The following is a 54,836-nucleotide window of genomic DNA, read 5'->3' as shown; positions in this document are numbered from 1 at the left end:
ACGGGGGAAGGCGCCGGCCGTCCCATATACGAGACCACATCACCCGGTCTTCAGCAAGTCCGCCTTCCCCGTTCGGGCGAACGTCGAACATTCGCCATTTGCCGACCAGGGCAAGATCGACCTTAGGTCACACATCGACCGTGGCCGTGATTTTCGGATCGTTGACAGAGGCCGACGCCTCGACCCGGTACGTGCCCGCGACCGTGCGCCACCCGCCGTCGTCCCAGACCTGGAATGCCCGCTCCGGCAACGGAATCCGCACGGTCACGGCGTCACCCGGCGCCGCCGTCACCGAGGCGAACCCGGCCAGCCAGCGCGCCGGCCGCACCGGCCCGTCGCCGGTGGTCGCGCCCACGTACACCTGGACGACCTCGCGTCCGGCCCGCGCGCCCGTGTTGCGGACGGTGACCACGGCGGCGCCGTTCTCGACGGTCAGCGACTCGTACGCCCAGGTGGTGTAACCAAGCCCGTGGCCGAACGGGAAGAGCGGCTCGCGGTCTCGTCGTTCGAGACCGGCAGTTGGCCCGGCGGTCCAGCCCCGGTAGCCGATCAGCACGTCCTCGGCGTACGTCAGCGTCCCGTCGGTCGGCGTCGTCGACAGCACCGGCAGGTCGGCGGTGGCCCTCGGCCAGGTGGTCGGCAGCCGCCCGCCCGGTTCGGCCAGCCCGAGCAGCACGTCGGCCAGCGCCGCGCCGGCCTCCTGACCCGGGAACCAGGTCAGCAGCACCGCGGCCACGTCGTCGACCCAGGGCATCAGCACCGGCGAGCCGGCGTTGACCACGACCACGGTGCGCGGGTTGGCGGCCGCGACCCGGGCGACCAGCTCGTCCTGCCGGCCGGGCAGGCCCAGCGTCGTGCGGTCGAAGCCCTCGGACTCGACCTCCTCGGTGGTGCCGACGACCACGACCGCGACGTCGGCCTCGGCCGCCACCTGGGCCGCCTCGTCGAGCAGCGTCCCGGCGTCGGCGACCGGCCGGCCGTGGCCGAGCGTCAGCGTCACGAAGCCGTGCCGGCCCGGGTAGATCCGGTGCGTCAGCACGACGTCGACCGGCTTGCCGGCGACCGCCTCCACCGGGACGCGGTGCTCGACCGGGGTGAGGAACGCGGTGGTCACGGGGTCGTCGCCGGGCGCGTAGACCTGGTCCTCGAACACCGTCTCACCGCCGACCCGCAGCACCAGGCCGCCGAAGCCGTTGGCGGCCAGCAGGTGCGTGCCGGTGACCGACGGCGTGAATGTCGCCGAGATCTCGACGGTCGCGGCGGTCGCCGGGTCGACGCTCTCCGGCAGGTCGCCCATCCAGCGCACGTCCGCGGCGTCGATCGTTGACTCGTAGAGCGCGTCGCCGGCCGCGTCGCGCAGGGTCGTGGTGATCGGCGTCCACTCCAGACCGGTGGCCGCGGCCAACTCCGGGCGGGGGTCGGCGCCGACCGCGTAGACGACCTCGGCATCGGGCAGCGCGGCGGTCAGGCCGGCCAGCGGCGACACGATGTGCCGCGGCAGCACCCGGGCCGAGCCGCCACCCAGGATCCGGGCGTCGTCGGCGAGCGCGCCGAGGACGGCGACCTTCCGCACCGCGCCGGCGTCGAGGGGCAGCGCGCCGTTCTCGTTGCGGGCCAGCACGAACGAGCGGGTGGCGATCTCCCGGGCCGCGGCGTCGACGTCGAGGCCGCCGGCGAAGGAGGAGGCCGGCACCGCGGGCGGCACCTGGGACCAGGCGCCGACGCGACCCGCGAGCAGCAGGATCCGCCGCACCTTGTCGTCGATCTGCTCCTCGGAGACGTCGCCGGCGCGGACGGCGGCGAGCAGCTTGTCGCCCCACGGTGCGGCGAACGCCGGCATGGCCACGTCCAGGCCGCCGGTCGCGGTGGCCACCGTGGTGCGGGCCGCGGTCCAGTCGGAGACCACCGCGCCGTCGAAACCCCACTCGCCCTTGAGCAGCCCGTTGACCAGCTCGTCGTGCTCGGTCATCGTCGAGCCGTTGACGCCGTTGTACGCGGCCATCACGCTCCACACCCCGGCGGCGACGATCCGCTCGAACGGCACCAGGTAGAGCTCGCGCAGCGCCCGCTGCGAGACCCGCACGTCGACCGTGAACCGGTCGGTCTCGGAGTCGTTGGCGACGAAGTGCTTGACCTGCGCGCCGACGCCCTGCTCCTGCAGGCCCGTCACGTACCCGATGCCGATCTCGGCGGTCAGCAGCGGGTCCTCCGAGTAGCACTCGAAGTGCCGGCCGCCCAGCGGGCTGCGGTGCAGGTTGACGGTCGGCGCGAGCAGGATGTGGATGCCCCGCGACCGGCACTCCTGGCCGAGCACCCGGCCGGCGAGCCGCGACACCTCCGGGTCCCAGGTCGCGGCCAGCGCGGTCGGGCTGGGCAGCGCGACCGAGGGGTTATCGGGCGACCACACCACGCCGCGGACGCCGATCGGGCCGTCCGACATGGTCAGGGCGGCCAGCCCGATCTCCGGGACCGCCGGCAGCCGCCAGTAGTCCTGACCTGTGAGAAGTCGGACCTTGGTGTCAAGGTCGAGGGTCGCGAGAGCGCTCTCTATCGCGGCCCGGTGCGCTGTCTGCTCCACGCGGGTCATCATGCCTTATTGGTCGCTAACTACGATCGCCCTCGTGACCGACTGCCTGTTCTGCCGGATCGTCGCCGGGGAGCTGCCCGCGACCGTGGTCCGCGAGACCGACACCACGCTGGCCTTCCGCGACATCAACCCCAAGGCCGAGGTGCACGTGCTCGTGGTGACGAAGGAGCACTACGTCGACATCGCCACCCTCGCCACTGCCGACCGGGAGCTGACCAGCGACCTGATGGAAACCGTGGCGGTGGTCGCCGAGAGCGAGGGCCTGCTGGCCGACGGCTTCCGGACGATCTTCAACACCGGCTTGTACGGCGGCCAGGAGGTCGACCACGTCCACGCGCACGTGCTCGGCGGCGAGCCCGTCGGCCCGATGGTCTGCAAGTGAAGGCGCTCGACCGGCTGGTCCGGGAGACACAGGCCCAGGCCCGCATCCCGGCGCTGTCCGCCGCCGTGCACCGCGCCGACCGTCCGCTGTGGACCCACTCGGTCGGCGCCGCGCCCGACGCGGCCTTCCGCATCGGCTCGGTCACGAAGACGTTCACCGCGGTGCTGGTCATGCGGGCCCGCGACGCCGGCCTGCTAGACCTCGACGACCCGATCGGCCGGCACCTCGACGTGTCCGCGCACGGCGAGTTGACCGTCCGCCGGCTGCTCTCGCACACCAGCGGCATCCAGCGCGAGCCCTACGGCGACGTCTGGGACACCCTGGTCGCGCCGGACGCCGTCACGCTCGTCGCCGACCTCGAGCGGGTCGAGCGGGTGCTGCCGCCGGCCCGCCGGTTCCACTACTCCAACCTGGGCGTCGCCCTGCTCGGCCTGGCGGTCGGCCGGCTGCGCGGCGGCACCTGGGGCGAGGTGCTCGCCGCCGAGGTGCTCGGCCCGCTGGGCCTGACCGGCACCTCGGTCGCCCGGCCCGAGAACGCGACGACCGGCTACCTGGTCGACGCGTACTCCGACGCCGCCCGCCCCGAGCCGCCGCTGGACTTCGGTGCGGTCGGCCCGGCCGCCCAGCTCTGGAGCACGGCCGCCGACATGGCCAAGTGGGCGGCGTTCCTCGCCGACCCGGCCGCCGTCGACCCGGCCGGCGCCGTGCTGGCGCCCGCCACGCTCGACGAGATGCGCTGGCCGGCCACCACCACCGACCAGGGGCTCTGGGCGGTCGGCTTCGGCCTCGGGCTGATCCTCGTGCCGCGCGGCGACCGGGTGGTGCACGTGGGGCACGACGGCGCGATGCCCGGCTTCCTGGCCGGCGTCTACGGGCGACCGCGGGCGCTGACCGGCCAGCCCGGCCCGGCCGGGTTCGGTGCCGCGGTGCTGGGCGCCTCGGGCACCGCGCTGGAGACCGTGGACCTGCCGCACAAGCTGCTCGACGCGGCCGCCGAGCAGGATCCGGCCGAGATCGAGCCCTGGACGCCGGGGGAGCCGGCGCCGGAGGCCTACCGGTCGGTGCTGGGGCGCTGGTGGAGCGAGGGCTTCGAGCAGGTGTTCAGTTGGCACGACGGGGCGCTGCGGTCCCGGGGCGCCGCCGACCCGGCGGGCCGGCCGCCGGCCGTGTTCCGCCCATCAACCGACAATCCGGACATTCTGCGTACCGTATCCGGTCGTGAGGTTGGCGAGTTGCTCCGGTTGACGCGTGCCGCCGACGGGCGGGTCGTGCGGATGCACTGGGCCACCTACCGGCTCACCCGGGACCAGCAGACGTTCGAGGGGCACTCCTTCACCGCATGAGCCGGAAATGGGCGCGGTGAGCACGACGTTCAACCGATACGATTGACTCCTACGTCCGCACGAGATGAGAGCAGGTGGCGCAGGGCCCGCGGGTCCGACTTATGACCGGCACTCCACCCCCCGGCCAGCCCCGGGTGCAGACCAAGATCACGGTCCCTGACCCGCAGATCATGGTCAACCTCCTCGGCGCGGGAGACGAGATCCTGCGACTCGTCGAACGCTCGGTCGCCAGCGACGTCCACGTGCGCGGCAACGAGATCACCATCACCGGCGCCCCTGCGGAGAACGCGCAGGCCGAGCGCCTCTTCACGGAGCTTCTCGAGCTGATCCAGAAGGGCGAGACGCTGACCACCGACGCGGTCCGGCGCACCGTCGGGATGCTCGAGCAGGGCACCGTCGAGCGCCCGGCGGAGGTGCTCACCCTCAACATCCTGTCCCGGCGCGGGCGCACCATCCGCCCCAAGACGCTCGGCCAGAAGCGCTACGTCGACGCGATCGACGAGAACACCGTCGTCTTCGGCATCGGCCCCGCCGGCACCGGCAAGACCTACCTGGCCATGGCCAAGGCCGTCCAGGCACTCCAGGCCAAGCAGGTCAACCGGATCATCCTGACCCGGCCGGCGGTCGAGGCGGGTGAGCGGCTCGGCTTCCTGCCCGGCACGCTCTACGAGAAGATCGACCCCTACCTGCGGCCGCTCTACGACGCGCTGCACGACATGCTCGACCCGGAGTCGATCCCGAAGCTGATGGCGGCGGGCACGATCGAGGTCGCACCGCTGGCCTACATGCGCGGCCGCACGCTCAACGACGCGTTCATCATCCTCGACGAGGCCCAGAACACGACGCCCGAGCAGATGAAGATGTTCCTGACCCGGCTCGGGTTCGGTTCCAAGGTGGTCGTCACCGGCGACATCACCCAGGTCGACCTGCCCGGCGGCTCGACCAGTGGCCTGCGCCTGGTCCGTGAGATCCTCGACGGGCTCGACGACATCCACTTCGCGACGCTGAGCAGCAGCGACGTGGTGCGCCACCGACTCGTCGGCGAGATCGTCGACGCCTATGGCAAGTGGGACGCCGAGCGTGAGGCGCTGCAGGCCCAGGGCGTGCACGCGGTGCCCGGCCGGGGCGCGGCCGCCCAGCGCGGCAGCCGGCGCCGATAGCTTTTTCCGAAAGAGGCAGTGTTGTCCATCGAGATCGCCAACGAGTCGGGCGTCGCCGTCGACACCGACGAGGTGCTCGCCGTCGCCCGCCACGCCCTCGACGAGATGGGTGTCAACCCGCTCGCCGAGCTGTCCGTGCTGCTCGTCGACGTCGACTACATGACCGAGCTCAACCACCGCTGGATGGGCGGTGACGGCCCCACCGACGTGCTCGCCTTCCCCATGGACGAGGGCAGCGTCGACCACGGTCCCGGTGAGATCACCGGCAGCGAGCCGGCTCTGCTCGGCGACATCGTGCTGTGCCCCGAGGTGGCCGCCAAGCAGGCGGTCACCGCCGGCCACACCGCCGCCGACGAGCTGCACCTGCTCACCGTGCACGGGGTCCTCCACCTGCTCGGCTACGACCACGCGGAGCCGGACGAGGAGCGGGAGATGTTCGAGCTGCAGTCGCGGCTCCTGACCGGCTGGCGGGCGGCGCGAACCCGGTGATCCACTTAGCCGCCGACGCCGCCGCGATCCAACCGGGGTTGCCCGACATCCAGCTCCTCCTGATCGCCGCGGGGCTCGTCGTTCTCGGCGGGTTCTTCGCGATGACCGACGCCGCCCTCGGCGCGGTGTCACCGGCCCGCGCCGGTGAGCTGGCCCGCGAGGGCGTCCGCGGGGCCCGCACGCTGCAGATCGTCGCCTCCGACGCGGTCCGGCACATCAACCTGCTGCTGCTCCTGCGGCTGATCTGCGAGCTGACCGCCACGACCCTGGCCGCGCTGGTCGCCGTCGACACCTGGGGTGCCGGCTGGCGGGCGGCGCTGGTCACGGCCAGTGCGATGACGGTCGTCAGCTTCGTCGTGGTCGGCGTCGCGCCGCGGACGATAGGCCGGCAGAACGCCTACGCGGTCGGCCGCGCCACCGCGCCGCTCGTGCGCTGGCTGGGCCGGGCGCTCAACCCGCTCGCCTCGCTGCTGATCCTGATCGGCAACGCGGTGACACCCGGGCGCGGCTTCCGCGAAGGCCCGTTCGCCACCCAGGTCGAGCTGCGCGAGCTGGTCGACCTGGCCGAGCAGCGTGGCGTCGTGGAGAGCGGCGAGCGCCAGATGATCCACTCGGTGTTCGAGCTCGGTGACACGATCGCCCGCGAGGTGATGGTGCCGCGCACCGACATGGTCTGGATCGAGGGCGGGAAGAACGGGCGCCAGGCGCTGGCGCTGTTCCTGCGCTCCGGCTTCTCACGGATACCGGTGATCGGCGAGAACGTCGACGACGTGCTCGGCATCCTCTATCTCAAGGACGTGATCCGGCGCAGCGAGGGCGACCTGGACCGGGAGCCCGACGTGCCGGTTTCCGAGATCATGCGGGACGCCACGTTCGTCCCCGAGTCCAAGCCCGTCGACGACCTGCTCTCCGAGATGCAGGCCGCGCGCACCCACCTGGTCATCGTCGTCGACGAGTACGGCGGCACCGCCGGCCTCGTCACGATCGAGGACATCCTGGAGGAGATCGTCGGCGAGATCACGGATGAGTACGACAACGAGCGCCCGCCGATCGAGCACCTCGCGGACGGCGCGGTCCGGGTCGCGGCGCGCGTGCCGGTCGAGGACCTGAGCGAGCTGTTCGACGTCGACCTGCCCACCGACGAGGTGGAGACGGTCGGCGGCCTGCTGGCCCAGGCGCTCGGCCGCGTGCCGATCCCGGGAGCCGAGGCCACCGTCGACGGCCTGCACATGGTCGCGGAGGGCGTGGTCGGCCGCCGCAACCGGATCGACACGGTGCTGGTCCGCCGGGCCTCACACGACAACGACGACAACAACGAAGACAGTGACGAGAGGCAACCAGCGGATGTTTGAGTCGCCCCAGCTCGGGCCGCCCGCCGAGCTCGACGCCGAGGACACCAAGCTGGTGACCCTGGCGCGCGCCGCCCGGGCCCGCGCCGCCGCCGTGGAGGGTGCCGCGGTGCGCGACCAGGACGGCCGCACGTACGCCGCGGCGACCGTGGCCCTGCCCTCGCTGACGATGACCGCGCTCCAGCTCGCCGTCGCCTCGGCGGCCGCCGCCGGTGCCACGAAGATCGAGGCGGCCGCGGTGGTCACCGAGGCCAGCACCCTCGACGGGCCCGGCCACGCCGTGGTCCGCGACCTCTCCGCCGACGCGCCGATCCACCTGGCCGCGCCGGACGGCAAGGTCCTGGGCACGGTCACGGCATGAGCTTCCACGCTGGTTTCGCCTGTTTCGTCGGGCGCCCCAACGCCGGCAAGTCCACGCTGACCAACGCGATCGTCGGGCAGAAGATCGCGATCACGTCCAGCAAGCCACAGACCACCCGCCACGTGATCCGGGCGGTGCTGCACCGCGACGACTCGCAGCTCGTGCTGGTCGACACCCCCGGGCTGCACCGGCCGCGGACGCTGCTCGGCGAGCGCCTCAACGACCTGGTCCGGACGACCTGGAGCGAGGTCGACGTGATCGGCCTGTGCATCCCCGCCAACGAGCCGGTCGGCCGCGGCGACCGGTTCATCACCGGCGAGCTGAGCGAGCTCAAGGCCACCGTGCTGGCCGTCGTCACCAAGACCGACCTGGTCGACAAGGCGACGCTGGCGCGTCAGCTCGCGGCCGTCGGCGAGCTGGCCGACTTCGCCGCCGTGGTCCCGGTCAGCGCGCAGACCGGCGCACAGGTCGACACCCTGGTCGACGTGGTGACCGGCTTCCTGCCAGAGTCGCCGCGGCTCTACCCCGACGACATGATCACCGACGAGCCCGAGCAGGTGCTGATCGCGGAACTGGTCCGCGAGGCGGCCCTGGAGGGCGTCCGCGACGAACTGCCCCACTCGATCGCCGTCGTGGTCGAGGAGATGTTCGACGAGGGCGACCTGACCAAGATCTACGCCGACGTGTACGTCGAGCGCCAGAGTCAGAAGGCCATCGTGATCGGCGCACGGGCGAGCCGGCTCAAGGAGATCGGCACCCGCTCCCGCCAGGAGATCGAGGCGCTGCTGGGCCGCCGGGTCTACCTCGACCTGCACGTCCGCGTCGCCAAGGAGTGGCAGCGCGACCCGCGGCAGCTCCGCAAGCTGGGTTTCTGACCCAGCACTCGCACAGGATCCGTCCATCTGGCGGCATTAGACTGTCCGGGCCATGATCTTTTGGAGGGACGACCGATGCCGCGGGTGCTGATCACCGGGGGCGCCGGTCGGATCGGCAGCCTCCTCACTGAGCGTCTCTCCATTGACTACGAGGTGCGTTCGTTCGACGTGGCGGCGCAGGAGCCGCGGGACGGTGTCGAGACCGTGCGCGGCGTGATCGGTGACCTGGACGCCATGGTCGCCGCCTGCGCCGGCGTCGACGCGGTCATCCACCTCGCCGGCATACCGAGCGAGGCGCTCTGGGAAGACCTCCTGCGGGTCAACCTCGACGGCACGCGGACCGTGCTGGAGGCGGCGCGGCTGGCGCGCGTACCCAAGGTGATCCTGGCTTCGTCGATCCACGCGGCCGGCTTCCGGACGCGGACCGCGACCGCGCTGCCGGCGGAGTCCGCGCCCCGACCCGACACCTTCTACGGCTGGACCAAGGGCGCGATCGAGTCCCTCGGCAGTCTCTACAGCGACCGCTTCGCGATGACGGTGTTCGCGGTGCGGATCGGCGCGTTCCAGGCGACGCCGCTGTCCGAAGTGGACGTCCCGATCTGGCTGTCGCCCGACGACTGCGTGCGCCTCTTCCGCGCGCTCGTCGACACCCCGGTCACCGGCTTTCGCGTCGTGTGGGGTGTGAGCGCGAACTCCGCGGGCTGGCTCGCGCTCGACCGCGACGTCGGTTACACGCCCGCGGACGACTCCGCCACCGTCGCCCACCTGGCCGCGCCCAGCGACGCGGCCGCGCACGCGCACCTCGGTGGGGTGTTCGGCGCGCTGCCGCTGGGCAAGCCCCACTGGTGATGTGGAGTTGCTCACGGGTGGTCGAGGTTTGAAGGTGAAAGGCACCGGGGTACGGCTTGGCGCGATGCGGAACCGTTACATAGACCTCCTGCGCGGCGTCGCGATCGCGCGTGTCGTCGTCTACCACACGTCAGGGTGGACGCTGCTCTCGTTCCTGCCCGCGATGTCCGTGATGTTCGCGCTCGGCGGCTCGCTGATGGCGTCCTCACTGGACCGTTCCGGCGTGCGCGCGGTGGGTCGCCGGCTGCGCCGCCTGCTGCCGTCGCTGTGGCTGGTGTCCGCGGTGTTCGTGCCCGCGATGTGGCTGACCGGGCTCGACGCGCACTGGAAGTTTCTGCTGTGGGTGGTGCCGCTGGCCGACCCGCCGGCCAACCACTGGGGCGCGCTGGCGCTGAGCACGATCTGGTACCTGCGCGACTACCTCTGGTTCGTGCTCGCCTCCCCGCTCGCGCTGTGGCTGTTCCGCCGCGCTCCCGTGCCGATGCTCGTCGCGCCGTACCTCCTGCTGGTGGTCTTCGAGCTCGGCCTGCTCTCCGGCCCGCCGGTGCTGCGCGACTTCGGCCTCTACTTCGGTGCCTGGATGCTCGGCTTCGCCCACCACGACGGCCTGCTGCGGCGCTGGTCGCGCACGGTCCTCGCGATCGCCGCCGCGGTGCTCTGCGCCACCGGACTGGCCTGGATCCTGACGCATCCCGGTTTCCGCGGGTACGACCTCAACGACATCCCGCTCGGCAACGCGCTGTGGTCGGCGGGCCTGATCCTCGTCGCGCTCGGTTTCATGCCGTCCCGCGCCGAGTGGATCACCCGCTGGGGCTGGTTCGACCGGGCGGTCACGGTGCTCAACTCGCGCGCGCTGACGATCTACCTCTGGCACATGCCGATCGTGATCCTGGTGGCCTGGGCCACGGCGCCGTTCGGCTACGAGGGCCTGCAGGTGGACCGGGTCGCGGTCCGGCTGGTCTTCGTGGTCCTCCTGGTCACGGCCGCGGTGGCGGCGTTCGGCTGGGTCGAGGACCTGTCCGCCCGGCGCCCCGCGACGCTGCTGCCCGGCGCCCGCCGCCGTCGGCCGCTGCCGATCCCGGTCTCGCCGGCACCCGCCGCCGTGGAAGCCGGATCCGCCGAGCGGCCCACGCTGCTCTGGCGCTGGGACCGGGCCGGCGCGCCGGCCCAGCTTGAGGAGCGCCGCCACGACGCGGTGGTCTCCCGCTGGACCGCCGGCGCCCCCGGCCCGCGGATCTAGCTGTCGCTCGCGGCGAAGATGCCGGCTAGCCGGGATGCCCGCGGGCGGTCCCGCGCGTCATGGTGGTCCGGTGAGGTGTCTCATCGTCGACGACAGCGAGCGGTTCGTCCGGTCGGCCCGCCGGCTGCTGGAGCGTGAGGGCGCGACCGTGGTCGCGACCGTCGCCACCGGTGCCGACGCGCTCGCCGCGGCCGCCGCGACCCCGGTCGACGTCTCGCTGGTCGACGTGCAGCTCGGCGGGGAGAGCGGGGTCGGCGTCGCGGACGCGCTGGCCCGACGCGGGCTCGGGGGGACCATCCTGCTGATCTCGACGCTGGCCGCCGACGACGTGGCCGACCTGCTCGCCGGCTCCGCGGCGGTCGGTTTCGTCGCCAAGTCCGACTTGTCGGTCGCGGCGATTCAGCGCGCCTCGAGGTAGCGCACCACGGCCAGCACCCGGCGGTGGTCGCCCTCGGTCTCGGGCAGCTCCAGCTTGGCGAGGATGCTGCGGACGTGCTTCTCGACGGTCCCCTCGGCCAGCCACAGCTGCTGCGCGATGCCGGCGTTGGAGCGCCCCTCGGCCATCAACGCCAGCACCTCCCGCTCGCGCGGGCTCAGCGGCGCCAGCGGGTCGACCCGGCGGCGGGCGTTGACCAGCTCGCGGACCAGGTCGGGGTCGACGACCGAGCCGCCGGCCGCGACCCGCTGCACCGCCTCGACGAAGCTCGCGACGTCGGTCACCCGGTTCTTCAGCAGGTAGCCGACGCCGCCCTCGGCGCTGAGCAGCTGCAGCGCGTGCTCGACGGCCACGTGCGCGGAGAGCACCAGCACGCCGGTGCCCGGGTGCCGGGACCGGATGGTCTCGGCCGCGGTCAGGCCGGCGGTGCGGTCGGGCGGCATGCGCACGTCGAGGATGGCGATGTCGGGCGCGGTCCGCCCGACCAGCGCGACCGCGGTGTCGGCGTCGCCGGCCTTGCCGACGACCTCGATGCCCGCCTGCTCCAGGAGCCCGGCCAGCCCTTCGCGCAGCAGCACGTCGTCGTCGGCGAGCACCGCCCGGATCGTCATGACCGCCCCTGTCGTCGGACCGCGTGCGGGCGGCACCATGGTACTGCCGCAGATCATGACCGGGTGGAAGGAGCGGGCGCGTGCGGATCGGTCTGCTCGGGCGGGTGCTCTTCGGCGCCGGCGTGCCCACGGCCGTCGCCGCGGCGGCCTTCGGGATCATGCTCGGCTCGATCGGCGCCGTCCGCGAGGCGCAGGGCCGGGTCGCCACCTCGCAGGAGGCGGTGATCGCGGCCGAGGGGCTGTCGCGAGCCGTCGGCGACGTGGCGCTGGCCCAGCGCGGGCGGCTGCTCGGTGTCGCCGACAGCGCGTCCGCGGAGCTCGCCGCCGCCGACCGGGTGCGGGCGCAGGCCTCGGCACTCGCCGAGCTCGACCTGCGGGGAGCGGGGGAGCAGAGCCGGGTCGCCGACCTGACCGCCGCCTCCGACGCGTACCTGCGCCGGTCGCAGCGCGGCGCGGACCCGGCGGCCGTGCTGCTCGCCGCCGTCGACGACCGGCTCGACGCGTTCCTCGCGCAGGAACGGACGGTCGCCGCCGAGCAGGAGCGGGCGGCCTCGGCCGCGACCACCCGCGCGGTCACCGCCGCCGGCATCGGACTCGCCGCGTCGCTGGTCGCGGTCGTGCTGGTCGGCATCTACCTGACCCGGACGGTGTCGCTGCCGATCCGCCGCGCCGGTGCGGTGGCCCGCCGCTTCGCCGGTGGCGACCTCGACGCCCGGCTGGCCACGACCGGCGTGGGGGAGGTCGGCGACCTGGAGCGCGCCCTCAACGCGATGGCGGCGCGGCTGGCGTCGGCCCGCGAGGAGCTGACCGCGTCCCGCGCCCGGATCGTGGCCGCCGACTTCCGCGTCCGCCGGTCGATCGAGCGCGACCTGCACGACGGCCTGCAGCAGCGGTTGGTCGCGCTGGCGCTGGACCTGCGCGCGCTGCGCGCCGAGGCACCCGAGTCGTTGCGCGACGAGGTCGACGAGATCGCCTCGGGGCTCGTGTCGGCGACCGAGGAGCTGCGCGACTTCGTGCACGGGATCCAGCCGGCCGCGCTCACCGACAGCGGCCTGGGCGCGGCGCTGCGCACGCTGGCCCGCCGCGCCGCGCTGCCGGTCGAGGTGCGGGTGGACCTCGCGGACCGGTTGCCGGCCGACGTGGAGTCGGCCGCCTACTACGTGGTCTCCGAGGCCCTGACCAACGCGACCAAGCACGCGCGGGCGTCCTATGTGGAGGTCGTTGCGGCGGAGTCGGGCGGCGCGCTGGAGCTGGTGGTCCGCGACGACGGTGTGGGCGGCGCGGACCGGTCGGCGGGCACGGGTCTGGTCGGCCTGGCCGACCGCGTCGAGGCCCTCGGCGGTCGACTGACCGTGGCCAGCCCGGCGGGCGAAGGCACGACGCTGACCGCGAAGATACCCGCTAGCCGGTAGCGCGGATGGCGGCTGGCCGCGAAGCGCCGACCCCGTCGCCGGCGGGACGCTACAGCCATGACGACGCAGACGTTCCCGTACACCATCACCTATCCGCGGGCCAGGACCCGCCGCCACCTGCCGACGTGGTCCCGCATCGTGCTCGGCGGCGGCGCACTCTGGCTGGCCACTGTGGTCATCACGTTCGTCACCGGCAACGCGAACCTGGTGCCGACCATCATCCTCGTCGGCGCGTTCCTGGTCCCGGTCGCGTTCGTGGCCTGGGCCTTCGACCACGCCGACGGCATCCTGACCCCGCCGAAGATCTTCACCGCCTTCCTGTACGGAGGCGTGCTGGGCGTACTCGGCGCCTCGGTCCTGGAGGCGGCGTTGGTGCACAACACCTCCGCGGGTGGCTTCGTCGGCGTCGGTCTCATCGAGGAGGGCGTCAAGCTCGTGGTGCTGTGGCTGATGGCCCGCGGCCTGGGCCGCTGGACGATGCGTGACGGCCTGGTGCTCGGCGCCACGGTCGGGTTCGGCTTCGCCGCTTTCGAGAGCGCCGGGTACGCGTTCCAGGCGCTGTTCAACGGCCAGAACGGCCTGTCGCTGCTCGGCGTCGTCGAGACGGAACTGCTGCGCGGGATCCTGACCCCGTTCGGCCACGGGCTGTGGACGGCGATCGCGGGTGCGGCGCTGTTCGCCGTGGCCGGCCGCCGGGGCCGCGCGACGCTGTGGGCCCGGCCGGTGGCCCTGGCCTTCGTGGCCGTCGCCGCGCTGCACGCCCTCTGGGACGCCAGTGGCCTGGCCGCCGCCTGGCTCACCCTGCACCTGACCGGCACGCCGCAGCAGTGGGCGCAGGCGCGCGAGGGCCTCGCGGTCGCCGCCACCCCGGCCCAGCTCCACCTCGACGCCGTGTTGAACTTCGCCCTGCCGGCCCTCGACGCGCTGGTCGGGCTGGTCCTGGTGGTCGCCCTGGCCCTGCGGGTCCGGGCCCGCGAACGGTGATCCGTTCGTGCCGCGAATGCGCACCGTTGCCGGGGCAGCGGTGCGCGTCGCCGTATTGTCGAGACAGCCGTCAGTTTCCGAGGAGAGCCCGCCATGGCGTCGCCGGTCGTCCAATCGCTGCCTCGCCAGATCCGCGAGTACATCGTCGAGGGGATCGTCAACGGCCGCTGGAAGCCGGGGGAGCGGATCGTCGAACGGCGGATCGCGGCGGAGCTCAACGTCAGCCAGACGCCGATCCGGGAGGCGTTGCGCGAGCTGGAAGTGCTGCGGCTGATCGAGTCCGCGCCCAACAAGGGCGTCCGGGTCCGCAACCTCACCGCGGCCGATCTCGAGGAGATCTATCCCGTGCGGGCGGCGCTGGAGCAGCTCGCTGCCTCGCTCGCCGCGCCCCGGCTCGACGTCGCCGTCCTGGAGCCTTCGGTCGCCGCTCTCCGCGCGGCGGACCGCAGCGGTGATGCCGAGGCGCAGGTGCGGCACACGGTGGAGTTCCATCGGCTGCTGGTGCGCGCGTCCGGCAACACGGTGCTCGCGCACGCCTGGGAGTCGCTGGGCATCGAGGTGTGGACGAACCTGTCGATCCGGTGGTTGGGGACCCGTCAGCAGTCGTACGCGGAGGAGCACGAGGCCATCGTCGAGGCCTTTCGGCGGCGGGATCCGCGGATCGGTGAGCTGGTCAAGGAGCACGTGCTCGGCTGCGCGCCGCAGCTCTGAACGCTGGTCGTACCCCCGCGTGCCTTGTTTGGTTTGGCTTTTGATCGATCATCGATCAGAGGGTTATAGTCCGAGGAGAGGTTGGAGCACCCAGAAGGTGGCGCAGGATGACCGATATCGGGCGAAAGCCGGCAAGCGCACTCGACCAGATCCCGGACCGGGACCCGGAGGAGACCGCCGAGTGGGCCGCCTCACTCGACGCCGTGCGGGAGGCCGCGGGGCCTGACCGGGCCGCCTTCCTGATGCGTCGCACGCTCGAACACGGCGCGCGCACCGGCCTGGGGCTGCCGCCGCTGCTGGAGACCGACTACGTCAACACCATCCCGACCGCCGACGAGCCGGAGTTCCCCGGCGACGCGGAGTTGGAGCGGCGGATCACCGCGTGGAACCGGTGGAACGCGGCCGCGATGGTGAGCCGGGGGAGCCGGCTCGGGCTCGGCGGGCACATCGCGACGTTCGCCTCGGCGGCCTGGCTCTACGAGACCGGCTTCCAGCACTTCTTCCGCGGCAAGGAGGGCGACGGGTCCGGCGACCAGCTCTACATCCAGGGCCACGCGTCGCCCGGCATCTACGCCCGCGCGTTCCTCGACGGGCGGCTCAGCGCCGACCAGCTCGACCGGTTCCGGCAGGAGGCCGGCGGTGACGGCCTGCCGTCGTACCCGCACCCGCGCCGGTTGCCGTGGCTCTGGGAGTTCGCGACGGTGTCGATGGGCCTGGGCCCGCTGTCGGCGATCTACCAGGCGCGGTTCAACCGGTACATGCAGCACCGCGGCATCAAGGACACGTCCGGCTCGCACGTGTGGGCGTTCCTCGGCGACGGCGAGATGGACGAGCCCGAGTCGACGGCGGCACTGGCCCTGGCCGGCCGCGAGGGCCTCGACAACCTCACCTTCGTGATCAACTGCAACCTGCAGCGCCTCGACGGCCCGGTGCGGGCCAACTTCAAGATCGTGCAGGAGCTGGAGGCCCAGTTCCGCGCGGCGGGCTGGAACGTGATCAAGTCGCTCTGGGGCTCGGCGTGGGACGAGCTGTTCGCGCTGGACACGACGGGTGCGCTGGTGCGCCGGCTCCGCGAGGTGCCGGACGGGCAGTTCCAGACGTATGCGGCCCGCGACGCCGCGTACATCCGCGAGCACTTCTTCGGCGCCGACCCTGCTCTGGTCTCGCTGGCCGCATCGCTGAGCGACGAGAAGATCGTCGAGTGCTTCCAGCACTCGCGGGCGGGTCACGAGCCGCGCAAGGTGTACGCGGCGTACCAGGCCGCCGTCTCGCATCGCGGCGCGCCGACCGTGATCCTGGTGCAGACGATCAAGGGCTACACGCTGGGTCCCGGCTTCGAGTCGCGGAACGCCAACCACCAGATGAAGAAGCTCACCGGTACGGAGTTCCGCGCGCTGCGTGACGTGCTGGGACTGCCCATTCCGGACAGTGCGCTTGCCGGCGACGTCATGCCGTACGCCCATCCCGGCCCCGACTCGCCCGAGGTGCGCTATCTGCTGTCGCGCCGCGCGGCCCTGGGCGGCCCGGCCCCCGCACGGGCGGTGCGCCCGGTGGCGCTGCCGGCGCCGTCAGCCAAGCCGTTCGAGGCGTTGGCGAAGGGCTCGGGCAACCAGGAGATCGCCACGACGATGGCGTTCGTACGGTTGGTCAAGGACCTGATGCGGGACCCGGAGACGGGCCGGCGGTGGGTGCCGATCGTGCCGGACGAGGCGCGTACGTTCGGGATGGAGTCGCTGTTTCCCTCGTCCGGCATCTATTCGCCGGTAGGGCAGACGTACGACCCGGTCGACCGCGACATGCTCCTCTACTACAAAGAGGCGACGAACGGGCAGATCCTCAACGAGGGCATCACGGAAGCGGGTTCGCTGGCGGACTTCACCGCTGCCGCGACGGCGTACGCGACGCACGGCGAACCGATGATCCCGTTCTACATCTTCTACGCGATGTTCGGCTGGCAGCGCACGGCTGACCAGTTGTGGGCGCTCGCGGACCAACTGGGCCGAGGCTTCCTGATCGGCGCGACAGCGGGCCGCACGACGATGACGGGCGAGGGCGTCCAACACGCGGACGGCCACTCACACCTGATCGCGTCGACGAACCCGGCGGCGGTCTCTTATGACCCGGCCTTCGCGTACGAGCTGGCGGTGATCGTCCAAGATGGACTGCGCCGGATGTACGGCCCGGACGCGGAAGACGTCTTCTACTACCTGACGGTCTACAACGAGCCGAAGATCCAGCCCGCGATGCCCGCCGGCGTTGAGGAGGGCATCGTCAAGGGCCTGTACCGGTTCCGCGCGGCGGACCCGGCGGCGGATGCCCCGGCCGTGCAGCTCCTGGCGTCGGGGACGGCGATCCACTGGGCGCTGGCGGCCCAGCGCCTCCTGGCCACGGACTGGGGCGTAGCGGCGCACGTCTGGTCGGCGACATCGTGGAGCGAACTACGCCGCGACGCCCTGTCCTGCGACGCGGCGGCGTTGAAAGGCGAGGAGCGGATCCCCTATGTGACGCGGGCGCTGGACGGCGCCCCGGGTCCGGTGGTCGCGGTGAGCGACTGGATGCGCGCGGTCCCGGACCAGATCGCCCAGTGGGTCTCGCAGGACTGGACGTCGATCGGCACGGACGGCTTCGGCCTCTCGGACACCCGCGAAGCGGCTCGCCGCCACTTCGGCGTGGACCCGCAGTCGGTGGTGGTCGCGGCCCTGGCCGCCCTGGCCCGCCGGGGCGACATCAAACCGGAGACAGTCCGCGAGGCCCGCGAACGCTACGGCCTCGACCGCTGACAGATCCTGACGAGACCTCCTCGAGCGACTCGATCCCGTCCCTGATGCCATTTCGGGTCGTTGCTCCGCTCGCGCAACCATCCGCGCCGCTGCCGTCGTAGTAGAGGCGACGGATGGAAGGCGAGGAGGCCTATGCGGGATGATGACGGATTCGATGAGTTCGTTCGAGGTAATGGTCACCGCCTGGTGCAGTTCGCCACTCTGCTGACTGGCGGCGATCGTTCGGCCGCCGACGATCTCGTTTCCGAGGGCCTTGCCCGCCTCTACGTCTCGTGGTCGCGGGTGCGCTCAGCTGACGCGTTCAGCTACGCGCGTCGGACGGTCGTCAACCTGCACACCGATTGGTGGCGCAGGCGCAGGCGGCGGCCGGAGGTTCCGACCGAGCGGTTGCCGGAGACGAGCATCGGCGGGCATGACGGCGACATCGCGAGTCGTGACAGCGTCACCCGAGCGTTACGCGAACTGACTCGCCGCGAACGCGGCGTCGTGGTGTTGCGGTATTTCGCCGACCTGACGGAGCAAGAGACGGCCCGCGAGCTCGGCATATCACTCGGAACGGTCAAGAGCACCAACGCGCGTGCGCTGGCCAAGCTGCGCGTTTCACCGGAGCTTGTGGACCCGTTCATGGCGAACATTACGAACTGCACGAGGGAGCGGAGATGAGAGACATCCAGGATCTGCGCCGCGCGCTTCACGAGGAGTCCGCCGTAGTCCCGAGCCACATCGACTTGGCGGCCGTTCGCCGGAGAGGCCACCACCTCCAGCGGCGACGACACGTTGTCACCGCGACGGCGCTGTTGGCGGCCGTCGCCCTGGCGGTTCCCGTCGCGTCCGCACTCATCGAGTCAGGGTCGACCGGTGGTCAGGTTGTGGCCAGCTCGCCGGGCGCGGGCCCGGATTTCCTCGGCGGGGGTGTCGAAACCGGTGCCGTCCTCCGCGCCACGGACGGCCGCGAATACGACATCGTCCTTGGCTTCTTGGGCACCCGCGACGACGCGATGTTCACCGTGGCGTTCCGCGATTCGGCCACCTCTTCGGTCGTTCCGTGGGACATGGTTAGCTTGCCCCGCGCACCGGACGGTGACATCGCCGGCAAGCGACCCGGTGACCCGAGCCATCGTTTCTACAGCGCCCAACTCCTTCTCGAACCGGGCCGACTGCTCGATCTGGGGATATTCAGCGGGCCCGCGCGAGGTATCACTGTCGCCTCGGAGGGAAAGACGTCCGACGCCACCGTCGCGGTGAACAGTGCGACCGGATGGACGCTGTTCTGGGTCGTGCGCGACGCGAAACCGCTGCCACCGGAGGCATACACGACTGAGCGTGGATACACCGGACCGGAGTCGATCACCGTCACGGCGTACGGCGCCGACGGCACTGCCGCGGGCACTGCCACCAGCAGCGGCGCCGCCCGCGCGGACCTGTCGCGGATCGGCGGTGGAGTGCAGAACCCGCGGGACCACGAGCCAGCAGACGACAACCCCGCACCTAACGCAAGCTTTGCCGCCACGCCTGATTAGGGCCTCCCTGTCCTGCCGATCAACGCGGCCTGCGACGGGCCCAGGTGCCGCCTGGCGGCGTCCCGGGATCACCGGTATCCCGGCAATCCCGGGGCCACCGGCTGCGACTTCGGCCCGGCTCACGTTGATCGGCAGGGCAGGCCCTGATCCGGACCGATTCGCCGACCTGGGTCGCCGCGCCCAGGCGACCGACAGCCGCGCCCCTGCCCGGATGCCGACGAGGCCCTCGCCGGCATCCGGGCACCTCCTTGACAGTGATCAGCGGGCTGGCGAAGCCAGCGGCACCACCGCGACGCCGGTCTCGGCCAAGCTGCCCAGGTAGAGGCTGCCCGCGTGTTCGCGGACCCCTGTCACCATGTGGAAGTCGCCCGCGTCCGTCTGCAGGTCCGCGACCACAGTGCCGGTCGGGTCGACGGCAATCACCCAGGTCGTGCGCGCCGGAGCCGGCTGCAGTGCCGTCGGCAACGCCCAGACCGCCCGCCGCAACACCGGCGAGCGCCGGTGCAGGCGGTCGAGCGCCGGGTTGCGCGGCGTCGCCAGCGCGATCCAGATGCGGCCGTCGCTCCCGGTCGACAGGTTGTCCGGGAATCCGGGCAGGTTGTCGACGAGGACGTCATGCTTCCCGGCGGACGGGCCCGAGAGCCACACCCGGCTGACCCGGTATGCGCCGGTCTCCGCGACCGCCACGAACGACTCGTCGGCTGCCAGCGCGACCCCGTTGGCGAACTGCAACCCGGACAGGACGACCGAGACCGCACCGCTCGCGTCGCGGCGGAGGAGTCGGCCCGTGCCCGTGTGCTCCAGGATGTCGGCCCGCCAATGGTCGAGACCGTGCCGCTGCGACGAGTCGCTGAAGTAGATCGTGCCGTCCCGGGCAACCGCCGCGTTGTCACACAGCCGGAAACCGGAAGCCAGCACCTCGACCGCGCCGGAGCCGGGGTCGATCCGCAGCAGCCCCCGGTAGGCGTCGCTGACGACAAGGTCACCGTCGAGCGTCACCTCGACACCCAACGGCCGCCCGCCCGTCTCGGCGACCACCGCCACCGGGCCTCCCGACACCGACAGCCGCAGGATCCGCCCGTCCTCGACCCCCGTGTAGAGGCGGCCGTCAGGGTGCACCGCGACGTCCTCCGGGCCCACCGCGTCGACCGGCAGGACGGCCGGCGCCGGCATCGGCGGGTCGCTGGAACGTTGGCGGGCCCGGGCCGGCGCAGCCGGTGGTCGCCATACGACCGGGTCGATGCGGGGACGGCGCGTCATGGACAGACACGCTAGCCCGACAGATCGACCGATGTCACCGGCGGACCTGGCGCCCGGCGGGAGTGCCTGCGTCAACCCCTGCTGTTGGTCCTGGATGCCGCGGACCGTCCGGCCTCGCCCGACGTTGGTAAATCACTGCTGCTCCAGCAGCAATCGATTACCAGGATCCGCCGACCGACCTCGTTCGCGGACGCGAACGGCGTTGCAGCCGTTGGCAGCGTCCTGTCTCATACGGACCGGCCGTGGACCTGGGGTCCGGCGGGAGCGACGGTCCGGACCACCGCGGGCCCGGGACCGCATGATTTTGATCTTCATAACACCCGCCGCGACAGGTCGGTGAAACAGGGACCACAATTGGCGGGTGCCGGGCTATCGCCGTCAGCTCTACCGCGACGACGCGGTGGTGCTGCGTGTGCAGAAGCTGGGCGAATCCGACCGGATCATCACGCTGCTCAGCCGCCGGCACGGTCGGCTGCGGGCCGTGGCCCGCGGTGTGCGGCGGACCACCTCGCGGTTCGGGGCCCGGCTCGAGCCGTTCGGGCACGTCGACCTGCAGATCGCCGGCGACCCCAACGGCGGCGGCGGCCTGCACACCGTCAGTCAGGTCGAGGCCGTCCAGCTCTACGGCAAGCGGTTCCTCGACGACTACCCCCGCTACACGGCCGCCAGCGCGATCGCCGAGACCGCCGAGCGGCTCACCCCGGTCGAGCGGGAGCCCTCGTTGCGGTTGTTCCTGCTCACACTCGGTGCGATTCGGGCGCTGGCCGCGCGGGAGCATGCCGGGACGCTGGTGCTCGATGCCTACCTGCTGCGTGGCATGGGGCTGGCGGGCTGGGCGCCGGCGTTGGCGGAATGTGCGGTTTGTGGCACTCGCGGCCTGCACAAGGCGTTCTCCGTGCCCGCCGGTGGGGCGGTTTGTCCGAACTGTCGACCGCCGGGTGCCGCTCACCCCGCCCCCGCGACGCTTGATCTGATGATCGCCCTCTCGTCCGGTAACTGGCACGTCGCCGACGCGGCCGACGCGGGCGTGCGCCGCGAGTGCAGCGGGCTGGTCGCCGCACACCTGCAGTGGCACCTCGAGCGCGGGTTACGCTCGCTGCCGCTGGTCGATCGCACGACGGGGGACGAACCGAAATGATCAGGTCACGCCTGGCCGCGCGCCGCGAGGTGCGCCCGCCGACGCCGCACGTCACGGGCGCCCGGCCGCCGAAGCTCCCCGAGGGCAGCCTGCCCAAGCACGTCGCGATCGTCATGGACGGCAACGGCCGCTGGGCCAAGGAGCGCGGCCTGCCCCGCACCGCCGGCCACGAGCGTGGCGAGTACTCGCTCTTCGACACCATCGAGGGCGCGATCGAGATCGGGATTCCCTACCTGACCGCGTACGCGTTCTCGACCGAGAACTGGCGCCGCTCGCCGGAAGAGGTCCGGTTCCTGATGGGCTTCAACCGCGACGTCATCCGGCGCCGGCGGGACCAGCTCGTCGACCTCGGCGTGCGGGTCGTCTGGTCCGGTCGGGCCGGGCGGCTCTGGAAGAGCGTGATCTCGGAGCTGCAGACCGCGGAGGAGATGTCCCGCGGCAACTCGAAGCTGACGCTCCAGTTCTGCGTCAACTACGGCGGCCAGGCGGAGATCGCCGACGCCGCGGCCGCGATCGCCCGCGACGCCATGGCCGGCAAGGTCGACCCCGACCGCATCTCCGAGAAGACGATCCAGCGCTACCTCTACCACCCCGAGGTGCCCGAGGTGGACATGTTCCTGCGGCCCTCGGGCGAGCAGCGCACCTCGAACTTCATGCTCTGGCAGTCCGCGTACGCGGAGCTGGTCTTCCTCGACACCCTCTGGCCCGACTTCGACCGGCGCCACCTGTGGTACGCGTGCGAGCTGTTCGCCAAGCGCGACCGGCGCTTCGGCGGGGCGATCCCGAACCCGATCGCGCCGCCGCCCGCCGCCCCGGAAACGGCCTAGCGCACCACGGCGGCGGCGGTGTACCGTCGTCGCATGCGTTACTGATGCCCTCAGGGATTTCTGTGTGCCGGTCTGCCGCTTCGTCGGCAGTCTTCGAGCGCCCGGGGCGTCATTCCTACCTTCTTTCGCGCACGCCGCCGGGCATCCGTCTGTTCTCCACCTCTTCGCGGAGGCCTTCGCATGCCTGCACCTGACAAGTTCACCGTCGATCTGTCCAACGTGGAGCTGCCCGACCTCGACCTCGGCGGCAACCGCGAGGCGCGGCGGGGCAAGTCCTCGTCGCACCGCGGCCACGACCGCGCCACGCCGTCCACAAAGGGCGGTCGCGGCAAGCCGGCGGCGCAGCCCAAGCGCTACGCCTTCCGGCGGGCCTAGGAGTAAGGAACGGACCGTTGTTAACGCTATGCGTTAACAACGGTCCGTTCCTTACAAGCGGGGCCAGGGGTGGCGCAGGTCGAGCGCGTAGAAAACCTTGTCGTAGCGGAGATGCCCGACCGCGACGAAGTCGACCAGCCGCCCGTACTCGTTGAAGCCGAGCGTGCGATAGAGCGTCAGCGCACGCTCGTTGTCGCCGCGCGCGTCGAGGGTGAGCACCTCGATGCCGGCCTTGCGCGCGCTCGCCACCAACCCCTCGGTCAGCGCCCGGCCGATCCCGCGACCCTGGTGCCCGGCCGCGACCGCGACCCGCTCCAGATCGGCGTGCGGCCGGTGGGTCTGCCGCTGGTAGCGACGCCAGTAGCCGAGCCCGGCGAGCACGCTGCCGTCGGGGAGCGGCTTGGGCGGGTCGAATCCCACCGCCGCCGGGATGTCGTCACCGGACGCGTAGGCGACCAGCAGCGCCGCCTCGGCCGTCGCCGCGCCCTCGACCAACTCGGTCAGCAAGTCGCGGACCTCGCTCTGGGCGGGCGGAAGCGCCCAACCCAGCGCCGCTCCGGAGGAGACCAGGTCCTGCAGGATCCGGTGCGCGGGCGGCGCGAGCGCGTCGACCGCCGTCGGATCGGTCACTTCGGCCAGTCGTACGCCCATCGTCCACCGCCTCGTCACGCACGCGTCGGTGGGTGACATTAGCCGAGAACGGGCCGGAACGTATCCGTGGCGATGCTCACCGTGAGGATCGCTCCCGTGAGCAGGACCGCGCCGAGCACGAACACCCAGTCGGCGCGGGTGAAGCGTTGCTCACGGGCGTGCGTACGCGACACGCCGCTGTCGAAGCCCCGCGCGTCCATCGCGGTCGCCAGCCGGGTGCCGCGCCGGATCGCGCCGACCAGCAGGGCGAACAGCGTCGAGGCGAACAGCCGCGCCGCCGCCACCGGGTTGCCGCCGGCGTCTATGCCGCGCGCCCGCCGGGCCATCCGCAGCGCCTGCCACTCCTGCCCGAGCAGTGGCACGAGCCGGAACGCGGCGAGGGTGCCGATCGCGAACCGGGCGGGCGCCTTGGCGTTCTGCACGAGCGCGTCGGCCAGGTCGGTCGGATCCGTGGTGGTGAACACCATGATGCCGGGCAGCGCGAGCGCGACGAGCCGCAGCGCGAGCCCGAGCGCGACGGCCAGCACGCCCGTGGTCACGTCGAGCGGGCCGAGCCCGAACACCGTCTCGCCGCCGCGGTCGGCTCCGAACAGGATGGTGGTCAGCACGACGCCGAACACCGACAGCAGCAGCGGCCACCCTCGGCGCAGCAGGGTGCGGTAGCGGACACCGAACAGCGGCAACAGGACCAACTCGGCCGCGATCGCGAGCGCCGGGGTCAACGGGTCCAATGTGAACAGGATGCCGACCGCGAAGACCGTTGCGGCAACCAGTTTGGCGACGGGGTTGCGGCGGGCCAGCGGCGCGGTCGACCGCTGCATCACGGCGGCGATCGTCACAGCGCCAACCTCCGATCGGCCAGCGCGTCGACGAAGGCCGGGTCGTGGGTCACCGCGAGCACGCCGTGCCCTTCGTCGCGCAGGTCGGACAGCAGGGCGACCAGCTCGATCCAGGTGCGCCGGTCCTGCCCGAAGGTCGGCTCGTCGAGCAGCAGCAGGCGCGGTGCCGCGGCCAGCGCCGTCGCGACACTCAGCCGCCGCGCCTCACCACCGGAGAGGGTGTACGGGTTGGCCCGCGCGAGATGGTCGAGGTGCAGCCGGGCCAGCAACTCGTCGACGACCCGCGGCGACCGCCCGCCGACCTCCAGCTCGCCGCGGACCGTCGAGGCGACGAACTGGTGCTCCGGGTCCTGGAACACCGAGCCGATCCGGGCCGTCAGGTCGGCGGCGCGCCAGCGGTGCGGTGGGCGGGCGGCGTCGGCGCCGGCCAGCACCGACGACGCCACGACCCGGCCGGCGGTGGGCTTGAGCAGGCCGCCGAGCAGCAGGGCCAGCGTGGACTTGCCGGCGCCGTTGGGGCCGAGCACGGCGAGCGCCTCGCCGGTGCGCACCGACAGGTCCGTCGGCGCCAGCCGTGGTGCCAGCGCCACCCGGTCGGCGGTGACGAGCACCTCGCCCGGTGGCGCGGCGGCCCGGCGGGGCGGGGGCAGCGGCTGCCCGGGCACCCAGATCCCGTCGTCCGCGAGCGCTTTGCCCAGTGTGCCGAACACCTGGTCCGGGGAGCCGTCCGCGCGGACGCCGCCGCCGGGCGCGAGCACGACGACCCGGTCGACGAACGGCACGACCTCGTCGAGCCGGTGCTCGACCATGATGACCGTGGTGTCCCGGGACAGCGCCCGGCGCAGCGAACCGCGGACCAACGCGGCGCCCGCCGGGTCGAGGTTGGCGGTCGGCTCGTCGAGCAGCAGCAGGTCGGGCCGCAGCGCGAGCGCGCCGGCCAGCGCCAGCCGCTGTTGCTCGCCGCCGGAGAGCGCGTGGGTGTCGCGGTCGAGCGGATGGGCGAGGCCGACCGCTTCGAGCGCCTCGGCGACCCGCGGCCAGATCTCCTCGCGCGGCACGCCGCGGTTCTCCAGACCGAACGCCACGTCGTCGCCGACCCGGGACATGACGAGCTGGGTCGCCGGGTCCTGGAACACGATGCCGACCCGCTCGCGTGCCTTGCGGGTGTCGAGCCCGTCGATCTCCGCGACGCCCTCCCGCTCGCCGGAGTCGTCGGCGAGCAGGCCGGCCAGCGCGGCGAGCAGGGTGCTCTTGCCCGCGCCGGAGGGGCCGAGCAGCAGCACCCGCTCGCCCCGCTCCACGCGCAGGTCGACCCCGCGTACCGCCCACGCCTTGCGGCCGGCGTGCCGCCAGCCGAAGCCGCGGAGTTCGACGGCGCTCAACGCTCAGACCGCCGCGCGTTCGCGGCCGGCCGGGAACCGGTCGAGGGCGCCGGTGTTGACCAGCGCCCGGGTCAGCGCCCACCCGCCGAACCCGGCGATGACCACCGAACTGGCCGCGGTGATCGCGAGGTACGGGATGCCGAAGCTGGCCCAGGAGTTGCCGGGGTACCAGTAGATGACGTCGTAGAGCGCGGCCACCAGCCCGGCAACCCCACCGGCCAGCGCGACCACCGGGAGCCGGTAGACCCGGTAGGCGAACAGCGCGAAGACCAACTCGGCGCCGAGCCCTTCGAGCGGCCCCTGCAACACGAGGGTCCAGCCCCAGGCTGTGCCGAACGCGACCGAGACCAGCGCCGCGACCGTCTCGGTGAACAGCGCCGCGCCGGGCTTGCGGATGACCAGCGCGCCGAGCACGGCCGGCAACAGCCAGATGCCGTAGAGCAGCGTGCGCGCCGGCAGGGGGATCGCGTCGGCGGGCCCGTTGTAGAGGAGGCCCCAGGCCCAGAAGACGACGCCGAAGGCGACGCCCAGGACGGCGGCGACGACGATGTCGACCGTACGCCAGCGGTTGTCGGTGTTGCTCATGGCGAGTGACCTCCCAGTTCGGTGAACCAGGAGAAGACGCACGCCATGTCCTGGGCGGACATGGCGCGGCTGGAGAAAGACCGAGCTCCCTGCGCTGGCATTACCCAGATCAGGTTCGAGGGTCTGCGGATTGGCCCGCACTCTCAGCGCTGTGCGCTCCCCTGTCGGATGTGAAGTTGTCTCTGCAGGCTAACACCGGTCCCGGGCGGTACGCTCGCGCGCATGCGGATCGAGGTGCGGGGGCTGACGTTCGAGGTCACCGAAGGGGGTCCGCCCGGCGGGCCGGTGGTGATCCTGCTGCACGGTTTCCCGACGAACCGGCAGCTCTGGGCGGGCGTGACGCCGTTCCTGAACGCGGCCGGGCTGCGGACGTACGCGATCGACCAGCGGGGCTACTCGCCGGGCGCGCGGCCGAGCGGGGTCGACGCGTACCGGGCGGAAGAGTGCGTTCTGGACGCGGTCGCGTTCGTCGACGAGCTCGCCGGCGGGCGCGCGGACGTCGTCGGCCACGACTTCGGCTCGCTGGTCTCGTGGCAGCTCGCGGCTTCGCACCCGGAGCGGGTGCGTTCGCTGACGGCGGTCTCGGTGCCGCACCCGGCGGCGTTCGCGCACGCCCTGTCGACCGACCCGGACCAGCAGCGCAGATCGTCCTACTTCGAGCTGTTCCGCACGGTCGGCAAGGCCGAGCACGTCCTGTCCCGCGACGGCGGTGCCGGGTTGCGCAAGGTGCTCGACGGGGTCGGTTCACGGATCGAGGTGTACGCGGCGCCGCTGCTCGAGCCGGGGGCGTTGACGGCGACCCTCAACTGGTACCGGGCCATGGTGTTCAAGGACCTCGTGAAGGTGGGTCCGGTGACGCGGCCGACGACCTACGTGTGGGGCGACCGGGACGTGGCGGTGGGGGCGCTCGCGGCGGCGGCGACCGCTGACCACGTGACCGGCGACTACCGCTTCCTGCCGCTGCCGGGCGTCGACCACTGGGTCACGGACGCGCAGCCGGAGGTGCTCGCCCAGGCGATCCTGGCGCGGATCGCGGAGGCGTCGTGAGCAACCACCCGTCGGAGGCGGACGCGCGGCTGCCGCACACGCGCGCGTCGTTGGCCGCGGACCTGCTGGCGCTCGGTGTGCGCCCGGGCTCGACGCTGCTGGTGCACGCGTCGCTGAAGCCGGTCGGCTACATCGCGGGCGGCCCGCACGCGCTGGTGCTGGCGTTGCGGGACGCGCTGGGCCCGGACGGCACGCTGGTGGTGCCGACGCACACCCCGGACAATTCGGACCCGGCTGTGTGGCAGGCGCCGCCCGTACCCGCGGAATGGTGGCCGGTCATCCGGGACAACATGCCGGGCTTCGACCCGGCGGTGACGCCGAGCCGCTGGATGGGCGCCATGGCCGAGGTGGTCCGCACGTGGCCGGGCGCGCAACGCAGCGACCACCCGCAGGTGTCGTTCGCGGCACTGGGCCGACTGGCGACGGAGGTGGTCTACGGCCAGCCGCGCTCCGGGATGCTGGGCCCGGACTCGCCGCTGGGCAAGATCTACGGCCTGGACGGCGACGTGCTGCTGCTCGGGGTCGGCCACGACTCGAACACGTCGCTGCACCTGGCGGAGTACCGCCAGCCGTCGGCGCCGAACGCCCGCCTGGGCGCCGCGGTCCAGACCGCGGACGGCGACCGGGAATGGGTCTGGTGGGAGGACGTCGACCTGGACGAGGGCGACTTCGAGCTGCTGGGCACGGACTTCGAGGCAACCGGCGCGGCCCGGGTCGGCCGGGTCGGCGGGGCACTGTCCCGGCTGATGTCCCAGCGGGCGGCGGTCGACTTCGCGGAGCGCTGGATGGCCGAGAACCGCAAGCCGTAGATGGCGGAGTTCGTGCACGTCACCACGGCGGCCACGGCGCGACGCGTCGCGCGCTCGGGCATCGCGGCACGCAGCCACGGCCGGGCCGGCGGGCGCGGCGTGTACTGCATGCCGGTGCTGCCGTCGTACACGCTCACCCACCAGTGGGTCCGCGAGCTGCGACGCTGGAAGCCGGGAGTGCTGGTCGCGGTCCGGTTGCGGCTGCCGGACGACGAGCCGGTGACGGTGGGCCACTACCGCGCCGCACCCGACGAGGTGGTCGCCGCGGAGGCCGTGGCCCGGATCCGCGGCGTCGCCGACCCGCGCGGCTACGAGGTCTTCGTGCCACGGGCGATCCGGCCCGGCGAGGTGCGGGGGATCCGCGCCGTCCCGCAGGGAGTGGGTTGGCGTTACTTCCCGGACGCCCACGGCCGGCGCCCGTGCCCATGCCCGTCGTGCATGACGCGAGGCGACGTCAAGGTGGCCAGACTGCGCCGGCGGTTCCCACACGATCCGCCACCCCGACCGAAGGCCGAGCTGATGGGCGAACTGCGGGCAGCCGCCACCGCGGACGAGATCGTCGACGTGCTCGGCCAACGCCGGCGGGGCGGTGCGGAGGAACTGGCTGCGCGCCCGAATCCTCGCGGAGGAGCAGCGGAATGCGATCGCTGACCGGCGCTCAGCCGCCCAGGTCTGACTCGCTCATGCCATCGGAGTGCCCCGGCGGCCACTGAACCAGCTCGATGCGGTTGCCGTCGGGGTCGGTGACCCACGCGGTCAGGAACTCCGCCGTGCCGTCCGGCGAGGACGGTTCCTCGACCGAGATGCCCCGCGCGGCCAGCGCCTCGACGGCGCCGGCCATCGACTCGACCCGAACGACGAAGTGGTTGAGCCGGTTGCCGGCCGGCGGTCGAGCCGGGTCGTGCACCAACTCGATGGCCACGAACTCGTCGCCGGGCAACCGAATCATCGTCAGACTCCCGAACGGAGTCTCGGCCACACTCCCCAACACCCGATATCCCAACCCGGTGTAGAACGCGAGCGACCGCTCGAGATCGGCGACCCGCAACCCGAAGTGCAGCGTCCTCATCGCTCCGCCTCCTCGTCAAAGGGCTCGTCACTCCACCGCCACCACGCTTCATCCCCGTCAACGTGGAGAAGAAACTCGGGAACATCCTCCCCGTCCGGATACCGCAACATCACGGCGTTCCGAACCACGTCATAAGCACGCTCCCAAGACTCGACATCTTCGTCGATGCCACCGAGCAGCCGCAGCTCCTCGGCAAAGAGCGGCCGCAACGCCGCGAACCCGTCGCACGCATCAACGCGGGCGTTCAACCACGGGAAATCGCCACCGTTCACCACGAGATCAGCGACCTTCTCGCCGCCGTCCCGCCGGTGCAACGTCCAAACATCGCCGTCATCCACAGCCACGACGAAACCCTAGGCCCGCCGCCGCAGTCTCCAAGGCGCCGTTGTCGACTGGAGCTGAGGAAGCGGAACCGGTCGTGGGACGACGGCCAACCAACCAACGCGACCACCCGTGGCAGGATAAGTGAGTGCAGGTCGCGATGCTTGGGTCGTTCGAGGTGCGCACGAACGACGGCATCCCGGCCGACGTCTCGGGCGCCCGTCTCCGCGCGCTGCTGATCGCCCTCGCGCTCGAACCCGGCCGCCCGGTTTCCAAGGCCGCCCTGGTCGACTGGATCTGGGGCGAGAACCCACCCGCCGACGCCGCCAACGCCCTCCAGCGGCTCGCCTCCAGGCTCCGCAAGGCCCTCCCGCCCGGCGCGGTCGAAGGGCAGACCGGCGGCTACCGGCTCACGATCGACCCCGACGACGTCGACGCCCTCCGGTTCGAGCGGCTCATCGCCAAGGCTCGCCAGGAAGACACGAGAGCACGGGCGAGCCTGCTGCGTGACGCCCTCAGCCTCTGGCGCGGCGCCGCCATGCAGGACGTCGAGCTCACCGACAGTGAAGCCTTCGACGCCGCCGTGACACGGCTCGAAGGCCTAAGGCTCACCGCCATGGAGGACAGGTTCGAGGCCGAGGTCACCCTAGGCAACGGCCCAGACGTCCTCGCCGAGCTCACCGACGCCGTCGCCGCACACCCCCTGCGCGAGCCCCTCGTCGCCGCCCTCATCCGTGCCTTGGCCGCCGCCGGCCGCGACTCCGATGCCCTCATGACCTACGAGCGCAGCAGAGAAGCCCTCGCCGACGCCCTCGGCGTCGATCCCTCACCGGAGCTGGCGGCCCTGCACGTAGCACTCCTGCGCGGCGAGTTGGGCGCCCGCCGCCAGGAGGGTCGCAAGACCAACGTCAGGGAAGAGCTCACCAGCTTCGTCGGCCGCGACGCCGACGTCGCCGAGGTCAGGAAGCTCGTCGCCGACCATCGACTGACCACCCTCATCGGTCCCGGCGGGTCCGGCAAGACCAGGCTCGCGACGGAGACCGCCCGTACCCTCGTCGCCGATCTTCCGGATGGGGTCTGGCTGGTCGAGCTCGCACCCACCGAAGGTGACATCGCGCAGGCGACCCTCGCCGCCCTCGGGTTGAGGGACGCCCTGCTCGGCGCCGGCCCCAGTGCCGAGCCCACCGACGCCCTGATCGCCGCGATCCGGGACCGTGAGGCCCTCCTCATCCTCGACAACTGCGAGCACGTGATCGACGCCGCGGCCCGCTTCGCCGAGCGGGTGCTGGGCGAATGCCGCCGCCTGCGGATCCTGGCGACCAGCCGGGAGCCGCTCGGCATCACCGGCGAGGCCCTCTGGCAGGTCGAGCCGTTGGACGTCGAGACCACGGCCGTCCGGCTGCTGCGCGACCGGGCCGGCGCCGTGCGCAAGGAGCTGGGCGACGACGAGCAGACCATGGTGCGGGTCTGCCGCGCCCTCGACGGTATGCCGCTCGCGATCGAGCTGGCCGCCGCCCGCCTGCGCACCATGACGATCGACCAGCTCGCCAACCGCCTCGATGACCGCTTCCGCCTGCTGACCAGCGGCAGCCGCACCGCCCTGCCGCGCCACAAGACGTTGCGCGCCGTCGTCGACTGGAGCTGGGAGCTGCTCACCGACGAAGAGAAATCCGTCCTGCGCCGGCTCTCCGTGTTCTCCGGCGGCGCCAGCCTGGAGGCGGCCGAAGCGGTCTGCGGCGGCGAGCAGTGCGAGCAACACCTCACCTCGCTCGCCGAGAAGTCGCTGCTCGTCACCGGGGGTGACGGTCGCTACCGGATGATCAGCACCATCAAGGAGTACGCCGCGGACCGGCTCGCCGAAGCGGGGGAGTCGGAGCAGGCGGCCCGGGCGCACCTCGATTACGTCGTCCAGCTCACCGAGACCGCGGAGCCGCACCTGCGCCGCGCCGAGCAGTTGGCCTGGCTCGAAACCCTCGAAGCCGAACACGACAACATCAGCGCCGCCATGCGGGGTGCGATCGCCGCCGGTGACGCCCAATCGGCGATGCGGCTGGCCGGCGCCGCCGGCTGGTACTGGTGGCTCGGCGGGCGCCGGGCCGAAGGCATCGAGCTGATGCTCGCGGCCACGAAGGTCCCCGGTGAGGTGACCGACGAGGTGCGGGCCATGGCGTACGGCATGGTCGTGCTCTTCGTGACCTCCGGCCGCGGCGACGAGCACCTGGGCGCGGAGTGGATCCACAAAGCACACCAGTTCAGCCAGCAGTCCGCGCACCGCAACCCCTTGCTGCGCCTGGTCGACGCCCTGGAACGCCTGCTGCGCGAGCCGGCCGCCGCGGTCACCGCGTTCGAGTCGGTGCTGGACAACGAAGATCCGTGGGTACGCGCACTCGCCCGCTTCCAGACCGGCAAGATGCGCATCATGCTCGGCCAGGCGGGCCCGGAGGCCGAAAACAACCTGGAGCAGGCGCTCGCCGAGTTCCGTACCCTCGGCGAACGGTTCGGCATGTCCATCGTCCTGTCCGAGCTGGGCGGCCAGCTCGCCCTGCGCGGTGATCTCGCCGGGGCGGTCGAGCGCTACGAGCAGGCGGTCACGGTCGTCACCGAGGTCGGCGCCGTCGAGGACGTCATCCGGCTGCGGACCCAGCAGGCCCTGCTCCACTGGCTGCTCGGCGACCGGGACGCCAGCGCCGCCGCCATCGCCGAGGCGGAGCTGCGCGCCGAAGGGGTCACCTGGCCGCACGCCCTGCTCGAGCTGGCGCTGGCCAAGGCGGAGCTCGCACGCTGGGTCGGAGAGGTCGCCGAGGCGCGCCACCAGCTCGGCATCGCGACCGCCCTGCTCGGTGACGAAGCCCAGGAGGCGCACATCCGGGCCGGCATCCACGACATGCTGGGCTACCTGGCCGACGACCTCCGCGAGGCGCGTTCCCACCGGCTGGCGGCGTGGCAGGCGGCGTCCGAGGCGGGCTACGCACCCATGATCGCCCAGGCGCTGGTCGGCGTCGCGGACTTCGCGGTCCGGCACGACCACTACGAGCAGGCGGCCCGGCTGCTCGCGGCCAGCCTCGGCGTGCGCGGGCTGCCGGACCGCGGCAACCCCGACGCGACCAGGATCGAGCGGGACGCGCGGCGACACCTCGGCGAGGAACGGTTCGCCGAGGTGTCGCAGGAGGGTGCGGGTTCGAGTCCGGCCCAGTTGGTCGAGGCGGCGCTCGCCAACTGAGGTCAGGCGCGCTTCTTGAAGGTGGACAGGGCCCAGACGTAGCCGACCAGGGCGATGCCGGCGCTCCAGGCGATGGCCGCGATCGCGTCCCCGCCTGACGGCGTGCCGTTCAGCAGCCCGCGCAGGGTTTCGATGATCGGTGTGAACGGCTGGTAGTCGGCGAACTGCCGCACGCCGGCCGCCATCGTCTCGGCGGGGACGATCGCGCTGCTCAGGAACGGGAGCATCACCAGCGGCACGGAGATCAGACCGGCGGATTCCGGCGTCTTGGCGGCCAGGCCGAGGGCGACGGTGAACCAGCTGGTGGCGAAGGTGACCAGGACGACCAGGCCGATCACGCCGAGCCAGTCGGGGAAGCTCGCGGCCGGCCGGAACCCCATGATCAGCGCGACGCCGACGAGGACCGCGATCGCGATCAGCGAGCGGAGCACGCTGGCGGCGACGTGGGCCGACAGGACCGCGCTGCGGGAGATGTCCATGACCTTGAACCGGTTGATGATGCCCTTGGTCATGTCGGAGTTGACCGCCAGCGCCGTCCCGGACAGGCCGTAGCAGATCGTCAGGATGATCATTCCGGGGGTGATGTAGTCGACGTAGTCGCCGGCGATGTCGAACGCGCCGCCGATGACGTAGACGAACATCAGCATGAGCACGATGGGGAACAGCACGCCGTTGAAGATCGCGACGGGGTTCCGGAGGGTGTGCTTGAAGTTGCGACCGAGCATGGTCGTGGCACTGCTCATCACGCGTTCACCTTTTCGCTGGTGCGGCCGGTCAGGGCGAGGAAGACGTCGTCGAGGTCCGGCGTGTGCACCGAGAACTCCTCGACCTCGATGGAATGGGCGTCGAGCTGGGCGAGCAGGGTGCGCACCGACTTCGCGCCGCCGTCGCTGGGGACCCGCAGCACGAGGTCGTCCTCGGCGTCGGTGGTGGTGCCGGTCAGGATCCGCCGCGCGGCCTCGATCTCGGCGTCGCCGGCGAACCGGAGCCGGACGTGGCTGCCGCCGATCTGGCTCTTGAGCTCGGCCGGGGTGCCCTGTGCGACGATCGTGCCCTGGTCGAGCACCGCGATCCGGTCGGCGAGCCGGTCGGCCTCGTCCAGGTACTGCGTGGTCAGGAAGATGGTCACGCCGTCGGTGACGAGCTGGCGGATGATCTCCCACATCGTCCGGCGGCTGCGCGGGTCGAGGCCGGTCGTGGGCTCGTCGAGGAAGATGATGCTGGGCCTGCCGACCAGGGTCATCGCCAGGTCCAGCTTGCGGCGCATGCCGCCGGAGTACGTGGCCGCCATCTTGTCCGCCGACCCGGTGAGGTCGAACCGCTCCAGCAGGTCGGCGACGACCCGCTTGCCCTCGTCGCCGCGCAGGCCCTTGAGGTCGGTCATCAGTTTGAGGTTCTCGCGCCCGGTGAGCAGGTCGTCGACCGCGGCGAACTGGCCGGTGACCCCGATCGCCGCCCGGACGGCCTTGGTGTCGGTCGCCACGTCGTGACCCGCGACGCGTACCGTGCCCGCATCGGCCTTCATCAACGTGGTCAGCACGTTGACCGTCGTCGTCTTGCCGGCACCGTTGGGGCCGAGCAGCGAGAAGATCGTCCCCGCGGCCACCTCGAGGTCGATCCCGTCGAGGACGATCTTGTCCTGGTACGCCTTCCGCAGCCCCGTGGCCGCGATCGCTGAGCTTGTCATGCGCCTACTGTCGGCGGCCCGGCCGCCACCGCCCTGACACGCTGCTGACACGACCCCTGTCACGTACCCAGATCAGGGTCTTTGAAGATCGAATTAAGAAAATCAAGGTTTGAGCATTGACAGCTTGAAAAACTGAAGATACAAATGAATCGTGAGTACGTCGCTGAGAGTAGGGAGACGACGGTGGACTGGCAGGAGCTGACGGACCTGACCCGCGGGCAGCCGTTCGTGGTCGAGCGGGTCCGGCTCGCCGGCAGCGGCGTCGCGGTCGAGGGTTCGTTCGAGCCGCCGCAACTGGCCGCGCTCGGCGTCGACGACCAGGTGTTCGTCGCCGCGTTCGTGCGGTCGCACGGCTCGATCAAGGAGATGGAGCGGATCTTCGGGGTGAGCTACCCGACGATCAAGGCCCGGCTCAACCGCATCGCCGAGCAGCTCGACTTCGTCGACACCGACCCGGCGCCCACGGGTGCCGACGTGGTCGACCGCCTGCGGCGTGGGGAGATCAGCGTCGACGAGGCGCTGGAGGAGCTGGGGAGGACCCGATGATCCCGCAACTGGTGACCGTGCGCAGTCGCCGCCGCAACGGCCGTTGGCTCCGGCTCTACGTGCCGGTCCTGCCGGTGCTGCTGGTGCTGTCGCCGGTGCTGCTGCTCGCGATGGTGGCCGGGCTCGTCGCCTGCGTCGTCTTCCGGATCAGTCCGGTCGGCGCGCTGCGCGGCACCGGGTCGGTGCTGGGCGCGCTGCGCGGCACCCGGATCGAGATCGAGCAGGGCCGCACGGCCGTGCTGGTAAGCGTCAGATGAGTCAGACGGGGAGAGCAACGATGAACGAACAGCGCCGCCAGATCCTGCAGATGCTGGCCGAGGGCAAGATCACGGCGGACGAGGCCGAGCGGCTGATCGACGCCGTCACCCGGGAGCAACCCGAGACGCCGCCGGGCCCGAAGCCGCGGCCCAAATACCTGCGCGTGGTGGTGAGCTCCACCGACAACTTCGGCGGCGACGGCCCGGGTCGGGTCAACGTCCGGGTGCCCATCCAGCTGCTGCGCGCCGGCGTGCGGCTCACGAGCCTGATCCCGCCGCAGGCGCTCGCCCACGCCAACGCCGAGCTGGCCCGCTCCGGCGTGCCGATCGACCTCACCCAGCTCAAGCCGCAGCACATCGAGGAGCTCGTCGAGCACCTCGACGACATCACGGTCGACGTCGACCAGCCCGACGCCAAGGTCCAGGTCTTCTGCGAGTGACCGCCGCCGGCTCGCCGCTCGGACCACGGGGCCGGGCGGCGAGCCGGTTTCGGCGATGCGCACCTCGTCGCACGCCGCCGGCCAGGGTGTCGTCAACATCGGGACAGGTCCGGTTCGCTGGCGACCCGCGTCGCCTCAGGACCGTCCACAGTGAAGTCCGCCCACTGCCGCTCGGTGTCAGCGAGGTGTTGCTGCGTTGCCGTTGCGGCGGCTCCAGCAGGTGCGGGTCCGTCGCGCGGACGGCTGCCAGGACAGCGGCCGGGGCCTACTTCGTGGCGAGCGCCTCCCGCATCCGGTTGATCTCGGCCTGCTGCTCGACGACGACGTCGCTGGCCATCTCGTTGACGATGACGTCGGCGCCGAGCCCCAGAACCTCGTCGGCCATGTCGATGGCGCCCTGGTGATGCGCGGTCATCATGTCGACGAACATCCGGTCGAACTCGGCACCGCCGGCGGCGGTCAGCCGGTTCAGCGCCTCGGCCGACTGCATGCCGGACATGGGGTGCTGGTGGCCACCGCCGGAGTTCCGGTTGAGGCCGCGGTCCGCCAGCCAGGTCTCCATCGTCTTGATCTCGGGCTCCTGGGCGGCCAGGATCCGATCGGCGATGAGCTTGAGCTTCGGATTCTCGCCGTGGTCCGCCACCAGCTTGGCCATCACGAGTGCCTGCTCATGGTGCGGGATCATCATCGTGACGAAGCGGACGTCGGCGTCGTTGTGCGGCTGGCGGGGAATCGGCGACACCTCGTTCGCCTGGGCCGTCTTCGCCGGCTCGCCGGGGCGGCCGGGCATCAGCACCGGCGCGGTGGAGTCCGGCAGCCCTGGCAGGTCGAGGGACTCCGGCGCGGCCGCGTTCGTCGCCGTTTTCGGATCGCCGTCGGGCCACCAGATGGCCACCGCGACGCCAGCGGCCAGCACCGCGAGGATCGCCAGTTCGATCAACACAATCGCCCGCGAACGCCCGAAAAGGGCACGGATCCGTACGCCTAACACAACTCGACTCCCGCCGTCGTCCCGGAGGCTGGCCGGGATGTTAACGCGGGCATGAGCTGCGACGGGAGGGGCGGGCTCCGCGAAATGACCCAGTGACCCCACCTGCGGCAATTTGTGCCGCCAAGATACCGCTCTAGTTGCTGAACCGTTACCGCCGGCAGGGAGATTTGTGACCCCTATCGCAGGTTATCGTCCCGCTACTCAGCTCAGCTCCCTGAACGAAGGGTGTCGCTACATGTCCGAATCCACCCCACGAGGGTCACGACGGCTGCGGGCTTTCAGCCTGGCCGCCGCGGGCGCCCTGCTACTCACTGCCGTGGCTGCGTCGCCGGCGAGCGGTGCCGAGAACACCATTCCCGGCGTCGACGAGATCGCCAGCAGCCCCAACCTCCAGCAGCTCGCCAACGTACCGAAGGTCGGTTCGTTCAACACCGAGGCGGCGCTCAACTCGGACCTGGCGTTCCAGGGGAACTACGTCTTCTCCGGCAACTACAACGGGTTCACCACGCTCGATGTCAGCAACCCGGCCTCGCCGCAGGTCGTCAGCCAGGTGATCTGCCCCGGTTCGCAGGGCGACCCGTCGGTCTTCGGTGACCTGCTGGTCTTCGCGGTCGACTCGGTGCGCAGCGACGACTCGTGCAACAGCACGAGCGGATCCTCGTCCCAGGAAAGCTCCTGGGAGGGCATCCGGATCTTCGACATCAGCGACAAGGCGAACCCGCGGTACATCAAGTCGGTCCGCACCGACTGCGGCTCGCACACCCAGACGCTGGTGCCGAGCAAGGACGGCAAGAGCGTCTACGTCTACATCCAGTCGTACAGCCCGTCCAGCACGGCGTTCTACTGCAAGACGCCGCACGACAAGATCTCGATCATCAAGGTGCCGCTGGACGACCCCACCGGCGCCGCTGTGGTGGCAACCCCGGTCCTCTTCCCGGGTACCGCCGGCAACACCAACACCAGCGGTTGCCACGACATCACCGTTTACCCGGAGCTGGACCTGGCCGCCGGCGCCTGCATGGGTGACGGCGTCCTGATGGACATCTCCGACCCGGAGAACCCGGTGATCATCAGCCAGGTCCGGGACACGAACTTCGCGTTCTGGCACTCGGCGACCTTCAACAACGCCGGCACCAAGGTCGTCTTCACCGACGAGCTCGGCGGCGGCAGCGGCGCGATCTGCTCCGGCAACCACCGGCCCAACCAGGGCGCCGACGCGATCTACGACATCGTCGGCTCCGGTGCCGACCGCGAGCTGGTCTTCCGGAGCTACTTCAAGATCCCGCGGCTGAACACCACTCGGGAGAACTGCGTCGCGCACAACGGCTCGCTGATCCCGGCGATGGGCCGCGACATCATGGTCCAGGCGTGGTACCAGGGCGGCGTCTCGGTCTGGGACTTCACCGACTCGTCGAACCCGGTCGAGATCGCCTTCTGGGAGCGGGGCCCGCTCTCGGACACCCGCAACATCACCGGTGGGGCGTGGTCGACGTACTACCACAATGGATACATCTACTCGAACGACATCCAGAAGGGCTTCGACGTCCTCAAGCTGGACGACCCGCGTACCAACAACGCGCGGGCCGTGGCGTTCGATGAGCTGAACGTGCAGACCCAGCCCAGCTACCCGGCCTGCACCACCGTGCTGACCGACCGGCAGAACGGCGGGCTCGACATCACGTCCGGCATCACCTGCCTGGACGGGGCGACCGTCAACGGGGCGACCAAGGTCGCGCCGGGTGCCGGTCTGATCGCCTTCAACTCGACCCTCAACGGCGGGGTCACCGCGACCGACGCCTCCGTGGTGTCGATCGTGGAGAGCAGGGTCAACGGCGGGGTGGACGCCATCGGCGCCACCGTGCGGGACAGCAAGGTCAACGGATCGGTCAGGACGAGCTGACTCGTCAGGCTCACTGGCTAGAAGAAGCTTCGGCCCGGCGGATTTCCGCCGGGCCGGAGCCCTTTCCACCGCACCCGCTAATGTCCGCCCATGGTCTGCCACTCGTGCCGCAACAACCAGCAATCGGTGCTGCCGCCGCGCGAGCTCGTCTGCGGTGACGAGCACTGGCGGGTCGCCCACGCCTTCGACGCGGCCCTGTCGGGTTGGTTGGTGTTGGTGCCGCGCCGCCACGTGACGTCGATCGCTGACCTGACGGACGCCGAAGCGGCCACCCTGGGCACGTGGCAGGTTCGCCTCTCCCGGGCGCTACGAGCGGTGACGGGGTGCGTGAAGACCTACGTGGTGCAATTCGCGGAGAAGGACGGCTTCGCCCACGTGCACTTCCACGTGGTGCCGCGCATGCCGGACCTACCGCACGACCGCCGCGGACCAGGCATCTTCGCGTACCTCGGCGCACCCGAAGCCCGGCGCGTGACCGAACAACACCAGGACGCCCTGGCCACCGCACTCCGCGCCCACCTCGACCTCGGACCCTCGTGATCTGTCTTCTGGGCGCCGAGTAGCGCGGTTCCAGGGAACCCGTTGGGCGGTCCGTTACGTGTCTAGCCATGACCGAGGCTGGAAGGGGCGGCCGAGCTGATGGCATTCGCGTGGCGGGGTGGTCGGCATGACGTCGACGAGGAGTTCGTCGCTTACTACGCGGCGCGGGCCAGGAGCCTGCGCAACACCGCGTACCTGTTGTGTGGCGACTGGCATCTCGCCGAGGATCTGACCCAGATCACGTTCACCAACCTCTACCGGGCCTGGCACCGGATCCAGCGGCACGACGTGCTCGACCAGTACGCCCGCCGGGTGCTGTTGCGGGCGTTCCTCGACGAGCGGCGGCGGCCCTGGCGCCGCGAGCTGGCCACCACGCCGGGCAGTTCCACATTGGACAGCGTTGCGACCGACGAACCCGGTGCGCCGGACGAGCGGAAGCTGCTCGACACCGCACTGGCGCGGCTTTCGCCGCGGCACCGGGCCGTGCTCGTGCTGCGGTTCTGGGACGACCTGTCGGTCGAGCAGGTCGCCGACATCCTGCGGTGCTCCACCGGCACCGTCAAAAGCCAGACATCCCGCGGCCTGGTCGCGCTGCGCGCCCTGCTCGGCGCCGAACTCACCTCTGGAGGACAACCGTGAACGAGGTACGGGAGATCTGCGAGCGCATGCTGGACACGCCGCCACCGCCGTTGCGCGACAGCGGAGACGTGCTCGCCGCCGCCCGCCGTTCGGTGCGGCGACGCCGCCAGGCCACCGCGGCCTCCGCGGGCGCCCTAACCGTCGTCGCCGTCGCGGTGACCCTGACGTTGCAGGGCGGGTCGGCCGTGCCGGCGCCACCCGTGGCTGCGCCGGCGCCCACGACCGTCGCGCCGCCGCCGGCCACCAAGGCGCAGCCACAGCACACGCCGCGCGCCCGGGCCGCCGGCACCCACGCGACGCAGCTACGGCGCCAACTGTTGGCGACCGTCCCCGCGGGCTACGCGACGAGGGACTTCCCGGTCAACTACGACACGGACTTCGACCCCACCGCGGTGCTGCCGAACCGCGCGGTCCCGGCGCCGGAGAACGGCATCATGAGCGTCGCGTTCGCCGGCATCCTGCTGAGCGACTCCCGCGGCCGCGAAGGGCTGCTGAGCGCCAACATCTGGGCCACAGCGAGCCCCGACCTGCTCGCCGGGGGGTGCGCCGCCGAGCCGCCCTCGACACACTGCGAGGTGCGCACCGTCGACGGCGTCCGCGTCACTCTGACCACCTGGCAGGACGGGTCCGGCCGCCACATCAGCGCCAGCCGGCCGCTCGACGGCGGCGCGCTCGTCGTCGCGGCCGCGCAGGGCCTGCGCTCCGACGAGACACAGGCACCGCTGGACGGGACGCGCGGCAACAGCCGCATCAAGCCGTCCCTGACCACCCTGCCCTTCACCATGGACCAGATCGCCGCCCTGGCCGCCAACCCGGCGATGCTGCAGTTCCCCTAGACGTCCAGCACGACGCGGCCGCGGCTCGCGCTGTGTTCCGTGAGTTCATGGGCCTGGGCGATCTCCGACAGCGGCAGCCGCGCCGCGATCGGATAGCGGAGGTCGCCCGCCACCAGGGCCGCCGTCAGATCGCCGGCGGCGGCCTCGTTGGCCGACTCCGGGAAGTCGTCGTTGCTCAGGAAGTGCACCGTGATGTTCTTGAAGGCCAGCGACCAGTACGGCACGGTCGGATCCGAATCCTGTGTGGCGTACGTCGCGATCACGCCGCCGTACCCCAGGATCTCCAGGTTCGTCGCCATGTTCGCGTCGAACGCCAACTCCGCGACCCGGTCCACCGGCTCACCGCCCGCCGCGTCGAGGATTCGCTCCGCCACGTCGCCGCGGGTCGTGTCGACCGCGGCGTGTGCGCCCGCGGCCCGGGCCGCGTCGACCTGGTCCGTGCCCCGCACCGTCGCGATCACGGTCGCGCCGCCCCGGCGGGCCACCGCCACCGCGGCCCGGCCCACGGCACCGAGGGCCCCGGTGACCACCACCCGTTGACCGGCCACCGGCCCGTCGGCGAAGACCGCCCGGTGGCCCGTGATGCCCGGGATGCCGAGGCCCGCCGCCTGCTCGTCCGGCACGCCCGCCGGCAGGGGCACCGCGTGGTGCGCCGGCACGACGGTGTACTCCGCGGCGGTGCCGAACGGGCGGTACGACTGGGCCAGGTAGACCCAGACCCGTTCCCCGACGCGTGACTTGTGGACGCCCGGCCCGACCGCGTCGATCGTCCCCACGCCGTCGCCGTGCGGGATGACCCGCGGGAACGGCATCGTCGAACCCCACCAGCCCTGGCGCTTGCCCAGGTCGCCGACGTGGATGCCGGAGACCGACACCCGCACGCGGACCTCGCCCTCGCCCGGCGTCGGGTCGGGCAGTTCGCCGACCTGGAGTACCTCGCGCGGCGGACCCTGCCGGTCGTACCAGGCCGCCCGCATCACGGACCCGCGATGTCGGTGGTCGTGCCCTCCTCGGAGCTGATCAACTCGTCGATCAGCTCGAAGAACGCCTGGATGCCGGGCCGGTCGCCGCCGCGGCGCCGGGACTCGGCGAAGTCCTCGGGCGTGCGCCAGTAGACGATGTCCAGCCACTCGTCCTCGCCCACGCGGATGAGGCGCGCGCCGAGGAAGCCGGTGCGGTCGCTCTCGAAGTCACGCAGCATGGCCGGCCGTGCGGCGAGCAGGGCGTCGGCGCGGGCCGCCCGGAAGCGGGTGAGCTCAACGGTGGTCATAACTCGACTTTCTCCGTAATCCAGCCGTGGTAAGGGCAAAACTGGGTGGTTCACGCCACAATCGTTGGCGACGGCTGACCGGTACGACGGTACCGTACGGATATACCTGACCTGGTCGAGGAAGGTTTCGAGATGCTTCACGACCTGCTGAGCACCGTCCGCGGACCCGTGTTCTTCCCCGGCGACGCGGGCTTCGCCGAGGAGGCGGCGGTGTTCAACACCACCGTCGCGCACGAGCCGCGTGTGATCGTCGGGGCGACCGAGGCGGCGGACGTCCAGGCGGCCGTCGACTTCGCCCGTGAGCAGGGCCGCTCGGTCGCCGTCCTCAACACCGGGCACGGCCCGTCCCGGTCGGTGACCGACGAGGCGGTGATGATCACCACCCGGCGGATGGCCGGTGTGCGCGTCGACGCGGAAAGGCGGACCGCGACGGTCGAGGCGGGCGTCACCTGGGGACAGGTGGTCGAGGAGGCCGCCAAGGTCGGGCTGGCACCGCTCGCGGGCTCCGCGCCGCAGGTCGGCGTGGTGGGCTACACGCTCGGCGGCGGCGTGGGTGTCGCGCTCGGCCGGGCCTACGGCTACGCGGCCGACCACGTGCTGTCGGTCGACCTGGTGACCGCGGACGGCGTGCTGCGCCACGTCACCCCGGACGACGACCCGGAACTGTTCTTCGCGCTGCTCGGCGGCAAGGGCAACTTTGGCGTCGTCACCGCGCTGGAGTTCGGCCTGTTCCCGGTCAACGAGCTGTACGGGGGCTTCCTCCAGTTCGCGGGTGAGCACGCCCGCGCGGTGCTGGAGGCCTACCGGTCGCTCACCGCGGGAGCGCCCGACGAGCTGACCTCGTCGATCGTCTTCCTGCACGCGCCCGACCTGCCGTTCGTCCCCGAGCTCATCCGCGGCAAGCTCAGCGTCTTCGTCCGGGTGGCCTACCACGGGCCGGCGTCCGACGGAGAAGCGCTGATCGCGCCGCTGCGGGCCGCCGCCCCGGCGCTCGCCGACACCGTGACCACCATGCCGTACGCGCGGATCGCCACCATCGCCAACGACCCGACGGATCCGGGCACGTCCGTCGAACACTTCGCGATGCTCGACGAGCTGACACCGTCCACGGTGGACGCTATCGTCGAGCTCGCCGCCGGCGGCCGGCTCACCCTGGTCAACCTCACCCAGCTCGGCGGGGCGTTCGCGAGAACGCCGGAACGGCCGAACGCCGTGCGCCGGGACATCGCCTTCGCCCTTTTCGCACTGACCGTGGTCCCACCCGGCGAAACGCTGCAAAGAGACGTGGCCGAAGAGCTCACCGACCGGCTGACCCGACAAGGCAGCCCCAAGCACCCCGGCTACCTCTCGCCCGCGGACGCTACGGTGCAGGGCGTGCGGCAGGCGTATGACGAAGAGACCTACGAGCGGCTCCGGGCGGCGAAGACCGTCTGGGATCCGGAAAACATGTTCCGCGCGAACTTCAACATTCCACCCAGGACATGAGACGACGGCGGGCCGGCGGCGCCAAACGGACCGCCGTGCTGGACGCCGTGGCCGACGTGCTCGCCGCGCGCGGCTACGAGAACACGCGCTTCACCGACGTGTCCACGGCCAGCGGTGTCGCGATCAGCACCCTGCAGAACTACTTCGGCTCGCGCGAGGACATGGTCATCGAGGCCATGGAGGCCTTCACCGACCAGGAGGTCGTGGCCCTGGAGGCGGTGGCCGCCGCCGAGCCGGACCCCTGGCGGCGGCTGGTCGCGATGGCCGACCGGAGCCTGCACAACTCGGAGCGCACCCGGCAGATCCTCGTCGAGTTCTGGCGGTCCGCCATGCGCGACGACGACCTGCGCGACTACAGCACCGAGGTGGCGGCACGTTACCGGGCGCCCTTCCTGGCCGCGGTGCGCGAGGGCGTCGCGCGCGGTGCGTTCAAGCCCGCGCACAGCGCGGAGGCCGTCACGGACCTGTTGCTCTCGGCCCTCGCCGGGCTGATCGTCGCCCGCGTGCAGCAGCAGCCGATGCCCTCGCCGGTCGAGTTCCGCGAGGTGCTGACGGCCCAGTTGCGGCTGATGCTCGGCGTCACCGCTCGGCCCTGACGCGCTCGCGGACCGCCGGCGCCACCTCCGCCGCGAAGCGGGGCAGCTGGTCGGGACCCTCGCCCCAGAAGAGGAACGTGTCGAAGCCGTAGCCGACCGCGAGGTCGGTCAGCTCGTCGACCCACTGGTCGACCGGCCCCTGCAACAGGCCTTCGCTTGCCCCGTCGGTGATCCGGCCGTTGATGTTCAGCACGCGGCGGATGTCGGCGGGGTCGCGCCCGGCGCTGACAGCGGCCTCGTCGAGCCGGGCGGCGGCGGCCGCGACCGGTGCGATGTCGCCGCGCAGCGACGGCACCCAGCCGTCGGCGAGGCGGCCGGCCAGGGACAGGGCGCGGGGTCCGTACACCCCGAGCCAGATGCCGATCTCGTGCGGTGGCACGGGCCCGGAGTGCGCGCCGGCCAGCCGGTAGTGCCGGCCCTCGAAGCGGAGGTTGCGTTGCCCGCTCCAGACCAGCCGGATCACAGCCATCGCCTCCTCGAGCGCCGCCAGCGACTCGCCGGGCGTCCGGCGCGGGCCGCCGTACGCCTCGACCGCGTCCCAGAACGATCCGGCGCCGAGCCCCAGCTCGAACCGGCCGCCGCTGAGCACGTCGATGCTGGCCGCGGCCTTGGCCATCACGGCCGGCGGCCGCAGCGGCAGGTTGGCGACATCGGGGAAGACGCCGACCCGGGTGGTGACCGCGGCGATCGCGCTCAGCAGAGCGAACGTGTCGACGTACCGCCGCTGGTAGGGGTGGTCCTGCACGCCGATCCAGTCGAGGCCGCGGTCCTCGATCTCCCGCGCGGTGGCGAGCAGCGGGTCGGCGGCGTTGGGGACGAGGAAGTATCCGAACGTGATGTCACGGCCGTAGTCGGGCACGGCTCAACGGTAATTCGTGGTTCGCCCCGCGCCGGCCCGGGCAGCGACGACCATGGGCCCATGGCCGAGGAGCGACCACCGGAGACGCCGAAACAACGGTGGGACCGCAACTTCAACGACCTGCTCCAGGAACTGCGGGTCGCGCAGACGGGCGTGCAGATCCTGTTCGCGTTCCTGCTGACGCTGCCGTTCAGCAACGGCTTCCCGCGGACGACCGAGTTCCAGCGCAACACGTACGTGGTCGCGCTGCTGTCCGCCGCCGCGGCGACCGCCATGATCATCGCACCGGTGGCCTTCCACCAGGCCCTGTTCCGCCAGGGCCGCAAGCCGGAACTGGTCCGCTTCGGCCATCGGATGGCCACGGGCGGATTGTCGTTCCTGCTGGTTTCGATGGTCAGCGCGGTCCTGCTGATCACCGACTTCATCCTGTCGCGGCACGTCGCGATCATTCTCAGCGGCCTCACCGCCATCTTCTTCCTCACGTTCTGGGCCGTCCTGCCGTGGGCGCGGCGCGACTGGGGCGAACCTGACGAAACCGAGGCGGAGATCACCAGGAGGCGGGAGCATCCGGAGGAGTTCGAGAAACCTACCGACGGGTAATAGAGCGAGGTACCGTCAGAACCAGCACAGCCAAGCCCGACAAAAGGGGGAAGCCGTGACGACCACCCAGAACAGGCCGCCGGAGGCCGGCGGCGCCGACGGTGCCGGGGCCCTGCCGCAGGAGGCGGGCACGGTTTCCTACCAGGAGTCCCGCGAGGTCGCCGAGGCCTCCCGCGAGACCGACTGGGCCAAACCGAGCTTCGGCAAGGAGCTGTTCCTCGGCCGGCTGCGGCTCGACCTGATCGATCCCTGGCCGCAGCCCGACCCGATCCGGGCCGCCAAGGGCGACGAGTTCGTCAAGAAGCTCAACGCGTACGTGCGCAGCGAGGTCGACGGCGAGCGGATCGAGCGCGAGGACCGGATCCCGGACGAGGTGTTCCACGGCCTGTCCCGCCTCGGCGCGTTCGGCATGAAGATCGACGAGAAGTACGGCGGCCTCGGCCTGACCAACCTCGACTACGCGCGCAGCCTGATGCTGGTCGGCTCGGTGAGCCCGGCCATCGGCGCGCTGCTCTCCGCGCACCAGTCGATCGGCGTGCCCCAGCCGCTCAAGCTGTTCGGCACCCCCGAGCAGAAGAGCCGCTACCTGCCCCGGCTGGCCGGCGGCGAGGTGTCGGCCTTCCTGCTCACCGAGCCCGACGTCGGCTCCGACCCCGCCCGCCTCGGCACGATCGCCGAGCCGGTCGAGGGCGGCTACCGGCTCAACGGCGTCAAGCTCTGGGCCACCAACGGCACGGTCGCCACGCTGCTCGTCGTGATGGCGCGGGTGCCCAAGTCCGAGGGGCGGCGCGGCGGCATCACGGCGTTCGTGGTCGAGGGCGACTCGCCCGGCATCACGATCGAGCGCCGCAACGCCTTCATGGGCCTCAAGGGCCTGGAAAACAGCGTGACCCGCTTCCACGACGTGTTCGTGCCGACCGACCAGATGATCGGCGGCGAGGGCCGCGGCCTCAAGATCGCGCTGACCACCCTCAACACCGGCCGGCTGTCGCTGCCCGCGATGTGCGTCGGCGCCGGAAAGTGGTGCCTCAACGTGGCCCGGCAGTGGTCCGCGGAGCGGGTGCAGTGGGGTCGCCCGGTCGGTGACCACGAGGCCATCGCGCAGAAGCTGGCCTTCATGGCGGCGACCACGTACGGCCTGGAGACCATGCTCAACCTCTGCTGCATGCTGGCCGACGACGACCGCAACGACATCCGCATCGAGGCGGCGCTGGTCAAGCTCTACGCGAGCGAGATGGGCTGGAAGATCGCCGACGAGCTGGTGCAGATCCGCGGCGGCCGCGGCTACGAGACGGCGGAGTCGCTGGCGGCGCGCGGCGAGCGGGCGGCGTCGACCGAGCAGATCCTCCGCGACATGCGGATCAACCGGATCTTCGAGGGCTCGACGGAGATCATGCACCTGCTGATCGCCCGTGAGGCCGTCGACGCGCACCTCTCCGTCGCCGGCGACATCATCGACCCGAAGGCCGACCTGGGCCGCAAGGCCAAGGCCGGTGCCCGCGCCACCGCGTTCTACGCGAAGTGGCTGCCGGGCCTCGCGGTGGGCAAGGGCCAGAACCCCAACGCCTTCGCGGAGTACGGGCCGCTGGCGCACCACCTGCGCTACGTCGAGCGGGCTTCCCGCAAGATGGCCCGGTCGACGTTCTACGGCATGTCCCGCTGGCAGGCGCGGATGGAGGACCGCGAGGTCTTCCTCGGCCGGATCGTCGACATCGGCGCGGAGCTGTTCGCGATGGCCGCGGTCTGCGTGCGGGCCACCTCCGAGCGGGATGACCGGCCGGAGGGCATGGAGCTGGCCGACCTGTTCTGCAAGCAGGCCAAGGTCCGCGCCGAGGCCCTGTTCGCGGCGCTGTGGGACAACACGGACGCGGTCGACGCGAAGGCCGCCAAGCGCATCCTCGACGGGCGCTACGCCTGGCTCGAGGAGGGCGTGGTGCACCCGCAGGGCGACGAGCCCTGGGTGTCGACCTGGCACCCCGGCCCGTCGACGGCGCAGGACGTCCGCCGACGCGTACCGCCGGCCTCCTGACGCACTTCGGAAACGGCCCGGGCTTCGGCCCGGGCCGTTTCACGTCCGGTCGTGGTGGCCGCCGGCCACCGCGTGCTCCTCGGTGGGCGTGGCCGGCCGGCGCCGGTGCCGGTTGAGCAGCCAGCGCACCAGTTCGGCCAGCCCGGCCACGGCCAGGGCGAGCCCGAAACCGAGCGCGAGACCCGGCAGCGGGTTGTTCTGGAAGGCCGAACCACCGAGGAAACCGAGCAAGGTGGTGTACGCGGCCCAGGTGAAGCACGCCAACGCGTCGAACAGCGTGAACCGGCGGCGCGGGTAGCCGATCGCGCCGGTGGTCAGCGTGATCGCGGTCCGGCCGCCCGGGATGTACCGGGCGATCACCAGTGCCACCCCGCCGTGCGCGAGGAGCAACTCCCGTACCCATGCGAAGGTCCTGGCCCTTCGGGTGCCCTCGGGTATCCGCTTGATCACGTTCTCGCCGCCGGCCCGGCCCACGAAGTAGGAGATGTGGTCGCCCGCCATCGCGCCGGCCCCGCCGGCCAGGATGACCAGCAGCACGTTGGGCTCGCCGCTGGCCGCGAACACCCCGGCGGTGATCAGCGTGGCCTCACTGGGCACGATCGGGAGGAAAGCGTCGAGCGCCGCCAGCGCGAACACGACGCCGTATACCCAGGGCGACGTGATGAACGGATCAAGGAAGTCCAGAAAGCCATCCATGGCTGAAGATCGCGTTGACGACAGACGTGATCTTCATAGCCTAGCTCAGCGTTGTCGCAGGCCAAGGCCCTTGAGCTCGAGCGCGGCCAGCGCATCCACTGTGGACTCGTCGCCGCTGCGCCAGGATTCGGCGACGTCGGGGCCGAGCTTGGCGAGCTTGCTCAGGGGCTGGGTGGCCAGCGCCCGGAGGGCGAGCAGGTCGCGACCGGCGGGTGCGCGGCGGACGCGGGCGGCGGCGCTGGCCCGGCGGATCCAGCGGACCCGCAGCGGCAGCCAGAGCAGCACCACGAACAGGATCGGCACCACCGCGGTGATCACCGCGAGCGCCAGCGCCAGGTTGCCGACGACCTCCTGCTGGGCCTGGCCGGCCTCGGCGACCGCCTGGGCCGCGCCGGCCGCCTTCTCGAACGGGCTGGTCAGCTCGTCGCCGACCAGCGGGACGCGGCCCACCTTGCTGCCCGCGTCGGCCAGGTTGGCGGACAGCGCGCTGCCGGCGCCCTCCAGCTTCTGACCGGGCACGCCCAGCTTCTCGACCTGGTCGTGCAGCCAGAGCGCGGCGCGGATCCAGGCGTAGACCCACGCGACCACGAGCAGGTCGCTGACGGCCTGGAGAACGAAACGAGGAAAGCGGTCGGCGTAAATCTTCACGAGCACAGCGTCGCGCACCGCGCCGCCGCGCGCACGACGGCGCTCAGCTCTTGCAGCAGTTCTGGCAGGTGCCGAAGATCTCCAAGGTGTGGCTCACGTCGGTGAAGCCGTGCTTCTCGGCCACGCGGTCCGCCCAGTGTTCGACCGCCGGGCCCTCGACCTCCACGGTGGAACCGCACGAGCGGCAGACCAGGTGGTGGTGATGGCCCTCGCTGCAGCGGCGGTAGAGGTGTTCGCCGCCCGGTGGGCGCATCACGTCGATCTCACCGGCGTCGGCCAGGCTCTGCAGCGTGCGGTAGACGGTGGTCAGGCCGACCCGCTCGCCGCGGTCGCGGAGCATCGAGTGCAGCTCCTGGGCGCTGTGGAAGCCCTCGACCGACCCGAGCAGCGAGCTGACGGCACGCCGCTGGTGGGTGTTGCGCAACGTTCCGGCCGCCTCGTTCATGATGCCTCCCGGGCGTGGCTGACCGCGTCCGCCACGATGTGCGCGATGTGCTCGTCGACGAGTGAGTAGGCGATCTCCCGGCCCCGCCGGGAACCGCGGACGATGCCGGCGCCGCGCAGGACCCGCAGGTGCTGGGACACCAGGGGCTGCGGCGCGCGCAGCGACTCGACCAGCTCGTGCACGCAGCGCTCGCCGCTGCCGAGCTCCGTGACGATGGCGACCCGGATCGGCGCCGCGAGCGCGCGCAGGAGCTCGCCCGCCCGCTCGTACGACTCGTACCCGTTGCCCTCCGTCATACCGGGAACGTTAGCTCAGCCCCGATCCAGGACGACTTCGTGTGGTTCCGGCTCGGCCGCCGCGGCGTGACCCGGCCGGCTGGCGCGCAGGGCGCCACGTTTACGTACCGCCCGGACGGCGGCCACCGCCACCGCCATGACCAGGAAGCCGGCGATCGCGAGCACCACGATCGTGGCGCCGAGCGCGGTGTCGATCTCCCAGGCGAGCCAGACACCGGAGCCGGCGGCCGCGACGCCGAGCACCATCGCGAGGCCCATCGTGGCCACGAAGCCCCGGGCCACCTGCTGCGCGGTCGCGACCGGCACCACCATCAGCGCGCTGACCAGCAGCAGGCCGACCGCGCGCATGGAGATCGTCACGGTGACCGCGGTGAGCACCGCGACCAGCAGGTTCAGCGCCCGCACGGGCAGGCCGGAGACGCGGGCGTACTCCTCGTCGTGGCTGACCGCGAACAGCGCCGGGCGCAGGCCGATGGCCAGCCCGAGCACGACGGCGCCGAGCACCACGATCACCGCGAGGTCCGACCGGGAGGTGGTGGCCAACGAGCCGAAGAGGTACGTCATCAGGTTGGCGTTGCTGCGGCTCCCGGACAGCCCGACGAGCATCACGCCGCCCGCGATGCCGCCGTAGAAGAGCAGGGCGAGCGCCACGTCGCCGGAGGTGCGGCCGCGTTCCCGGATCAGCTCGATGGCGATGGCGCCGATGGCCGAGACGATGACCGCGGTGAGCACGGGGGAGCGGTCGAGCAGCAGGCCGACGCCGACGCCGGTCAGCGCGACGTGGCCGACCCCGTCGCCGATCAGCGACATCCGCCGCTGGACCAGGTAGATGCCGAGAGCGGGTGCGGTCAGGCCGATCACCACGGCGCCGATGAACGCCCGGATCATGAACTCGTTGGCGAAGATGCTCATGCTCCCCACATCCCCTGCTCGGCGGGCGCGTGCGGGTGGACGTGGTCGTGCCCCGGATCGGCGTGGTGGCCGGCCGGTGCCGGCACCCCGCCCTCGTGGGCGATCTCGCCGTGGTGCACGACGACGCAGCGGGTGATCAGCGGCTGCAGCGGGCCGAGCTCGTGGGCGACCAGCATGACGGTGCCGCCGCCCGCGACGAACTCGCCGAGCGCGCCGGCGAAGGCGGCCTGGCTCGCGGCGTCGACCCCGGCTGTGGGCTCGTCGAGGATCAGCAGCTCGGGGCGGCCGGCCAGGGCCCGGGCGATCAGCGTGCGCTGCTGCTGGCCGCCGGAAAGGCTGGTCACCGGGTCACCGGCACGGTCGGAGAGGCCGACGGCGGCGAGCGCGGTCGCGACGGCGGCCCGGTCGGCGGCGCGCGGCGGACGCAGGATGCCGCGGCGGGCGACCAGGCCCGAGCCGATGACCTCGGCGACGGTGGCCGGCACGCCGGCGCCGGCGCCGATGCGCTGCGGCACGTACCCGATGCGCTCCCAGCTCTTGAACCGCTTGTCGCCGAAGAGGGTGATCTCGCCGGCGCTCAGCGGCACCAGCCGCAGGATCGACCTGATCAGCGTGGACTTGCCGGAGCCGTTGGCGCCGAGGATGGCGACGACCTCGCCGCGGGTGACGGTCAGCGAGACGTCCCGCAGCACGATCCGCTCGTCGTAGCCGACGACCGCGTTCTTGACCTCGACGATGCTCATGAACAGTCCAGGGCGGTGCGGATGGCGGTCAGGTTGGTGCGCATGATCGAAAAGTAGTCGCCGGTCGCGCCGGGCTGCAGACCCTCAATCGGGTCGAGCACGGCGGTCCGGGCGCCGACCTCGCGGGCGATCGTGTCGGCGACCTTGGGGCTGACCAGCGTCTCGAAGAAGATCGTGGTGGCGCCGTGCTCGCGGGCCTCCTGCGCGACGGCGGCCAGGCGCTGCGGCGCGGGCTCGGTGTCGGGCGTCACACCGGTCAGGCCGACCTGCTCGAGGTGGTAACGGTCGGCGAGGTAGCCGAAGGCGGCGTGGCCGGTCACCAGTTCCCGGCGCTGGCAGTTCTGGAGGCCGGCCGCGTAGTCCTGGTCGAGGCCCGTCAGTTGCGCCGTCAGGCGGGTCGCGTTGGCCTGGTAGTCGGCCTTGTTGGCCGGGTCGGCGGCGGCGAGCCGGTCGGCGACCTGCTGGCCGATGGTGGCGAGGCGCGTGGGGTCGAGCCAGACGTGCGGGTCCGTGGCGGCTTCCTCGTGCTGGTCGGGCTCTTCGCCATCGTGCACGTGGTCGCTCTCGCCCGCGTCGAGCAGCGGGACCGCGGTGGCGACGTCGAACGCCCGGTCGCCGCCGACCTGGTCGACCGCGTCGTCCATCGCCGGCTGGAAGCCCTTGAGGTAGACGATCACCCCGGCGTCGGAGACCCGGCCGACCTGGCGGGCGCTGAGCTCGAGGTCGTGCGGCTCGGCGCCGGGCTTGGCCAGGTTGGTCACCGCGACATGGCCGCCGCCGACCTGCTCGGTGACGAACTGGAGGGGGTAGAAGGCGGCCACGACGTCGAGCTTGCCGGCCGCGGCGGCGGAGTCGGTGGTGCAGGCCGCGAGGCCGGTCACGGCCAGGGCGGCGAGGCTGGCGATGACCGCGGAGAGGGTACGGCGGCGGCGCATGGCAACCACTGTCGCCGACAATGAAATTGATTGTCAAAAACGCATGGGTTCTTCGGGTACGCGCTCAGAGGATCTTGAAGACGGCGATCCCGATGAGGGCGGTGAGCAGCACGAGGCGGACGAGGCGCGTCTGCGGTGCCTGGACGTACCAGGTCATCCTGGTCAGCGCGATCATGGCGCCGGCGAGGATCAGCAGCACCAGGCCGCCGATGATCCCCGGCAGGAAGAGCCCGGCCAGCATGACCACGAGCGCGCCCAGGAACGCCTTCGTCGGGTTGACCCGGGCCAGGCGCTGGGGGAGACCCGGCTGCGTAGGCTGCATGCCGACACTCTACGAGGAGGTTCGTCCGTGCTGGTCGTCAACCGGTTCGTGGTGGCCGAGGAGGCCGCCGACGGGTTCACCGAACGGGCCCACGCCGCCCTCGCGGCGCTGGCCGCCCGCCCCGGCTACCGGTCCGGGCAGCTCGTCCGCGGGCTCGACGACCCGACCGCCTGGTGCCTGGTCACCGACTGGGAGTCGGTGGGCACCTACCGGCGGGCGCTGGGGGCTTTCGACGTGAAGGTGCACGCGACGCCGCTGCTGGCCGAGTCGCTCGACGAGCCGTCCGCGTTCGAGCCGCTGGCGACCGCTGAGCCCGGCGGCGAGGTTTCGGTCCGGGCCAGCGACCGGTCGGTAGGGCCCGGGCGATGAGCCCGTCCGCACTACGCTTGCGGACATGAACCCGACGTCCGGCCCGCCGGAATTCCCGACCGGCCCGCCGTCGGTGATTCCCACGTCGCCGCCGCCGGCACCGTTCCCGGCGCCTGGTCCCCCGTCGCTCCCGCCGCGTGGGCCCGGTGTCGTGCCGCCGTTCGCCGCGCCGCCCGTCGAGGGCCGGACGACCCGGCTCTGGCTCGGGCTGGGGGCGGCCGCCCTGTTCGTGGTGCTCTGCTGCGGCGGGGGCATCGCCGCGCTGACCGGGCTGGGCATCTTCGGCGTCCAGGCGATCGACGAGCGGGCCCGGGTCGTGGTCACCGACTACGTCGACGCGCTGGAGCGTGCGGAATACGGCGAGGCGTACGCGCTGCTGTGCGACTCCCAGCAGGTGGCGCAGACGCCCGACGACTTCGCCGCGGTGGAGTCCCGGGCGCCGCGGATCGACTCGTTCCTGGTCCACAAGACGCAGACGACCACCACGGACATCATCGTGCCGGTGGACGTGACCTACGCCTCGGGCTCGACGACGACCCTGCGCTTCGTCCTTCGGCAGGACAGCGGGACGGGCGAGTTCGAGGTCTGCGGGGTCACCGACTAATCTCGGTCGCGATCGCCGGGCGGGTAACCGTACCGTCGGGTGGTCGTTTGTGTCTCTGTCCCATTGTGTGTCTCTGTCCCATTGTGTGTCTCTGTCCCATTGTGTGTCTCTGTCCCATTGCCACCCCCGCCGACCGCCAGCCGGCGTAGGAGAGAAGCCATGCCTGCCGATCGCATCGACGCCATTGTCAGCCTCGCCAAGCGCCGGGGCTTCGTCTTCCCCTCCAGCGAGATCTACGGGGGCACCCGGTCGGCGTGGGACTACGGTCCGCTGGGCGTCGAGCTCAAGGAAAACGTCCGCCGGCAGTGGTGGCGCTCGATGGTCCAGCAGCGCGACGACATCGTGGGCCTCGACTCCGCGGTTGTGCTCTCACGCGACGTGTGGGCCGCCTCGGGCCACCTGGGCGAGTTCGTCGACCCGCTGACCGAGTGCCAGTCGTGCCACAAGCGGTTCCGGGCCGACCACCTCGAGGAGGCGTTCGAGGCCAAGCACCACCGCCCGCCGGCCGGCCTCTCGGAGATCAACTGCCCGAACTGCGGTGTCAAGGGCGCGTTCACCGAGCCGAAGATGTTCAACGGGCTGATGAAGACGTTCCTGGGTCCCGTCGAGAACGAGGAGGGCCTGCAGTACCTGCGGCCCGAGACGGCGCAGGGCATCTTCATCAACTACAACAACGTGGCGACCGCGGCGCGCAAGAAGCCGCCGTTCGGCGTCGCCCAGGTCGGCAAGTCGTTCCGCAACGAGATCACGCCGGGCAACTTCATCTTCCGCACGCGCGAGTTCGAGCAGATGGAGATGGAGTTCTTCGTCGAGCCGGGTTCGGACGAGAAATGGCACGAGTACTGGCTGCAGGAGCGCTGGAACTGGTACCGCGACCTGGGCCTGTCGGAGGCCAACCTGCGCTTCTACGAGCACCCCAAGGAGAAGCTGTCGCACTATTCGAAGCGGACGGTCGACATCGAGTACCGCTTCCAGTTCGGCGGCACGGAGTTCGCGGAGCTCGAGGGCATCGCCAACCGCACCGACTTTGACTTGACCACGCACTCCAAGCACTCGGGCGTCGATCTGTCCTACTTCGACCCGGAGAAGAAGGAACGCTGGGTCCCTTACGTGATCGAGCCCGCCGCGGGCCTGACCCGCGCGGTGCTGGCGTTCCTGCTCGAGGCGTACGACGAGGACGAGGCCCCCAACACCAAGGGCGGCGTCGACAAGCGCACGGTGCTGCGCTTCGACAAGCGCCTGGCGCCGGTCAAGGTGGCTGTCCTGCCGCTGTCGCGCAACCCGGAGTTGTCACCGAAGGCCCGCGACCTGGCGGCGCTGCTGCGCACGCGCTGGGTGGTCGAGTTCGACGACTCCCAGGCGATCGGCCGGCGCTACCGCCGCCAGGACGAGATCGGCACGCCCTATTGCGTGACGGTCGACTTCGACACGCTGACCGACGACGCGGTCACGGTCCGGGACCGCGACACGATGACCCAGGAGCGGGTGTCCCTGGGCCAGATCGAGCGCTACCTCCTCGAACGCCTCTAGGCCGTGTTTCGTATCCAGGGCCGGGCTGGGGCGGGCCCAGGCGCCGCCC

At 71.6% G+C, this 54,836-nt stretch carries 59 protein-coding genes, 1 pseudogene and 1 riboswitch; of the genes and pseudogenes, 37 read left to right on the top strand and 23 right to left on the bottom strand.

Annotated elements, in window-relative coordinates; genetic code table 11:
- Nucleotides 1-127: 127 nt before the first annotated feature.
- On the bottom strand, nt 128-2,578 hold the full coding sequence (locus tag Air01nite_RS10405) for a beta-glucosidase family protein (protein WP_239090635.1): 2,451 nt from the start codon (nt 2,576-2,578) through the stop codon (nt 128-130).
- Nucleotides 2,579-2,621: 43 nt separating this feature from the next.
- Between Air01nite_RS10405 and Air01nite_RS10400 the strand changes: the two genes are divergently transcribed.
- From Air01nite_RS10400 to Air01nite_RS10355, 10 genes are all read left to right on the top strand, one after another.
- Entirely contained in the window at nt 2,622-2,969 is a 348-nt protein-coding gene (locus tag Air01nite_RS10400) for a histidine triad nucleotide-binding protein (RefSeq protein ID WP_373310367.1), read from the top strand.
- Nucleotides 2,966-4,312: a serine hydrolase domain-containing protein gene (locus tag Air01nite_RS10395; RefSeq protein ID WP_203701784.1), complete on the top strand. Its 1,347-nt coding sequence runs from the start codon at nt 2,966-2,968 to the stop codon at nt 4,310-4,312. Before Air01nite_RS10400 ends, Air01nite_RS10395 begins: the two co-directional genes overlap by 4 nt.
- Nucleotides 4,313-4,413: 101 nt before the next feature.
- Entirely contained in the window at nt 4,414-5,472 is a 1,059-nt protein-coding gene (locus tag Air01nite_RS10390) for a PhoH family protein (protein ID WP_203701783.1), read from the top strand.
- Nucleotides 5,473-5,493: 21 nt separating this feature from the next.
- Nucleotides 5,494-5,961: an rRNA maturation RNase YbeY gene (ybeY, locus tag Air01nite_RS10385; protein ID WP_203701782.1), complete on the top strand. Its 468-nt coding sequence runs from the start codon at nt 5,494-5,496 to the stop codon at nt 5,959-5,961.
- Nucleotides 5,961-7,313: a hemolysin family protein gene (locus Air01nite_RS10380; RefSeq protein ID WP_373310372.1), complete on the top strand. Its 1,353-nt coding sequence runs from the start codon at nt 5,961-5,963 to the stop codon at nt 7,311-7,313. The genes ybeY and Air01nite_RS10380 overlap by 1 nt, the downstream gene beginning before the upstream one ends.
- Nucleotides 7,306-7,671: a cytidine deaminase-like protein gene (locus Air01nite_RS10375; RefSeq protein ID WP_203701780.1), complete on the top strand. Its 366-nt coding sequence runs from the start codon at nt 7,306-7,308 to the stop codon at nt 7,669-7,671. Before Air01nite_RS10380 ends, Air01nite_RS10375 begins: the two co-directional genes overlap by 8 nt.
- Nucleotides 7,668-8,546 (top strand): GTPase Era, encoded by an 879-nt coding sequence (gene era / locus Air01nite_RS10370; protein WP_203701779.1) that lies wholly within the window; start codon nt 7,668-7,670, stop codon nt 8,544-8,546. The genes Air01nite_RS10375 and era overlap by 4 nt, the downstream gene beginning before the upstream one ends.
- Before the next feature lie 75 nt (nt 8,547-8,621).
- Nucleotides 8,622-9,395, top strand: coding sequence for an NAD-dependent epimerase/dehydratase family protein (locus tag Air01nite_RS10365; protein WP_203701778.1), 774 nt, complete (start codon nt 8,622-8,624; stop codon nt 9,393-9,395).
- Nucleotides 9,396-9,459: 64 nt separating this feature from the next.
- On the top strand, nt 9,460-10,635 hold the full coding sequence (locus Air01nite_RS10360) for an acyltransferase family protein (protein WP_203701777.1): 1,176 nt from the start codon (nt 9,460-9,462) through the stop codon (nt 10,633-10,635).
- A 70-nt stretch (nt 10,636-10,705) separates the two neighbouring features.
- Complete coding sequence (locus tag Air01nite_RS10355; RefSeq protein WP_203701776.1) at nt 10,706-11,053, top strand: response regulator; 348 nt, start codon at nt 10,706-10,708, stop codon at nt 11,051-11,053.
- Here the strand turns inward: Air01nite_RS10355 and Air01nite_RS10350 are convergent.
- Nucleotides 11,035-11,676, bottom strand: coding sequence for a response regulator transcription factor (locus Air01nite_RS10350; protein WP_203701870.1), 642 nt, complete (start codon nt 11,674-11,676; stop codon nt 11,035-11,037). The genes Air01nite_RS10355 and Air01nite_RS10350 overlap by 19 nt on opposite strands.
- 86 nt (nt 11,677-11,762) lie before the next feature.
- Between Air01nite_RS10350 and Air01nite_RS10345 the strand changes: the two genes are divergently transcribed.
- The 6 genes from Air01nite_RS10345 (at nt 11,763) to Air01nite_RS10320 (ending at nt 19,089) form a co-directional block, all read left to right on the top strand.
- A complete protein-coding gene (locus Air01nite_RS10345) occupies nt 11,763-13,094 on the top strand; it encodes a sensor histidine kinase (protein ID WP_203701775.1) in 1,332 nt (443 codons plus the stop codon).
- Nucleotides 13,095-13,151: 57 nt separating this feature from the next.
- The gene (locus Air01nite_RS10340) at nt 13,152-14,078 is read left to right on the top strand and encodes a PrsW family intramembrane metalloprotease (protein ID WP_203701774.1); all 927 of its coding nucleotides are present in this window, start codon (nt 13,152-13,154) and stop codon (nt 14,076-14,078) included.
- Between the two features lie 93 nt (nt 14,079-14,171).
- A complete protein-coding gene (locus Air01nite_RS10335; RefSeq protein ID WP_203701773.1) occupies nt 14,172-14,789 on the top strand; it encodes a GntR family transcriptional regulator in 618 nt (205 codons plus the stop codon).
- Nucleotides 14,790-14,896: 107 nt separating this feature from the next.
- A complete protein-coding gene (gene aceE / locus Air01nite_RS10330) occupies nt 14,897-17,569 on the top strand; it encodes a pyruvate dehydrogenase (acetyl-transferring), homodimeric type (RefSeq protein WP_203701772.1) in 2,673 nt (890 codons plus the stop codon).
- 132 nt (nt 17,570-17,701) lie between these two features.
- Nucleotides 17,702-18,232 carry a SigE family RNA polymerase sigma factor gene (locus Air01nite_RS10325; RefSeq protein WP_203701771.1) on the top strand — a complete coding sequence of 177 codons (531 nt, stop codon included), beginning with the start codon at nt 17,702-17,704 and terminating at the stop codon, nt 18,230-18,232.
- Nucleotides 18,229-19,089, top strand: a complete 861-nt coding sequence (locus Air01nite_RS10320; protein WP_203701770.1) for a hypothetical protein — start codon at nt 18,229-18,231, stop codon at nt 19,087-19,089. The genes Air01nite_RS10325 and Air01nite_RS10320 overlap by 4 nt, the downstream gene beginning before the upstream one ends.
- Before the next feature lie 258 nt (nt 19,090-19,347).
- Here the strand turns inward: Air01nite_RS10320 and Air01nite_RS10315 are convergent, their stop codons facing one another.
- Complete coding sequence (locus Air01nite_RS10315; protein ID WP_239090634.1) at nt 19,348-20,349, bottom strand: SMP-30/gluconolactonase/LRE family protein; 1,002 nt, start codon at nt 20,347-20,349, stop codon at nt 19,348-19,350.
- 361 nt (nt 20,350-20,710) lie between these two features.
- On the opposite strand from Air01nite_RS10315, the gene recO reads away from it, so the two are divergent.
- The 3 genes from recO (at nt 20,711) to Air01nite_RS10300 (ending at nt 22,689) form a co-directional block, all read left to right on the top strand.
- A complete protein-coding gene (gene recO / locus Air01nite_RS10310; RefSeq protein ID WP_203701769.1) occupies nt 20,711-21,487 on the top strand; it encodes a DNA repair protein RecO in 777 nt (258 codons plus the stop codon).
- Entirely contained in the window at nt 21,484-22,314 is an 831-nt protein-coding gene (locus tag Air01nite_RS10305) for an isoprenyl transferase (RefSeq protein WP_203701768.1), read from the top strand. Before recO ends, Air01nite_RS10305 begins: the two co-directional genes overlap by 4 nt.
- A 180-nt stretch (nt 22,315-22,494) precedes the next feature.
- Nucleotides 22,495-22,689 (top strand): hypothetical protein, encoded by a 195-nt coding sequence (locus Air01nite_RS10300; RefSeq protein ID WP_203701767.1) that lies wholly within the window; start codon nt 22,495-22,497, stop codon nt 22,687-22,689.
- Between the two features lie 51 nt (nt 22,690-22,740).
- Here the strand turns inward: Air01nite_RS10300 and Air01nite_RS10295 are convergent, their stop codons facing one another.
- From Air01nite_RS10295 to Air01nite_RS10280, 4 genes are read right to left on the bottom strand one after another with little or no spacing between them, the layout of a single operon-like run.
- Nucleotides 22,741-23,358, bottom strand: a complete 618-nt coding sequence (locus Air01nite_RS10295; protein ID WP_239090633.1) for a GNAT family N-acetyltransferase — start codon at nt 23,356-23,358, stop codon at nt 22,741-22,743.
- Nucleotides 23,359-23,378: 20 nt separating this feature from the next.
- Complete coding sequence (locus tag Air01nite_RS10290; protein WP_203701867.1) at nt 23,379-24,161, bottom strand: energy-coupling factor transporter transmembrane component T family protein; 783 nt, start codon at nt 24,159-24,161, stop codon at nt 23,379-23,381.
- Nucleotides 24,162-24,175: 14 nt separating this feature from the next.
- Nucleotides 24,176-25,561, bottom strand: a complete 1,386-nt coding sequence (locus Air01nite_RS10285; protein ID WP_203701766.1) for an ABC transporter ATP-binding protein — start codon at nt 25,559-25,561, stop codon at nt 24,176-24,178.
- Between the two features lie 3 nt (nt 25,562-25,564).
- Entirely contained in the window at nt 25,565-26,146 is a 582-nt protein-coding gene (locus Air01nite_RS10280; protein WP_203701765.1) for an ECF transporter S component, read from the bottom strand.
- Between the two features lie 68 nt (nt 26,147-26,214).
- Nucleotides 26,215-26,319, bottom strand: a riboswitch (TPP riboswitch).
- 49 nt (nt 26,320-26,368) lie between these two features.
- Between Air01nite_RS10280 and Air01nite_RS10275 the strand changes: the two genes are divergently transcribed.
- Genes Air01nite_RS10275 through Air01nite_RS10265 form a run of 3 tightly spaced genes read left to right on the top strand, consistent with a single transcriptional unit; the run spans nt 26,369 to nt 28,653 of the window.
- Complete coding sequence (locus tag Air01nite_RS10275) at nt 26,369-27,193, top strand: alpha/beta fold hydrolase (protein WP_203701764.1); 825 nt, start codon at nt 26,369-26,371, stop codon at nt 27,191-27,193.
- Nucleotides 27,190-28,002: an AAC(3) family N-acetyltransferase gene (locus Air01nite_RS10270; protein ID WP_239090632.1), complete on the top strand. Its 813-nt coding sequence runs from the start codon at nt 27,190-27,192 to the stop codon at nt 28,000-28,002. The genes Air01nite_RS10275 and Air01nite_RS10270 overlap by 4 nt, the downstream gene beginning before the upstream one ends.
- Nucleotides 28,003-28,653, top strand: a complete 651-nt coding sequence (locus tag Air01nite_RS10265; protein WP_203701763.1) for a HEAT repeat domain-containing protein — start codon at nt 28,003-28,005, stop codon at nt 28,651-28,653. It begins immediately after the preceding gene.
- A gap of 7 nt (nt 28,654-28,660) precedes the next feature.
- Here the strand turns inward: Air01nite_RS10265 and Air01nite_RS10260 are convergent, their stop codons facing one another.
- Both Air01nite_RS10260 and Air01nite_RS10255 read right to left on the bottom strand, forming a co-directional pair.
- Entirely contained in the window at nt 28,661-29,071 is a 411-nt protein-coding gene (locus Air01nite_RS10260; RefSeq protein WP_203701762.1) for a VOC family protein, read from the bottom strand.
- Nucleotides 29,068-29,415 carry a hypothetical protein gene (locus Air01nite_RS10255; RefSeq protein ID WP_203701761.1) on the bottom strand — a complete coding sequence of 116 codons (348 nt, stop codon included), beginning with the start codon at nt 29,413-29,415 and terminating at the stop codon, nt 29,068-29,070. The genes Air01nite_RS10260 and Air01nite_RS10255 overlap by 4 nt, the downstream gene beginning before the upstream one ends.
- A gap of 125 nt (nt 29,416-29,540) precedes the next feature.
- Here Air01nite_RS10255 and Air01nite_RS10250 point away from each other — a divergent pair, with 125 nt between their 5' ends.
- A complete protein-coding gene (locus Air01nite_RS10250; RefSeq protein ID WP_203701760.1) occupies nt 29,541-32,612 on the top strand; it encodes an AfsR/SARP family transcriptional regulator in 3,072 nt (1,023 codons plus the stop codon).
- A gap of 2 nt (nt 32,613-32,614) precedes the next feature.
- Here Air01nite_RS10250 and Air01nite_RS10245 read toward each other — a convergent pair whose 3' ends face one another.
- Nucleotides 32,615-33,355, bottom strand: coding sequence for an ABC transporter permease (locus Air01nite_RS10245; protein ID WP_203701759.1), 741 nt, complete (start codon nt 33,353-33,355; stop codon nt 32,615-32,617).
- Nucleotides 33,355-34,299 (bottom strand): ATP-binding cassette domain-containing protein, encoded by a 945-nt coding sequence (locus Air01nite_RS10240; RefSeq protein ID WP_203701758.1) that lies wholly within the window; start codon nt 34,297-34,299, stop codon nt 33,355-33,357. The genes Air01nite_RS10245 and Air01nite_RS10240 overlap by 1 nt, the downstream gene beginning before the upstream one ends.
- Before the next feature lie 183 nt (nt 34,300-34,482).
- Here Air01nite_RS10240 and Air01nite_RS10235 point away from each other — a divergent pair, with 183 nt between their 5' ends.
- From Air01nite_RS10235 to Air01nite_RS10225, 3 genes are read left to right on the top strand one after another with little or no spacing between them, the layout of a single operon-like run.
- On the top strand, nt 34,483-34,845 hold the full coding sequence (locus Air01nite_RS10235; RefSeq protein ID WP_203701757.1) for a DUF2089 domain-containing protein: 363 nt from the start codon (nt 34,483-34,485) through the stop codon (nt 34,843-34,845).
- A complete protein-coding gene (locus tag Air01nite_RS10230; protein ID WP_203701756.1) occupies nt 34,842-35,102 on the top strand; it encodes a hypothetical protein in 261 nt (86 codons plus the stop codon). The genes Air01nite_RS10235 and Air01nite_RS10230 overlap by 4 nt, the downstream gene beginning before the upstream one ends.
- Before the next feature lie 20 nt (nt 35,103-35,122).
- Nucleotides 35,123-35,542: an SHOCT-like domain-containing protein gene (locus Air01nite_RS10225; protein WP_203701755.1), complete on the top strand. Its 420-nt coding sequence runs from the start codon at nt 35,123-35,125 to the stop codon at nt 35,540-35,542.
- A gap of 265 nt (nt 35,543-35,807) precedes the next feature.
- Here the strand turns inward: Air01nite_RS10225 and Air01nite_RS10220 are convergent, their stop codons facing one another.
- On the bottom strand, nt 35,808-36,635 hold the full coding sequence (locus Air01nite_RS10220; protein WP_239090645.1) for a DUF305 domain-containing protein: 828 nt from the start codon (nt 36,633-36,635) through the stop codon (nt 35,808-35,810).
- Nucleotides 36,636-36,768: 133 nt separating this feature from the next.
- Here Air01nite_RS10220 and Air01nite_RS10215 point away from each other — a divergent pair.
- The 4 genes and pseudogenes from Air01nite_RS10215 to Air01nite_RS10200 all read left to right on the top strand — a co-directional run.
- Nucleotides 36,769-38,151 (top strand): annotated as a pseudogene (locus tag Air01nite_RS10215) (LVIVD repeat-containing protein); the annotation flags it as partial.
- Nucleotides 38,152-38,523: 372 nt separating this feature from the next.
- A complete protein-coding gene (locus tag Air01nite_RS10210; RefSeq protein ID WP_203701752.1) occupies nt 38,524-38,973 on the top strand; it encodes an HIT family protein in 450 nt (149 codons plus the stop codon).
- A gap of 99 nt (nt 38,974-39,072) precedes the next feature.
- Nucleotides 39,073-39,612, top strand: a complete 540-nt coding sequence (locus Air01nite_RS10205) for a SigE family RNA polymerase sigma factor (protein WP_203701751.1) — start codon at nt 39,073-39,075, stop codon at nt 39,610-39,612.
- Entirely contained in the window at nt 39,609-40,448 is an 840-nt protein-coding gene (locus Air01nite_RS10200) for a hypothetical protein (protein WP_203701750.1), read from the top strand. The genes Air01nite_RS10205 and Air01nite_RS10200 overlap by 4 nt, the downstream gene beginning before the upstream one ends.
- On the opposite strand, the gene Air01nite_RS10195 is transcribed toward Air01nite_RS10200, so the two are convergent.
- Nucleotides 40,445-41,425, bottom strand: a complete 981-nt coding sequence (locus Air01nite_RS10195) for an NADPH:quinone reductase (RefSeq protein ID WP_239090631.1) — start codon at nt 41,423-41,425, stop codon at nt 40,445-40,447. The two genes, Air01nite_RS10200 and Air01nite_RS10195, sit on opposite strands and share 4 nt — an antisense overlap.
- Nucleotides 41,425-41,718 carry a hypothetical protein gene (locus Air01nite_RS10190; protein ID WP_203701748.1) on the bottom strand — a complete coding sequence of 98 codons (294 nt, stop codon included), beginning with the start codon at nt 41,716-41,718 and terminating at the stop codon, nt 41,425-41,427. The genes Air01nite_RS10195 and Air01nite_RS10190 overlap by 1 nt, the downstream gene beginning before the upstream one ends.
- Before the next feature lie 132 nt (nt 41,719-41,850).
- Here Air01nite_RS10190 and Air01nite_RS10185 point away from each other — a divergent pair, with 132 nt between their 5' ends.
- Together Air01nite_RS10185 and Air01nite_RS10180 are read left to right on the top strand one after the other, a co-directional pair.
- Entirely contained in the window at nt 41,851-43,203 is a 1,353-nt protein-coding gene (locus Air01nite_RS10185; protein ID WP_203701747.1) for an FAD-binding oxidoreductase, read from the top strand.
- A complete protein-coding gene (locus Air01nite_RS10180) occupies nt 43,200-43,799 on the top strand; it encodes a TetR/AcrR family transcriptional regulator (protein WP_203701746.1) in 600 nt (199 codons plus the stop codon). The genes Air01nite_RS10185 and Air01nite_RS10180 overlap by 4 nt, the downstream gene beginning before the upstream one ends.
- Here the strand turns inward: Air01nite_RS10180 and Air01nite_RS10175 are convergent.
- Nucleotides 43,783-44,658: an LLM class flavin-dependent oxidoreductase gene (locus Air01nite_RS10175; RefSeq protein WP_203701745.1), complete on the bottom strand. Its 876-nt coding sequence runs from the start codon at nt 44,656-44,658 to the stop codon at nt 43,783-43,785. The genes Air01nite_RS10180 and Air01nite_RS10175 overlap by 17 nt on opposite strands.
- Nucleotides 44,659-44,718: 60 nt before the next feature.
- On the opposite strand from Air01nite_RS10175, the gene Air01nite_RS10170 reads away from it, so the two are divergent.
- Together Air01nite_RS10170 and Air01nite_RS10165 are read left to right on the top strand one after the other, a co-directional pair.
- On the top strand, nt 44,719-45,258 hold the full coding sequence (locus Air01nite_RS10170; RefSeq protein WP_203701744.1) for a DUF6328 family protein: 540 nt from the start codon (nt 44,719-44,721) through the stop codon (nt 45,256-45,258).
- Nucleotides 45,259-45,313: 55 nt separating this feature from the next.
- Entirely contained in the window at nt 45,314-47,287 is a 1,974-nt protein-coding gene (locus Air01nite_RS10165) for an acyl-CoA dehydrogenase family protein (RefSeq protein WP_203701743.1), read from the top strand.
- A 39-nt stretch (nt 47,288-47,326) separates the two neighbouring features.
- Here the strand turns inward: Air01nite_RS10165 and Air01nite_RS10160 are convergent, their stop codons facing one another.
- The 8 genes from Air01nite_RS10160 to Air01nite_RS10125 all read right to left on the bottom strand — a co-directional run bounded on the left by Air01nite_RS10160 (nt 47,327) and on the right by Air01nite_RS10125 (nt 52,284).
- Nucleotides 47,327-47,983, bottom strand: coding sequence for a DedA family protein (locus tag Air01nite_RS10160; RefSeq protein ID WP_203701742.1), 657 nt, complete (start codon nt 47,981-47,983; stop codon nt 47,327-47,329).
- A gap of 45 nt (nt 47,984-48,028) precedes the next feature.
- Entirely contained in the window at nt 48,029-48,631 is a 603-nt protein-coding gene (locus Air01nite_RS10155; protein ID WP_203701741.1) for a hypothetical protein, read from the bottom strand.
- Nucleotides 48,632-48,674: 43 nt separating this feature from the next.
- Nucleotides 48,675-49,076 carry a Fur family transcriptional regulator gene (locus tag Air01nite_RS10150; RefSeq protein ID WP_203701740.1) on the bottom strand — a complete coding sequence of 134 codons (402 nt, stop codon included), beginning with the start codon at nt 49,074-49,076 and terminating at the stop codon, nt 48,675-48,677.
- Entirely contained in the window at nt 49,073-49,372 is a 300-nt protein-coding gene (locus Air01nite_RS10145) for an ArsR/SmtB family transcription factor (protein ID WP_203701739.1), read from the bottom strand. Before Air01nite_RS10145 ends, Air01nite_RS10150 begins: the two co-directional genes overlap by 4 nt.
- 15 nt (nt 49,373-49,387) lie before the next feature.
- Nucleotides 49,388-50,284: a metal ABC transporter permease gene (locus tag Air01nite_RS10140; RefSeq protein ID WP_203701738.1), complete on the bottom strand. Its 897-nt coding sequence runs from the start codon at nt 50,282-50,284 to the stop codon at nt 49,388-49,390.
- Nucleotides 50,281-51,027: a metal ABC transporter ATP-binding protein gene (locus tag Air01nite_RS10135; RefSeq protein WP_373310366.1), complete on the bottom strand. Its 747-nt coding sequence runs from the start codon at nt 51,025-51,027 to the stop codon at nt 50,281-50,283. The genes Air01nite_RS10140 and Air01nite_RS10135 overlap by 4 nt, the downstream gene beginning before the upstream one ends.
- Nucleotides 51,024-51,962, bottom strand: coding sequence for a metal ABC transporter substrate-binding protein (locus Air01nite_RS10130; protein ID WP_203701737.1), 939 nt, complete (start codon nt 51,960-51,962; stop codon nt 51,024-51,026). Before Air01nite_RS10130 ends, Air01nite_RS10135 begins: the two co-directional genes overlap by 4 nt.
- A 64-nt stretch (nt 51,963-52,026) precedes the next feature.
- The gene (locus Air01nite_RS10125) at nt 52,027-52,284 is read right to left on the bottom strand and encodes a hypothetical protein (RefSeq protein ID WP_203701736.1); all 258 of its coding nucleotides are present in this window, start codon (nt 52,282-52,284) and stop codon (nt 52,027-52,029) included.
- A 27-nt stretch (nt 52,285-52,311) separates the two neighbouring features.
- Between Air01nite_RS10125 and Air01nite_RS10120 the strand changes: the two genes are divergently transcribed.
- The 3 genes from Air01nite_RS10120 to Air01nite_RS10110 all read left to right on the top strand — a co-directional run bounded on the left by Air01nite_RS10120 (nt 52,312) and on the right by Air01nite_RS10110 (nt 54,787).
- Complete coding sequence (locus tag Air01nite_RS10120; protein WP_203701735.1) at nt 52,312-52,653, top strand: antibiotic biosynthesis monooxygenase family protein; 342 nt, start codon at nt 52,312-52,314, stop codon at nt 52,651-52,653.
- 25 nt (nt 52,654-52,678) lie between these two features.
- A complete protein-coding gene (locus tag Air01nite_RS10115; protein WP_239090630.1) occupies nt 52,679-53,257 on the top strand; it encodes a hypothetical protein in 579 nt (192 codons plus the stop codon).
- Nucleotides 53,258-53,416: 159 nt separating this feature from the next.
- Nucleotides 53,417-54,787, top strand: coding sequence for a glycine--tRNA ligase (locus Air01nite_RS10110; protein WP_203701734.1), 1,371 nt, complete (start codon nt 53,417-53,419; stop codon nt 54,785-54,787).
- Nucleotides 54,788-54,836: the final 49 nt, after the last annotated feature.

This window comes from Asanoa iriomotensis, from assembly GCF_016862515.1.
GTDB classification, from domain to species: Bacteria; Actinomycetota; Actinomycetes; order Mycobacteriales; family Micromonosporaceae; genus Asanoa; species Asanoa iriomotensis.
Note: the sequence above shows the minus strand (reverse complement) of the source record. Positions and strands in the feature narration are given on the sequence as shown.

Bases quoted from the DNA above. Each gene is read 5' to 3' on its own strand.
- Air01nite_RS10390 (WP_203701783.1), top strand. From the start codon at position 4,414: ATGACCGGCACTCCACCCCCCGGCCAGCCCCGGGTGCAGACCAAGATC.
- Air01nite_RS10375 (WP_203701780.1), top strand. From the start codon at position 7,306: ATGTTTGAGTCGCCCCAGCTCGGGCCGCCCGCCGAGCTCGACGCCGAG.
- era (WP_203701779.1), top strand. From the start codon at position 7,668: ATGAGCTTCCACGCTGGTTTCGCCTGTTTCGTCGGGCGCCCCAACGCC.
- Air01nite_RS10365 (WP_203701778.1), top strand. From the start codon at position 8,622: ATGCCGCGGGTGCTGATCACCGGGGGCGCCGGTCGGATCGGCAGCCTC.
- Air01nite_RS10360 (WP_203701777.1), top strand. From the start codon at position 9,460: ATGCGGAACCGTTACATAGACCTCCTGCGCGGCGTCGCGATCGCGCGT.
- Air01nite_RS10340 (WP_203701774.1), top strand. From the start codon at position 13,152: ATGACGACGCAGACGTTCCCGTACACCATCACCTATCCGCGGGCCAGG.
- Air01nite_RS10335 (WP_203701773.1), top strand. From the start codon at position 14,172: ATGGCGTCGCCGGTCGTCCAATCGCTGCCTCGCCAGATCCGCGAGTAC.
- aceE (WP_203701772.1), top strand. From the start codon at position 14,897: ATGACCGATATCGGGCGAAAGCCGGCAAGCGCACTCGACCAGATCCCG.
- Air01nite_RS10325 (WP_203701771.1), top strand. From the start codon at position 17,702: ATGCGGGATGATGACGGATTCGATGAGTTCGTTCGAGGTAATGGTCAC.
- Air01nite_RS10320 (WP_203701770.1), top strand. From the start codon at position 18,229: ATGAGAGACATCCAGGATCTGCGCCGCGCGCTTCACGAGGAGTCCGCC.
- Air01nite_RS10315 (WP_239090634.1), bottom strand. From the start codon at position 20,349: ATGACGCGCCGTCCCCGCATCGACCCGGTCGTATGGCGACCACCGGCT.
- Air01nite_RS10305 (WP_203701768.1), top strand. From the start codon at position 21,484: ATGATCAGGTCACGCCTGGCCGCGCGCCGCGAGGTGCGCCCGCCGACG.
- Air01nite_RS10300 (WP_203701767.1), top strand. From the start codon at position 22,495: ATGCCTGCACCTGACAAGTTCACCGTCGATCTGTCCAACGTGGAGCTG.
- Air01nite_RS10290 (WP_203701867.1), bottom strand. From the start codon at position 24,161: ATGCAGCGGTCGACCGCGCCGCTGGCCCGCCGCAACCCCGTCGCCAAA.
- Air01nite_RS10280 (WP_203701765.1), bottom strand. From the start codon at position 26,146: ATGAGCAACACCGACAACCGCTGGCGTACGGTCGACATCGTCGTCGCC.
- Air01nite_RS10275 (WP_203701764.1), top strand. From the start codon at position 26,369: ATGCGGATCGAGGTGCGGGGGCTGACGTTCGAGGTCACCGAAGGGGGT.
- Air01nite_RS10265 (WP_203701763.1), top strand. From the start codon at position 28,003: ATGGCGGAGTTCGTGCACGTCACCACGGCGGCCACGGCGCGACGCGTC.
- Air01nite_RS10260 (WP_203701762.1), bottom strand. From the start codon at position 29,071: ATGAGGACGCTGCACTTCGGGTTGCGGGTCGCCGATCTCGAGCGGTCG.
- Air01nite_RS10245 (WP_203701759.1), bottom strand. From the start codon at position 33,355: ATGAGCAGTGCCACGACCATGCTCGGTCGCAACTTCAAGCACACCCTC.
- Air01nite_RS10240 (WP_203701758.1), bottom strand. From the start codon at position 34,299: ATGACAAGCTCAGCGATCGCGGCCACGGGGCTGCGGAAGGCGTACCAG.
- Air01nite_RS10230 (WP_203701756.1), top strand. From the start codon at position 34,842: ATGATCCCGCAACTGGTGACCGTGCGCAGTCGCCGCCGCAACGGCCGT.
- Air01nite_RS10225 (WP_203701755.1), top strand. From the start codon at position 35,123: ATGAACGAACAGCGCCGCCAGATCCTGCAGATGCTGGCCGAGGGCAAG.
- Air01nite_RS10210 (WP_203701752.1), top strand. From the start codon at position 38,524: ATGGTCTGCCACTCGTGCCGCAACAACCAGCAATCGGTGCTGCCGCCG.
- Air01nite_RS10205 (WP_203701751.1), top strand. From the start codon at position 39,073: ATGGCATTCGCGTGGCGGGGTGGTCGGCATGACGTCGACGAGGAGTTC.
- Air01nite_RS10195 (WP_239090631.1), bottom strand. From the start codon at position 41,425: ATGCGGGCGGCCTGGTACGACCGGCAGGGTCCGCCGCGCGAGGTACTC.
- Air01nite_RS10190 (WP_203701748.1), bottom strand. From the start codon at position 41,718: ATGACCACCGTTGAGCTCACCCGCTTCCGGGCGGCCCGCGCCGACGCC.
- Air01nite_RS10185 (WP_203701747.1), top strand. From the start codon at position 41,851: ATGCTTCACGACCTGCTGAGCACCGTCCGCGGACCCGTGTTCTTCCCC.
- Air01nite_RS10180 (WP_203701746.1), top strand. From the start codon at position 43,200: ATGAGACGACGGCGGGCCGGCGGCGCCAAACGGACCGCCGTGCTGGAC.
- Air01nite_RS10170 (WP_203701744.1), top strand. From the start codon at position 44,719: ATGGCCGAGGAGCGACCACCGGAGACGCCGAAACAACGGTGGGACCGC.
- Air01nite_RS10160 (WP_203701742.1), bottom strand. From the start codon at position 47,983: ATGGATGGCTTTCTGGACTTCCTTGATCCGTTCATCACGTCGCCCTGG.
- Air01nite_RS10150 (WP_203701740.1), bottom strand. From the start codon at position 49,076: ATGAACGAGGCGGCCGGAACGTTGCGCAACACCCACCAGCGGCGTGCC.
- Air01nite_RS10145 (WP_203701739.1), bottom strand. From the start codon at position 49,372: ATGACGGAGGGCAACGGGTACGAGTCGTACGAGCGGGCGGGCGAGCTC.
- Air01nite_RS10140 (WP_203701738.1), bottom strand. From the start codon at position 50,284: ATGAGCATCTTCGCCAACGAGTTCATGATCCGGGCGTTCATCGGCGCC.
- Air01nite_RS10135 (WP_373310366.1), bottom strand. From the start codon at position 51,027: ATGAGCATCGTCGAGGTCAAGAACGCGGTCGTCGGCTACGACGAGCGG.
- Air01nite_RS10130 (WP_203701737.1), bottom strand. From the start codon at position 51,962: ATGCGCCGCCGCCGTACCCTCTCCGCGGTCATCGCCAGCCTCGCCGCC.
- Air01nite_RS10125 (WP_203701736.1), bottom strand. From the start codon at position 52,284: ATGCAGCCTACGCAGCCGGGTCTCCCCCAGCGCCTGGCCCGGGTCAAC.
- Air01nite_RS10115 (WP_239090630.1), top strand. From the start codon at position 52,679: ATGAACCCGACGTCCGGCCCGCCGGAATTCCCGACCGGCCCGCCGTCG.
- Air01nite_RS10110 (WP_203701734.1), top strand. From the start codon at position 53,417: ATGCCTGCCGATCGCATCGACGCCATTGTCAGCCTCGCCAAGCGCCGG.